Raw genomic sequence first — 42,844 nt, forward strand, 5'->3', positions numbered from 1 at the left:
ACACCTCGCGGGACACCAGCGAGTCCATGGTGACCACCAGGCCACCGGTCTCGTCGGCGGCCTGGAAGGTCAGCGCGTCCGGACCGCCCGGCGCGACCCGCACCCGCAGCGCCGACGCGCCCACGGCGTGCAGGACCAGGCCGTTCCACGCGAACGGCAGCACGTTGCGGTCGTCGTCCGGGTTGGCGAAGGCGTTCGTGTGCAGGGCCGCGTCCAGCAGCGCCGGGTGGAGGCCGAACTTGCCGGCGTCTTCCTGGTGGTCGTCGGGCAGCGCGACCTCGGCGAAGACCTCGGTGTTGTTCCCGCTGCCGCGCCGCCAGACCGCCCGCATGCCCTGGAACGCGCCGCTGTAGGCGTACCCGCGCTCGGTCAGGTCGGTGTAGAAGTTCTCGACGTCGACCGGCTGCGCGCCGGCAGGCGGCCAGGCCGCGAAGTCGAAGCCCCGGCCCGGTTCCCGGGACGTCGACGCCCCGAGCAGACCGGTGGCGTGCCGCGTCCATTCGTCACCGTCTTCCCGCATGGAGAAGACGTCCACCGCGCGCGACCCGGTTTCGTTCGGCCCGCTCACCGCGACCTGCACGCGGACCCCGCCGCGCTCGGCCAGCACCAGCGGTGCCTCGATGACGAGCTCCTCCAGGACGCCGAAGCCGAGCTCGTCGCCGGCGCGCAGCGCGAGGTCGACGTAGACCGTGCCCGGGATGAGCACGACCCCGCCGATCGCGTGCCCGGCCAGCCACGGGTGCGACTTCAGCGAGAGCCGCGAAGTGAAGACGAGACCGTCGGACTGCGGCAGCGGCACGACCGCGCCCAGCAGCGGGTGGTCGGCACCGGCCAGGCCCAGCGACACGGCGTCGGTCGCCGACCCGCCCATCTGCAGCCAGTAGTGCTGGTGGTCGAAGGCGTACGTCGGCAGCTCGACCCGGCGGAACGGCGGCAGCACGCCGGACCAGTCCACGGTCACGCCGCGGACGAAGAGCTCGGCCGCCGAGGCCAGCAGCCGCCGGAGCCCGCCGTCCTCGCGCCGCAGCGTCCCCGTCACGACGGCTTCGGTGTCGTCGACGAGCTCGTTGATCGGCTGGACCAGCACGGGGTGCGCGCTGACCTCCACGAACACCCGGTGGCCCTGCTCGATCAGCTCGGCCACCGCGGGGCCGAACCGGACCTGACGGCGCAGGTTCCGGTACCAGTAGCCACCGTCCAGCACACCGGCTTCTTCGACCCAGCCGCCGGTCACCGTCGAGTAGAACGGCACTTCCGGGGCCTGCGCGCGGATCCCGCCGAGCATCTCGGCGAGTGCGTCGCGCGCGGCTTCGACGTGCCGGGTGTGGGAGGCGTAGTCCACCGCCACCCGACGGATCCGGACACCCTGGTCATCGAGCGCGTCCAAGGCTTCGTCCAGGGCCTCGGCGTCTCCGGCGATGACCACGGAGGTGGGCCCGTTGACCGCCGCGACCTCGACGCGGCCCGCCCACGGCTCCAGCCGCGCGGCCGCGTCCTCTTCGCTCAACGCCACCGAGGCCATGCCGCCCCGGCCGGCCAGCGAGGCGGCGATCGCCTGGCTGCGCAGGGCGACCACCTTCGCCGCGTCCTCGAGGGACAGTGCCCCCGACACGCACGCGGCCGCGATCTCACCCTGCGAGTGGCCCACCACGGCCTCGGGCTCGACACCCAGCGAAGCCCACACCGCGGCGAGCCCGACCATCACGGCAAAACTCGCGGGCTGCACCACGTCGACGCGGTCCAGCAGGTCGGCGTCCCCGCGCAGGACGTCGGTCAGCGACCAGTCGACCCACCGCCCGAGCGCGGTCTCGCACTCGGCGATCCGCGCGGCGAACACCGGCGAGGCGTCCAAGAGCTCCCGGCCCATGCCGGCCCACTGCGTGCCCTGGCCGGGGAAGACCCACACGACCTTGCCCGGGGCGCCCGAGCCGCGGCCCGCGAGCAGGCCGGGCGCGCTTTCGCCGCGGGCCAGCGCCTGCAGCCCGGTCACGGCTTCTTCGGGGGAACCGGCCACGACGACCGCACGCTCGCCGAGCATCGCGCGGCCGGACACCAGCGTCCCGGCCATATCCGCCAGCGAGAAGTCGCCGACCTCCGCCAGCCGGCCGGCCTGGGCGGCCAGCGAAGCGGCGCTCGCCGCCGACACGACCAGCGGCACCACACCCGGTCGTGAGTGGAAAGGAGGGTTAGAACCCGCTTTTTCACTCACGACGGGCTGCGGCAGATCCGCATCCGGTGCCTCTTCGAGGATCATGTGCGCGTTGGTGCCGCTGGCCCCGAACGACGAGATGCCGCCGCGGCGCGGGTGGCCGTTGCGCGGCCACTCCCGGGTTTCGGTCACCAGCTCGACGGCCCCGGCCGACCAGTCGACCTGCGGGGTGGGTGCGTCCACGTGCAGCGTGGCCGGGAGCTTCCCGTGCCGCATCGACTGCACCATCTTGATCACGCCGGCCACGCCGGACGCGCCCTGCGTGTGCCCGACGACCGACTTCACCGAGCCGAGCAGCAGCGGCTGCTGCGGGTCGCGGCCCTGGCCGTAGGTGGCCAGCAGCGCCTGCACCTCGATCGGGTCGCCGAGAACGGTACCGGTGCCGTGGCCCTCCACGGTGTCCACATCGGACGGTGACAGCCCGGCGCTGGCGAGGGCCTTGCGGATGACCCGCTGCTGCGCGGGGCCGTTGGGCGCGGTCAGGCCGTTCGACGCGCCGTCCTGGTTGACCGCGCTGCCGCGGATGACGGCCAGCACCTGGTGCCCGCGTTCGCGCGCCACCGACAGCCGCTCCAGCAGCAGCACGCCGACACCTTCGGCCCAGCCGGAGCCGTCGGCGGCCGCCGCGTAGGACTTGCAGCGCCCGTCGAAGGCCAGTGCCCGCTGCCGCGCGAAGCCGACGAACCCGCCCGGCGTCGCCATCACGGTCGAGCCGCCCGCGAGCGCCATCGAGCACTCACCGCGGCGAAGCGCCTGCGCGGCAAGGTGAATCGCGACGAGCGAGGACGAGCACATGGTGTCGACGGTCACCGCCGGGCCTTCGAGCCCGAGTGTGTAGGCGACCCGGCCGGAGGCGACGCCGCCCGCGGTTCCGAGGGCGCGCTCCAGGCTCATGAAACCCTCGAACCCGCTGAGGTCCGGGGCGTAGTCCTGGTGCACGATCCCGGCGTAGACGCCGATGTCGCTGCCCCGCACCGAATGCGGGTCGATCCCGGCGCGTTCCAGGGTCTCCCAGGAGACCTCGAGCAGCTGCCGCTGCTGCGGGTCCATGGCCAGGGCCTCACGCGGCGAGATGCCGAAGAACCCGGCGTCGAACTGGGCCGCGTCGTGCAGGAAGGCCCCTTCCCGCACGTACGTCGTCCCGGGGTTGTCCGGGTCCGGGTGGTAGAGGCCTTCGACGTCCCAGCCGCGGTCCTCGGGGAAGCCCGTGTAGACGTCGGCGCCTTCCGACACCACCCGCCAGAAGTCCTCCGGGCCGCGGATCCCGCCGGCGTAGCGGCAGGCCATGGAGACGATCGCGACGGGCTCCGCGGCGGCCGCGGTCAGGGCGGCGTTCTCCTGCTGAAGCCGGACGTTCTCCTTCAGCGAGGCGCGCAGTGCGTCAACGATCTGCTCGTTCGGCGCGGACATGTTCTTCCTCCACGATTGGTTCGCCATCGGCGGTCAGCTCGTCTGCCCGAGGGCCCGTTGCACGAGACCGGAGATGTCCAGTGCGTCGATCAGTTCTGCGTCGCCGGCGGCCGGGGCCGCTTCGGCGGCGCCGTTGCCGGTGCCGGTGCTTGCGTCCGCGTCCGCGAGGCCGAGCAGCGCGTCCAGCACGCCCGCCTCCTTGAACCGCGCGAACGGCACGGACGCGAGGACCCGGCGGAGGTCGTCTTCCCGCCCGTCCAGGCCGTCGTCGGCGTCCCGGAGGAGTTCGACGCGCAGGTAGCCGACCAGCGCCTCCGGGGTGGGGTAGTCGAAGATCAGCGTCGCCGGCAGCCGCAGCCCGGTGGCCGCGTGCAGGCTGTTGCGGAGGTTGACCGCGGCCAGGGAGTCGAAGCCGACCTCCTGGAACGCCTGGCGCGGGCCGATGCCTTCGGCCCCGCTGTGGCCGAGGACCGTCGAGGCGTGACCGCGGACCAGCTTCAGCAGGATGCGGTTCTGCTCGGCGTCCGGGACCGCGCGCAGGGAGTCCGCGAGCGACGAAGCCGTGTCGCCGTCCGCGCCGTCGTCCTGCGTGGCCTGGAGGATCGCCTTCGCCTCGGGCAGGTCCGCGAACAGCGGGCTGGGCCGGACCGAGGTGAACGCGGGGATGAAGGCCGCCCAGTCCATGTCGGCCACCGCCACGGCCTTCTCGTTGCCGGCGACCGCCTGCACCATCGCGGTGACCGCCAGCGGCGGCGCCATCGGGAGGACACCGCGGCGGCGGAGCTGGGCGAGGGCGGCCTCGTCCATGCCGATGCCGATCTCGTCCAGCGCACCCCAGGCGATCGACGTCGCCTTCAGGCCGCGGGCCCGGCGCCATTCGACCAGGGCGTCGAGGACGGCGTTCGCCGCACCGGCCGGGCCCTGCCCGCCGCCGCCCCAGATGCCGGCGATCGAGGAGAACACGACAAAGGCGTCGAGCGGGGTGTCCTCGAACAGCTGGTCCAGCCACACCGCGGTGGCCACCTTGGCGGTGAACACCTCGTCGAGGTCGGCGGGCCCGGTGTCGTCGACGGAGCTGGTCTGCGCGATGTCCGCGGCGTGCACCACAGCGGTGACCTCCGAGTCCGCCACCAGCCGCGCGAGCGCGTCCCGGTCGGTGCCGGCGCAGAACTGGACCGTGGTGCCGAAGCCGGCCAGCTCGGCCCGCAGTTCTTCGACGTCGTCGGCGCCGGTGACGATGAGCCGTTCGGCGCCGGACTGCGCGAGCCAGACCGAGGCGTGCCGGCCGAGCCCTTCGGCCCCGCCGGTCACCAGGACCGTGCCGCGCGGCTCCCACCGGCTCGCCGCGGACTCCGGCACGGGCTTGCGGACCAGCCGCCTGCGGTAGACGCCCGACCGCCGGACCGCGAGCTGGTCTTCCCCGTCGGCGCCGTTGAGCACCCCGAGCAGGGCCTTGGCCGTGCGCGCGTCGATCGCGGCGGGCAGGTCGACCAGGCCGCCCCACCGGTCGAGGCGCTCCAGCGCGACGGCGCGGCCGAGTCCCCACACACCCGCCTGGGCCGGTGCGGTGACGGCGTCCTGGATGCCGATGTTCACCGCGCCGGAAGTGAGGCACCACAGCGGCGCGGAGGTGTTGGTGTCGCCCAGGGCCTGGACCAGCGCGAGCGTCGAAGCGGTGATCTCGGTCGCGTCCGCGGGCCCGCCGTCGAGAGCGAGCAGCGACAGCACGCCGGCGAGGTCGTTCTCCGCCAGGACACCCCGCACCCGCTCGGCGAGCCGGTCCCTCGAACATTCCCCGACTTCCAGCCGGACGATGTCGAGTCCTTGGCCGGTCAGCTCCTTCAGGAGCGCGTCGGTGGTGCCGGCCGGGACGACGGCCAGCCAGCGGCCGGCCGGCACGCCGGTGGCTTCGCGCTCCAGCGGCTGCCAGGTGACCTGGTAGCGCAGCTTCTCCGCGGTCGAGCGTTCGCGGCGGCGGTCCCGCCACCCGGCCAGCACGGGTACGACGGTGCTGAGCGCCCCGCGCTGTTCGGGCACCAAGTCGAGCAGCTCGGCCAGGCTGTCCACATCGGACTGTTCGACCGCGGTCCAGAACTCGCCGTCCGCGCCTTCCGCAGCTTCGGGGATCTCGGCCTCGTGCAGCCAGAAGTGCCGGCGGTCGAAGGCGTACGTCGGCAAGTCGACCCAGGCGGACGCGGGCACGGCGGCCGTCCAGTCCACGGCCACGCCCCGGACGTACAGCTCGGCCGCCGAGGCCAGCAGGCGGCGGAGACCGCCGTCGTCCCGGCGCAGCGACCCGGTCACCACGGCGTCGTCGCTGATCTCGCTCAGGGGCTGGACCAGCACCGGGTGGGCGCTGATCTCCACGAACACCGTGTGCCCCAGCCCGGCCAGGTCCGCCACCGAGGGGCCGAACCGCACCTGCTGCCGCAGGTTCCGGTACCAGTAGCCCCCGTCGACGACGGCGTCCTCGATCCACGCGCCGAGAACGGTGGAATAGAAGGGGATCGCCGGAGCCTGCGCGGTGATCCCGTCCAGGGCCTTGTCCAGGGTTTCGGCGATGGCCTCGACGTGCCGGGTGTGCGAGGCGTAGTCCACCGCGACCCGCCGCACCCGGACGCCGTCGCCGGCCAACGCGTCCAACGCCTCGTCGAGGGCCTGCGCGTCGCCCGCGATGACGACCGAGGAGGGGCTGTTGGCCGCGGCCACCTCGACCCGGTCCGCCCAGGGCGCCAGCCGTGCGAGGGCGTCTTCTTCGCTCAGCGCGACCGAGGCCATCCCGCCGTGTCCGGCCAGTTCCGCGGCGATCGCCTGGCTGCGCAACGCGACCACCTTCGCCGCGTCGTCCAGCGACAGCGCTCCGGAGACGCACGCGGCGGCGATCTCGCCCTGGGAGTGGCCCAGCACCGCGTCCGGGACCACACCCAGGGAGGTCCACACCGCGGCGAGGCCGACCATCATCGCGAAGCTCGCGGGCTGCACCACGTCGACCCGGTCGAGCAGGTCGGCGTCGCCGCGCAGCACGTCGAGCAGCGACCAGCCGGTCCACTGCTCCAGCGCGGCGGCGCACTCCTCGATCCGCTCGGCGAACACCGGCGAGGAGTCCAGGAGTTCCCGGCCCATGCCGAGCCACTGCGAGCCCTGGCCGGGGAACACCCACACGACCTTGCCCGGTTTGCCCGCGCTGCCGGTCACGACGCCGGGTGCGTTCTCCCCGCGGGCCAGCGCCTGCAACCGGGCCTGGGCCTCATCGGCCGAGCCCGCGACGACGACCGCCCGCTCGTTCAGCGTCGCGCGGCTCGACACCAGGGCCCCGGCCACCCCCGTCAACGACTCGTTCTCGAGGAACGCGGCCAGCCGGCCGGCCTGCCCAGCCAGCGAACCGGTGCTGCGCGCGGACACCACCAGCGGCACCACAGCCGGTCGTGAGTGGGAAAGCGGGTTAGAACCCGCTTTTTCACTCACGACAAGCTGCGGCAGACCCGCATCGGGTCCTTCCTCGATGATCAGGTGTGCGTTCGTGCCGCTGGCCCCGAAGGAGGACACGCCGGCCCGGCGCGGGCGGTCGGTGCGCGGCCACTCCCGGGCCTCGGTCAGCACCTCGATCGCGCCCGCTGACCAGTCGACCTGGCTGGTGCGCTCGTCGACGTGCAGGGTGGCCGGCATGACGCCGTGGCGCATGGCCATCACCATCTTGATCACGCCCACCACCCCCGCGGCGGCCTGCGTGTGCCCGATGTTCGACTTCAGCGAGCCGAGCCACAGCGGCTGTTCGCGGTCCTGGCCGTAGGTGGCCAGCAGCGCCTGGACCTCGATCGGGTCGCCAAGCGCCGTCCCGGTGCCGTGGCCTTCCACGACGTCCACATCGGACGGTGCCAGCCCGGCGCTCGCCAGCGCACCGCGGATCACCCGCTGCTGCGAAGGACCGTTCGGGGCGGTCAAGCCGTTCGACGCGCCGTCCTGGTTCACCGCGCTGCCGCGCAGGACGGCCAGGACCCGGTGGCCACGCTCGCGGGCCACCGAAAGCCGTTCGAGGACGACCACGCCGACGCCCTCGGCCCAGCCGGTGCCGTCCGCGCCGTCCGAGTACGCCTTGCAGCGGCCGTCGGCCGACAGGCCGCGCTGGCGGGAGAACTCCAGGAAGGCGTCCGGGCTGGCCATCACGGTCGCGCCGCCGGCCAGGGCCATCGAGCATTCGCCCTGCCGCAGCGCCTGCGCCGCCAGGTGCATCGCCACCAGCGACGACGAACACGCCGTGTCCACCGTGACGGCGGGCCCCTCGAAGCCGAAGACGTAGGCCACCCGGCCGGACGCCACGCTCGAAGCCGTCCCGGTCATCGTGTAGCCCTGCACGTCTTCGGGGACTTCGCGCAGCCGCGTCACGTAGTCGTGGTGGACGATCCCGGTGAAGACGCCGACGTCGCTGCCGCGCGCGGACAGGGGGTCGACGCCCGCGCGTTCCAGTGCTTCCCACGACGTCTCCAGCAGCAGCCGCTGCTGCGGGTCCATGGCCAGGGCTTCGCGCGGCGAGATCCCGAAGAGCCCGGCGTCGAACTGGGCCGCGTCGTGCAGGAAGCCGCCGGTGCGCGTGTAGCTCGTCCCCGGGTGGGCCGGGTCCGGGTGGTAGAGGCCGTCCAGGTCCCAGCCGCGGTCGACGGGGAAGCCGGAGATCGCGTCCCGCCCTTCCGCGACGAGGTTCCACAGCTCTTCGGGGCTGTCCGCGCCGCCCGGCAGCCGGGTGCTCATGCCGACGATCGCGATCGGCTCGTCGGAGACCTCCCGCAGCACCGTCACCGGCGCGGCCGGGCGCTCGCCGCGGAGCTCGGCCCGCAGGTGATCGGCGAGGACGGCCGGGTTCGGGTAGTCGAAGATCAGCGTGCTGGGCAGTTCCACGCCGGTGAAGTCGCGCAGGCGGTTGCGCAGCTTGATCGCGCTGAGGGAGTCGAACCCGTGGTCCTTGAAGGACCGGTCGAGGTCGAACGCGTCCGCCTCCCGGTGCCCCAGCACCACCGCGGCGCTCTCCCGGACCAGCTCCAGCACGTCCTGCACCGGCTCGGCCGGCCGGGCCGGTGCAGGACGCGGGGCCACACCGACTTCGGCCAGCTCGTCGACGTCGACCCAGAACCGCTGGTGCTGGAACGCGTAGGTGGGCAGGACGGTCCCGACCGCCGTACCCGGCCGGTCGAGCACCGCGGTCCAGTCCACGGCCACGCCGCGCACGTGCAGTTCGGCGAGCGCAGTCAGGACGTCGGGGGTCTCTGCGCCGTTCTTGCGCAGCGTGGCGACGCAGCTCTGCTCCGGCCCGCCGAGGGTGCCGAGCGCCATGGCGGTGAGCGCGCCACCCGGGCCGAGCTCGAGGAACGTCGTCGCACCCTGGCCGCTCAGCGTGGTGACGGCGTCGCTGAACCGCACGGCGTTGCGGACCTGGTCGACCCAGTAGTCGGGGGTGTCGAGCGCCGCGAGTTCCCCGGTCAGCGTCGAGACGACGGGCAGCGACCCGGCCCGGTACGTCAGGCGCTCCGCGACCGCGCGGAACTCGTCGAGCATCGGCTCCATGAGCGGCGAGTGGAAGGCGTGGCTGACCGTCAGCCGCTTCGTCTTGCGGCCGCGGCCCGCCAGTTCGGCCGCGACGGCGAGCACGGCGTCTTCGGCGCCGGAGAGCACCACCGAGTCCGGGCCGTTGACCGCGGCGACGCAGACGGCGGCGCCGAGCAGGGGCACGACCTCGTCTTCGGTCGCCTGGACGGCGACCATCGCGCCGCCCGCGGGCAGGGCCTGCATCAGCCGGCCGCGCGCGGCGACCAGTTCGCCCGCCGCCGCCAGGTCCAGCACCCCGGACACGTGCGCGGCGGTGAGCTCGCCGATCGAGTGGCCGGCGAGGAGGTCCGGCCGCACGCCCCACGACTCGAAGAGCCGGAACAGCGCGGTCTCCACGGCGAACAACGCGCCTTGGGTGTACATGGTCTGGTCGAGCAGCGCACTTTCGGTGAAGACGACTTCGCGCAGCGGACGTTCACGCAGGTGCGCGTCCACGGCGTCACACGCGGCCTCGAAGGCGTCGCGGAAGACGGGGAACGTCTCGGCGAGTTCGCGGCCCATGCCGGCCCACTGGCTGCCCTGGCCGGTGAAGAGGACGGCCAGCTTGCCGTCCACCGGCGTCCCGGTCACAACGCCGGGACCGAAGGCGGCGAGGTCGCTGCGGAGCTGTTCCCGGTCGGAGGCCAGGACGACGGCCCGGTGGTCGAGCTGGGCCCGCGTGGTGGCGAGCGCGTGGGCGGTGTCGACGACCCGGACGTCGGGCCGCTCGCCGAGGAACCCGGCGAGCCGTCCGGCCTGGTCGCGCAACCCGGCCGCCGTCCGCGCGGAGAACAGCACCGGCACCAGGAAATCGGCGGGCTCCGGCTCCGGCGTCACGACCGGCTGGGGCACCTCTTCCAGGACGACGTGCGCGTTGGTGCCGCCGATGCCGAACGAGGACACGCCCGCCCGGCGCGGGTGGCCGTTGCTCGTCCAGTCCCTGGCCTCGGTCAGCAGTTCCACCGCACCGGCCGACCAGTCCACGTGGGACGACGGCCGGTCGACGTGCAGCGTCCGGGGCAGGACGCCGTGGCGCATGGCCATGACCATCTTGATCACGCCCGCGACCCCCGCCGCGGCCTGCGTGTGCCCGAGGTTCGACTTCACCGAGCCGAGCCACAGCGGCTGCTCGCGGTCCTGGCCGTAGGTCGCCAGCAGCGCCTCCGCCTCGATCGGGTCGCCGAGGGTCGTCCCGGTCCCGTGGGCCTCCACCGCGTCGACGTCCGATGTGGACAGTCCGGCGGCGGCCAGCGCCTTGCGGATCACCCGCTGCTGGGACGGGCCGTTCGGCGCCGTCAGGCCGTTCGACGCGCCGTCGGAGTTGACCGCCGACCCGCGGACCACGGCCAGGACCTGGTGGCCCCGGCGCCGGGCCTCGGACAGCCGCTCCACCAGGAGCAGCCCGACGCCTTCGGACCAGCCGGTGCCGTCCGCGCCGTCGGCGAACGCCTTGCACCGGCCGTCGGGGGCGAGCCCGCGCTGCCGCGAGAACTCGACGAAGGTCTCGACGGTGCCCATCACCATCACGCCACCCGCCAGAGCCATGGAGCACTCGCCGCGCTGCAGCGCCTGCACCGCCATGTGCAGGGCCACCAGCGAAGACGAGCACGCCGTGTCGACCGTGACGGCCGGGCCTTCGACGCCGAAGTGGTAGGCGACGCGGCCGGAAAGCACGCTGGCCGAACCGCCGGTGAGCCGGAAGCCTTCGACACCCGCGGCCCGATGCATCCGCATGCTGTAGTCGTGGCTGTTGACGCCGGCGAAGACGCCGATGTCCTGCCCGGCGAGGGTGGTCGGGTCGATCGCGGCCCGTTCGAACAGCTCCCAGGACGTCTCCAGCAGCAACCGCTGCTGCGGGTCCATGGCGAGCGCCTCGTTCGGCGAGATGCCGAAGAAGGCGGCGTCGAACCCGGCGGCGTCGTCGAGGAAGGCGCCGTGCCGCACGTACGTGGTGCCCTCGTGGTCGGGGTCTTCGTGGTAGAGCCGGTCGGTGTCCCAGCCGCGGTCGGCGGGGAACTCGGTGACGGCGTCGGCGCCGTCGGCGACCAGCCGCCACAGGTCCTCCGGGCTGTGCACGCCGCCGGGGAAGCGGCACGCCATCGCCACGATCGCGATCGGCTCTTCGGCCGCGGCCGTGCCGATCTCGGCCGGACGCGGTGCGTTTTCGCCGAAGAGCTTGGTACGCAGGTGTTCCGCGAGCGCCGGGGGCTTCGGGTAGTCGAAGATCATCGCCGGGGACAGGGTGAGCCCGGTCACGGCCGCGAGGCGGTTCCGCAGCTCCACCGCGGTCAGCGAGTCGAAGCCGGCGTCCTTGAAGGTCCGTCCTGTGTGGACGGCGCCGGCGCCGGAGTGGCCGAGTACCTCGGCGGCGTGCCGCCGGACCAGGTCGAGCAGGGCCTCGGCCTGCTCGGCCTCGCCCAGACCGGCGAGCCGCTCGGTCAGGGACGCGGTCGTGGCCGCCGAACGGCGCGGCAGCGGGGCCAGGCCGCGCAGCAGCGGCGGCACCGGGCCGCCGGCCTTCGCCGTCGCTCGCAGCGCGGGGACGTCGAAGTTGGCCGCCACGAGCGCGCCGCCGGTGCCGATGGCGGCGTCCAGCAGCGCCATGCCCTCGGCGGCGTCGAGGCCGGACATGCCGATCCGCTCATTGCGGCGCAGGTCGGCGGCGCCCAGGTGCTCGGTCATGCCGCTGACCGCCGACCAGTAACCCCAGGCGATGGACACGGCGGGCAGGCCGAGGCTGTTCCGCCGGCGGGCCAGCGCATCCAGTTCGGCGTTGGCCGCGGCGTAACCGGCCTGGCCGGGGTTGCCCAGCACGCCCGCCGCGGAGGAGAACAGCACGAAGGCGGCGAGGTCGGCGTCGCGGGTGAGCTCGTCCAGGAGCCGGGCGGCGGCCACCTTCGGCCGCCGCACGGTGTCGATCCGGGCCGGGGTCAGCTCGGTGACGACGCCGTCGTCGAGGACGCCGGCGGTGTGCACAACGGCGGTGAGCGGGTGCTCGGCCGGGATCGCCCCGAGGACGGCTTCGAGCTGCGCCCGATCCGCCACGTCGCAGGCCGCGATGGTGACGGACGCGCCGAGCGCGGTCAGCTCGTCGTGGAGCTCAGGCGCTTCACCGCGGCGGCTGACCAGCACCAGGTGCCGGACGCCGTGCGCGGTGACGAGGTGCCGGGCGGTCAGCGCGCCGAGCGTTCCGGTGCCACCGGTGATCAGGACAGTGCCTTCGGGGTTGAGCGGCCGCTCGTGCTGCTGCGGGGACACCCGGGCCAGCCGGGGCACCGACGCGACGCCGTTGCGCACCCGCACCTGCGGCTCGCCGCTCGCCACCACGGCGGGCAGCACGGAGTGGTCGTCGAGATCGGCCAGAACGATCCGGCCCGGGTGTTCCGACTGCGCCGAGCGCACCAGGCCCCAGATCGCGGCCGCGCCGGGTTCGGTGCAGTCCCCGGTGATGACGGCCAGCCGGGTTTCCGCGGGGTCCGCCAGCCAGGCCTGGAGCGCGGAGAGGGTCGCCTCGACCGACGTGGCTTCGTACGGCAGGACGTCGGTTTCGACCACGCCGGGCAGCGGGATTTCCGTCCAGCCGACGCGGAAGAGCGCGTCGGCGGTCCCCCGCTCGGGGGCGAACGGCGTGCCGCGCACGGAGTCGACGGTCAGGACGGGCTGCCCGGCCGGGTCGGTCAGCCGCAGGCCGGTCGCCGTCGGCGTCACGGTCACGGTCGTGGCCCCGGCGGCGTGCAGGGACACGCCGGTCCAGACGGACGGGAGCAGGTCGTCGCCGACGACCGTGCGGACGGCGGCGTCCAGCAGCGCGGGGTGGATCCCGTACCGGTCCGCGTCTCGCAGGCCGTCGACGGTGACGTCGGTGGCGACTCCCGCCGCTGCCGGTTCCGTCACCTCGGCAGCGGCGGGAGGGGCAAGGGTGCCGTGGGCGTGCCGCGTCCACGGTTCGTCCGCCTCGCGGGAAAAGATCTCGATCGGACGCGACCGCTGCTCGCCGGGTTCGCCGACGATCAGCTGGACGTCCCGGCCACCGCGTGGCGGTAGCAGGACAGGCACGTCGATGGTCAGTTCGGCGAGGACGGGCGTGGCGGCCAGGTCGCCGAGCCGGATAGCCGCCTCGACCAGCGCCGCGTTCGGCACCAGGCCGTCCGCCGCCCACCGGTGTGTCCGGCGTGACCACCGGGCCACGGCCGTGAGGCGGTCCGAGCCGGGCGTGCTGACGATCGTGCCCAGGACCGGGTCGCCGGCCGACGCCGGTTCGGCCGGCTCGAGCCAGTAGTGCCGGTGGTCGAAGGCGTAGGTCGGCAGGTCGACCCACCCGGACGCGGGCACCACCGCCGTCCAGTCCACGTCGATGCCGCGGACGAACAGTTCGCCCATCGAGGTCAGGAGCCGGCGCAGGCCACCGTCTTCACGCCGCAATGTCCCGACCGCGTGCCCGGTGAGCTCGCTCAAGGGCTGGACCGTCACCGGGTGCGCGCTCACCTCGACGAACACCTGGTGGCCCTGCTCGATCAGGGCCGTCGCGGCCGCCCCGAACCGGACCTGGTTGCGCAGGTTCCGGTACCAGTAGCCGCCGTCCAGGACCCCGGCTTCGCGCACCCACTCGCTCGTGACGGTGGAGTAGAAGGGCACGGTCGGCGCCTGCGCGCTGATCCCGGCCAAGGTCTCGGCCAGAGTGTCGCGGATGTCCTCGACGTGCCGGGTGTGCGAGGCGTAGTCCACCGCCACCCGCCGGACCCGGATGCCTTCGCCGGACAGGATTTCGAGGGTCGCGTCGAGGGCCTGGGCATCCCCGGCGATCACCACCGACGACGGGCCGTTGACGGCGGCGACCTCGACCCCGGCCACCAGCTTCGAGACCACGTCGCCCTCGCCCAAGGCGACCGACGCCATCCCGCCCCGCCCGGAGAGTTCCGCCGCGATGGCCTGGCTGCGCAGGGCCACGACCTTCGCCGCGTCCTCGAGGGACAACGCCCCGGACACGCACGCGGCCGCGATCTCACCCTGTGAGTGCCCGACGACGGCGTCCGGCCGGACTCCCACGGACTCCCAGACGGCAGCCAGCCCGACCATCACCGCAAAACAGGCGGGCTGCAGCACATCGACCCGATCCAGGTCGCCCTCGCCCCGCAGGACGTCGATGAGCGACCAGTCGATCCACGGCTCCAGCGCGGCCGCGCACCCGGCGATCCGCTCGGCGAACACCGGGGACGCGTCCAAGAGCTCACGGCCCATCCCGGCCCACTGCGTCCCCTGGCCGGGGAACACCCACACGAGCTTGCCCGGCGTCCCCGGACCGGCCGCGTTCAGCGCCCGCAGCCCGGTCACGGCTTCCTCGCGCGAACCGGCCACGACGACCGCGCGCTCGTCCAGCACCGCCCGCCGCGAGGCCAGCGCTCCGGCCACCTCGGTCAGCGAGACGTCCCCTTCGAGGAACGCCGCCAGCCGCTCGGCCTGCCCGGCCAGCGCAGCCGCGCTCCGCGCCGACACCACGAGCGGCACCACCGGCGGTCGTGAGTGAAAAAGCGGGTTAGAACCCTCTTTTCCACTCACGACACGCTGCGGCAGACCCGCATCCGGCGCTTCCTCCAGGATCAGGTGCGCGTTGGTCCCGCTGACGCCGAACGACGACACCCCGGCCCGGCGCGGCCGTCCGTTCCGCGGCCACGCACGAGCTTCGGTCAGCAACGAAACCGCACCCGCCGACCAGTCCACTTCAAGAGTCGGCTGGTCGACGTGCAACGTCGGCGGCAAGACCTCGTGGCGCAGCGCCTGCACCATCTTGATGACGCCCGCAACCCCCGCGGCGGCCTGCGCGTGGCCGATGTTCGACTTGAGCGAGCCGAGCCACAACGGCGTTTCCCGCTCCTGCCCGTAGGTGGCCAGCAACGCTTGCGCCTCGATCGGGTCACCGAGCGTCGTCCCGGTCCCGTGGGCCTCGACGACGTCCACATCGGACGGTGCCAGCCCAGCGGCGGCCAGTGCGCGGCGGATGACCCGCTGCTGCGACCGGCCGTTCGGTGCGGTGAGCCCGTTGGAAGCGCCGTCCTGGTTGACCGCGCTGCCGCGCAGCACGGCGAGCACCCGGTGGCCGCGCTCGCGCGCCACCGACAGCCGCTCCAGCACGACCACGCCGACACCCTCGGACCAGCCGGTCCCGTCGGCCGCCGCGGCGAACGCCTTGCACCGCCCGTCGGGCGCCAAGGCCCGCTGGCGGGAGAATTCCACGAACGACCCCGGCGTCGCCATCACGGTGACGCCGCCCGCGAGGGCCATCGAGCACTCGCCCTGCCGCAGCGCCTGCGCGGCCAGGTGCATCGCGACCAGCGACGACGAACACGCCGTGTCCACGGTGACGGCCGGGCCTTCCAGGCCCAGCACGTAGGAGACCCGGCCCGAGGCCACGCTCGACGCGACCCCGGTGGTGACAAAGCCTTCGAGTTCCGGCGCCACCGCACCGGAGCCGTACCCCTGGCCCATCAGGCCGGAGAACACGCCGGTGTCGCTGCCCTTCAACGCGATCGGGTCGACCCCGGCGTTTTCGAGAGCCTCCCACGACGTCTCCAACAAGAGCCGCTGCTGCGGGTCCATGGCGACGGCCTCGCGCGGCGAGATGCCGAAGAACCCGGCGTCGAACTGCCCGGCGTCGTGGAGGAATCCGCCCTGGCCGACGTACGACGTGCCGGTGCGTTCCCGGGCCGGGTCGATCAGGCTGTCGAGGTCCCAGCCGCGGTCGCCGGGGAACCCGGAGACGGCGTCGACGCGCTCGGCCACCAGCCGCCACAGGTCGTCCGGGGAAGCCACGCCACCCGGGAGCCGGCACGCCATGCCCACGATCGCGATCGGTTCGCCGGGGTCGGCCGCCACGACCGGCTCGGCGACGGCCTGGGTGATCCCGAGCAGCTCGTCGTGGACGCGCGCGGCGAGCGCCGCCGGCGTCGGGTGGTCGAAGACGGTGCTCGTCGGCAGCCACAGCCCGGTGTGCTCGGTCAGCCGGTTGCGCAGTTCGACGATGGCCAGCGAGGTGAAGCCGAGATCGCGGAACGCCCGCTCGGCCGGGACCGGTTGCCCCAGCACGTCGGCGGCCTGGGTGCGGACGAGGTCCGTCAGCAGTTCGCTCTGGGCGCGTCCGGCCAAACCGGACAGCCGGGCCCGCAGCGCCGCCGCCACGGCCTCGTCGGCGTGCCGGGACTGTTCCTCGTGTTCGGTCGCGGTGTACCGCAGCTGGGCGGGCTCGCCGGCCAGCAGGCCCCGCCGGATCTTGCCCGACGCGGTCCGCGGGATGTGGGCGACTTCGAGGATCCGCTCCGGCACCTTGTAGGCGGACAGCCGTTCGCGGCACTTTTTGATCAGCGCGGCGGGCTCGAACCCGGACGGGCCGGGGATGACGTACGCGACCGGCACCTCGCCGAGCGTGTCGTGCGGTGCGCCGCCGACCGCCGCGTCGGCGACGCCGTCGACCGTGCGCAGGACCGCTTCGACCTCGCCGGGGTGGATGTTCGCACCGCCCCGGATGATCAGTTCCTTGATCCGGCCGCAGATGGTGAAGTAGCCGGCCTCGTCGCGGCGGGCCAGGTCGCCGGTCCGGAACCAGCCGTCCCGCATCGCCGCGGCGGTCGCTTCCGGGCTGTTGTGGTAGCCCAGCATGACGTTCGGGCCGCTGACCCAGACCTCGCCCTCCTCGCCGGCGGGGACTTCGAGGCCGGTGCCGGGGTCGACGACGCGCACGCCGACACCCGGCACGGGCAGGCCGCAGGACCCATCGACCCGGGTTCCGTCCGGCGGGTTCACGGTGATGGCCCCGCACGTCTCGGTGCTGCCGTAGGCGTCGATCAGCGGGACGCCGAAGGTCTCTTCGAACTCGCTCCGCAGCCCGGCACCGAGGACCGCTCCCCCGGCCAGGCCGATCCGCAGGCTCGGTGCCGAGAACCCGCTCTGCCGGGCGGCCCGCACCAGGTGGTGGTAGGTGGTGGGCACCCCGGCCAGGAACGTCGAGTCCTCCGCGCGCAGCAGCCGCATGACGTCCTCGGCGGAACTGCCGTCCATGATCCGGACACTGGCGCCGACCACCGTGGCGGACAGGACGCAGGCGATGTGCGAAAGGCTGTGGAACAGCGGAAGGGGCCAGAGCACCCGGTCTTCGTCGCTCAGCCCCGGGATCGGCACGTAGCAGGACGCGACGGACCAGAGGCAGCTGCGCTGCGTCGACAGGACGCCCTTGGGCCGTCCGGTCGTGCCCGAGGTGTAGAACATCCACGCCGGTTCGTCGAGTTCGAGGTCGTCCGCGGCGGGCTCGGCCGGTTCGGTGGCGGCGAGTTCGTCGTACGAGTGGGCGCCGGCCGGGACGTCGCCCGTCACCAGCAACTCGACGTGCGGCGCGAGCCGGAGCCGGGCCGCCTGCGTGGTGTCGGTGATGACCACCGAGGCGCCGCTGTCGGCCAGCGGGTGCTCCAGCTCGGCCGTCGCCGAGCCGGGGTTGAGCGGCACGCCGACGGCGCCCGCGCGCAGGACCGCGTAGTAACTTTCCACAGTGGACACCCGGTTGCCGAGGCAGATCGCCACCCGGTCGCCGTGCCGGACGCCGAGGCCGGCCAGGTGCCCGGCCAGCCGGCGCGTCCGCGCCTCCAGGTCGCCGTAGGTGATCACCCGGTGGTCGTCGGCGAAGGCCGGCTTGCCGGCGAAACGGGTCGCGTTCTCGAGGAGTGCGACGTGAAGTGGCTTGATGAGATCGGTGCGCACTGTGCCGCAGATCCTTTCGGGTGTTCGGGGGGAAGGCCGCTCACCAGGAGACGGGGAGCTCCTTCACCGAGAAGACGGAACCCTTCAGCCGCAACGGCACCTCGTCGGCCGGGACGGCCAGGCGGAGGTCGGGGAACGCCCGCAGGAGCGCCGTGAACCCGGCGCGGAGCTCGATGCGGGCCAGGTTCTGGCCCAGGCACTGGTGGATGCCGAAGCCGAAGGCGACGTGGCCGGAGGTGTCGCGCTCGATGTCCAGCTTCGCGGGACAGGCGAACTTGGCCGGGTCGCGGTTGGCCGCGGGCAGCGACACCGTCACCGTGTCGCCCTTCTTGATCAGCTCGCCCTCCAGCTTCACGTCCTCCAGCGCGGTGCGGTAGGTGTGGTACTGGTTGACGGTCAGGTAGCGCAGGAGCTCCTCGATCGCGGCGTCGAGCTTGGCCGGCTCCGCGCGCAGCGCCGCCAGCTGGTCGGTGTGGTGCAGCAGCGCGAAGACGCCGGTGGCGAGCGCGCCCTCGGTGGTCTCGTACCCCGCGAACAGCAGCAGGGTGACGATGTTGCGCAGTTCCTCGGCGGTCAGGTCCTCGTTGACGAGCGAGCTGATCAGGTCGTCCGCCGGCTGCTTGCGCCGCCGCTCGATGACCTCGTCGAAGAACGCCCCGGCCACCTCGTAGGCGGCCGCGGCCTCGGCCGGGTCCGCTTCCGCGTCGTGCAGGAGGGTCACCGCGGGCACGTACCGCTCGCGTTCCTCGTAGGGCAGGCCGACGAGCTCGCCCAGCATCCGCAGGACGAGCGGCTTGGCGAAATCCATGATGACGTCCGCGGGTGCGCCCTTCGCCCGCATGACCTCGATCTGCTCGGCGGCCACGGCCTCGACGCGCGGGATCAGCCGGCTGGTGCGGCGGACGGTGAACTCGCCCGTCAGCAGCTTGCGGTAGCGGGTGTGCTCGGGCGGGTCCATGTGGATGAACATGCCGGGGATCAACGGGTGGGTCGGGATGACCTGACCCTGGTGCGTCACCGGGAAGTGGCCGACTTCGCAGCTGTGGCTGAACCGCGGGTCGCTGAGGACCTCGCGCACCAGGTCGTAGCTGGAAACGATCCAGCCGACGTGCCCATCCGGGTAAACCATCTTCGCGAGCGGACGTTCTTCGCGCAGAGAGTCGAACACCGCGGGCGGATCGAACTTGTCGATCCGCGCCCACGGCACCTCGAAGGATATTGCGTCGGTCATGGAAACCTTTCCCGTGGGAGATCCGGCGACTTCTTTCGGGGGCTCCGGGTGGCGGAGCCCCCGGCCCGGGGCGAAGCCCCGGTGGTCACCGTTTTATTCGGCGATCTTCGTGCGGTGCGACCACCGGAAGACCGCGATCTCGCAGCCGTCGACGGCCTCGAATTCGCCGCCGTGCACGAAGTGCTCGTAACCGGCTCCGTGGCGGATCTTGAGCGTGTTCTCCAGCGCGGAAGCGTCAACACTGCGGTGCGCCAACGCCAGTTCGGCCGGTCCACCGCTCAACGCGATTTTCACCTGCGTAACACTCATCGCGGCCTCCACCTCTCGACGAACTCAGTCGACCTGTTTCGGGGATCTCCCAGCAAAGACCAGTCTTTTCATTCTCGATTCAGGCTAGGCGAGCTGCCGCAAGGCGACATCCCCCACTCTGGTAGAGCCCTTTGCGCGGCCGCTCAGGGCAGCAAAAAAGGGGCTTCCTCCTGTGGCACAGGAGAAAACCCCTTCGAGCCGGAGCCGCGTCAGGCGCCGGGTGGCAGGTCGACGGGCTGCCCGGTGTGCGCCGATTCGTAGGCCGCTTGGACGATCCGGAACGTCCGCAGAGCGGCCCGGCCGTCCGGCCCCGGCCCGGCACCCGGACCCAGGAAATCCTTGAGCATCAAGGCAAGCAGGTCTTCGCCACCCGGTTCGGCCCGCTCGCCGCCGAGCAGCCGGGGACCGGCGTCGTACTGCACGCTCGCCTTGTCCCCGATGAATGTGACGACCGGCCGGCCCGTCGCGGAACCGCTGCGGCGGCAGTCGAACGACGCGACCTTCCCGCTCCGGTACCGCACGGTGAGCACCGCCGCGCTTTCCCCGATCCGTCCACTGAGGACCATGTTGGTCTGGGCGTACACCTGCCGCGCGGGCTCACCACCGAGGACGGCATCCGCGAGGTCGAGCAGGTACGGCGCGGCGGCACCCAGCACGCCGTCCGCACTCGTGGTCAACGAGCCGAGGACGGTCGTCAGCTCACCGATACCGCCGCCGGCAATTCCGTTGCGCACCACGGCGAAGGCCTCGCCGTGGCAGGCCGGAGACGCGAAGGTGAGCCGGTCGCCGCCGGCGTCGATCATGGCTTCCAGGTCCGCTTCCTTGGCCGCGGGCGGGTATTCGCACAGCACGCGCGCACCGGCCTCGGCCGCCCGCCGGACCGGCTCGAACGCGTCCCAGCCCGCCGCGGCGACAACTTCGACGTCCGGCAGGCCGCGCAGCGCCCCGGCGTAAACCTCGGGCGCGGACGACAGGATGGCGACCTTCACGCTGCTCCCCTCACCGGCAGTTCGACGGCCCGCCCGGTCCACGCGGACTCGGCGGCGGCGTGGATGATCCGCACGGCGGCCAGCGCGTCCTTCGGGCCGATCCGCGGCTCGGGACCGCCGGCGAACGCCGCGGCGAATTCCCGCATTTCGGTGGCGAACACCGACGGCCCGCCGTAGGCAAAGTTTTCGGCGATGCCGTCGACGACCCGGACCTCCTGGGGCCACTCGGAGTCGTAGCTCACCGTGCCGCCGGTGCCCGAGACGTGGAAGGCCACCCGCACGGGTGGCCGCGGCGTGGCCGTCCACCGGCTCACGACCTGGCTGATGGCGCCACTGGCGTGGGTGAGCACGGCGGTCCCGGTCGCGACGGCCCCTTCGGGCGCCGGGGTGGCGATCTCGCCCTGGTAGCAGGCGTACACGCGAACGACGTCCCCGAAGACCCAGTGGGCGAGGTCGGCGCCGTGCAGCAGCTGGTCGGTCAGGATGCCGCCCGACCGCGCGGAGGCGGTCCCGGTCCAGGGCCGCGGGTGGTAGGCGGAGAAGGAGAACCGGCCGACCGCGCCTTCCCCCAGCCGTCCGCTCGCGACGAGCTCGTGCAGCCGCGCATAGGGCGCGGCGAACCGCACGTCGTGGGCAGCGTAGAGCCGCACCCCCGCCTTTTCGGCGGCGGCGACGATCTCTTCGGCCTCTTCGGCACTGGCGGCCAGGGGCTTCTCGCACACGACGCCCACACCGGCGTTGATGGCGGTCATGGCGATCTCGTGGTGGCTCGCCGTCGGCGTGCAGATGTCGACGGCGTCCGCGCCGTCGAGCGCCTCGGCCAGGGAGCCGGCGGCCGTCGCCCCGAACTCCCGGGCCAGTTCGGCGCCCCGGTCGTCGTCGGAGTAGACCCGCACGGCGGCCCCGGTGCCGAGCCACGCTTCCAGGTGCAGCCGGGCGATGAGCCCCGCACCGATCAAAGCCACCTCGAGCATGGATTCCCACCGATCACGGACGACGCCTGCACGGACCAAGCCCGATCAGACTCGCCCACACCGCCCGGTGGGAGCCATTACCAACGTGGGTAGTTCGAAACGCGCTACTTCGTCGGCGAGGGGGAAGCCGGCGCCGGCGCGGGTGCCTGCGACGCCGCCGGGACCTTCGGGGCGTTGTAGGTGTCCATGTCGGTGATCTTCCACTTGTCGCCCTGCAGCTGGGCGTTCAGGTGGAGCTGCGCCGTGCCCGCCGTCGTCTTCTTCGTGTCCGTGCGGGTCGAGGTCTGGTCGACGAAGACCATCACCTTCGCCAGGTCGCCGTTCAGCATGATCACCGCCGAGCGCGTCACCTTGCAGGTCACGATCATCTTCTGGGCCGGCGCGAGCCGCTTCACCTCGCCCATCAGCGAGTTGTACTTGTTCTTGACGTCGTCGTTGGCGAGCAGGTCGTTCGCCGCGTCCTCGGTCTTCTTGATGTTGTTGAAGTCGTAGGAGAACAGCGCCTCGGCCGCCTTCGAGACGGCGTCCTTGACCTGGGCCGTCTTCGCGACGTCCAGCAGCGCGGTGTTGCTCGTCGCCGAGGAGACCTTGACCTCCTCGGACTTGAACCAGAAGGCCAGCCCGCCCAGGATCAGCGCGACGAGCACCAGCGCGCCCGCGACCAGGTACGGCTTCGGCACCTTCGAGCCCGCGGGCTTCGCCGGCTCGTCTTCCGAAGCGGCGACCGGGACCTCGGATTCCTCCGTCGGCTTCGCGATCCCCGTGTCCCGCTTCTTCCGCCGCGGGGCCGGCCGCTCCGGGGCCTCCTCCTCGTCCGACGCCGGCTCACCGGTGAGCGCGTCGACCTGGGGCTCTTCCTCGGTGCCGACCGCCGCGAAGACCTGCGTGTCCTCGGCGGCCGCGGTGTCGAGCTGCCCGCTGGTCGACTCGGCCGGCTCGGGCTTGGCGACCGGCCGGGGCACCGGCACCGGGCGCGGCACCGGCCGCGGCCGCGGCTTCCGCGTCTCGGCGGGCGGGACGGCGGGCTGCTGGCCGGTCCGCTCGGCGGCGGACTCGTCCGTCGCGGGCTTGCGCGTACCGGCCACGCGGGGCCGCCGCGACGGCGACGGAGTGCTGCGAGGCGGCTGGCGGCGGGAGGGGGGCACTACGGGCTCCTTACGGGTGACGCTACTGGCCGGCCGCGACGAGCGGGACGCTGTCGATGCCGGACAGCTTCCAATCATCGCCCACCCGGGTCATCGACACTTCGAGGCGCAGCGGCTTCGCACTGCTCTTGTCCCCCTGGGTGACGGTCGTGGCGATGGCGGCGAGGAAGCTCGCCTTGCCTTCGTGGTCGTCCAGCTCCTCGACGGCGATGTCCTGGACGTCCGTGGTTACCTTCGTCTTGGCGTCGGTGAGCGCCTTGCGGAACGTCGGCGCCGACTGGTCGATCTGCTGCGACATCTTCTCGTCCGACACGGCTTTCTGCCGGGCGAAGAAGCCGTCCAGATCCGTGTAGTCGACCTCGGTGTAGGCCTTCAGCGCGTTGGTGCCCGCCTTGACGACGGCCTCGCGCGACGCCGCCAGGCTGGCGTTGTCATCGTTCTCGGCCACCCACCACTGGACGCCGAAGATGGCCGCCGCGATGAGGCCGGCCAGTGCCAGCGCCCCGGCGCCGAGCACCAGGATCCGCGAGGAGTCCTTCGACGGCGTCGCGGAGGACTCCTCCTCGACCGGCGTGGCGGCCGGCTGGTCCGTGCTCATGACACTCCAGAGTAGGTAACGGTCATCAAATCCCGGTCAGGACAGGCCGAGCAGCGAGCCCAGGCTGTTCAGGCTGACGCCGGGGCTGCCGACGATGCCCGGCACCCCCCGGGTGTTCCGCTCCTCGGCCAGCTCTTCGGCCGGCCGGTTCGCGTTGGCCGCGACGTCGCTGTCCGACGGCGCGACCGGCACCCCGCCGTACGGTGCGTTCTGCGCACCGCGGACGTTGATCGGGCTGCCCTTCGGTTCGGCACAGTACGCGTCGTCCTTCGCCGGCCGCGGCGTCAGGTCGTTGCCCGTCCGGAACTGCGAGTACGGGATGTAGCCCCTCGTGCAGGCCGGCGGGTTGAACAGGTTGAGCACCAGGCCCAGGTGGGCGGTGCCGTCGCCGGGCGCGACGCTGCTGACCGCGCCGGCCAGCGCCGGGTAGGTGACCAGGCCCTGCTCGATCCCGTCGAGGCGGGTCACGGTCAGGTTGGCCGTGGTGAGCAGGTTCGCCGTCAGCGCACCCAGCCCCGGGCCGGACTCGGCGAGCACCTCGCTGATCTGCGACGCCACCTGCGGCGTGATGCCGATGAGCTTCCGCAGGTCGCCGTCGGAGTTCTTGAGCGTGCCGGTGAGCTCGTTGAGGCTCTTGCTGAACGAGGCGAAGTTCGCCGCTTCGGCGTTCTGCGTGTCCAGCACCTGGCCGCCGGCGTCCAGGAGCTGGATCGTCTGCGGCAGGTACTCCTGCGCGGTCGTGGTGAAGCTGCGCGCGGTGTCCAGCAGCTTCTGCAGGTCGCCGCCGGTGCCGCGGAAAGCGTCGTAGGACTCGTCGACGACCGTGCGCAGCGAGTCGACCGGAACCGACGCGGCGAGCGAGTCGAGGTCGCCGATCAGCCGGTCGGTGCTGACCGGGGTGGTCGTCTTGCTCGCCGGGATCACCGAGCCGGCCGCGAGGTACGGGCCCTGGTCGGCCTTGGGCCGCAGGTCGACGTACTGCTCGCCGACGGCTGACCGGTTGGCAACGACGGCGTCGAGGTCCGCGGGCACCCGCGGGGCCGACGGGTCGATGTTCAGGTCGGCCTCGAGCCCGGTCTGGGTCAGCCGCATCTCACCGACCCGGCCGATGTTGTAACCGCGGTAGGTGACCTCCGCGTTGGTGAAGATGCCGCCCGACTCGTTGAGCTGCAGCTTCACCGTGTAGCCGTCGTTGCCGAACACGCTGCCGAGCCCGGCGAACCGGATCAGCGCGTACACGATGGCGACGACCGAGATCACCACGAAGGCGATCAGCTGGATCTTCGTCCGGCGGATCAGCATCAGCCCGCACCTCCCGACAGGAGCCCGAAGAGGTTGCCCAGGCCCGGCTTCGACTGCGAGGACTGCTGCCCGGCACCGGGGATCGGCAGCGGCGGCGGCTGGTTGGCGGGCGTGCCCTGGACCCCGCCGGTCAGCCCGGCCAGCGGCAGCTGCCCGGCCAGGGCGTTCTGCCGGCTGTTGCCCAGGTTGTCGACGATCGTCTTCAGGTTCAGGTCCACCTTCGCGTACAGGTTGAAGTAGTCGCCCTTGACGCCGTTGATCGCCTGGTCGCTGAACGGGAACGTCAACAGGAGCTGGAGCGCCTTCGGCAGGTCGTTGCCCGCCTCGCCCAGCTTCTGCAGCGTCGGGGTCAGCGCCTTCAGGTCGGCGACGAGGTCCTTCTGCGACTTGTTCACCGTGTCGGTGGCGACGCCGGAGAGGTTGTCCAGCGCCTGCAGCATGGTGACCAGCTGGCCGCGCTGCTGCTCCAGCACGCCGAGCCCGGGCCCGAGGTTGTCGACCGCGCCGACCAGCTTGTCCTTCTGGCCGTTCAGGGTCGAGGAGAGCCGGTTCAGCCCGTCGATGGCCCGGGTGATGTTCTGCGACTGCCGGTCGAGGTTCGTCACCAGCTGGTTCGCGTTGTCCAGCAGCGCCTTGATGTCCGGCTCGCGGCCGGAGGTGGCGTTGTTGAGCTCCTTGGTGATGGTGTTGAGCTGGTCGACCCCACCGCCGTTGAGCAGCAGCGACAGCGCGCCGAGCAGCTCTTCGACCTCGACGCTGCGGTTCGTGCGGGCCAGCGGGATGGTCGCGTTGTCGGCGAGCTTGCCGCGGGCCTGGTCGTCGCCGGGCGAGGCCAGCTCGACGTACTTCTCGCCGAGCAGGCTGGACTGCTTGACGTTGGCGATCGCGTTGGCCGGCAGCTTGATGCCGCCGTTGACCTTCAGCGTCACCAGCGCGTGCCAGCCGTCCTTGGTGAGCCCGACGTTTTCGACCCGGCCGACCGGTACCTCGTCGACCTTCACCCCGGCCTGCGGGGTCAGGTCGAGCACGTCCCGGAACTCGACGTTCACCGTGTACGGGTGGTCGCCGAGGTCGGCGCCGCCGGGCAGCGGCAGGTCGTAGATGCCTTTGAAGGCACAACCGGAGAGCGTCAGCGCGGATGCCGTGGCGAGCACTCCGACGGTCAGGAGCTTCTTCACTGGCCACCTCCGTAGAGCTGCCCGGCGATGGGCAGCGGCAGCGGCGGCAGCTGACCGGACTGCAGGGCCTGCACGGTCTGCGCCACGGACGGCAGCGGGATCACCTTGTCGACCACGCCGGCGATGCTCTCGCAGGCGTTGCCGAGCACGTCCGGGATGCTGTTGGTGCCGACCTGCTTGAGCAGCCGGCAGATCATCACCAGCGGCGGCTGGGTCAGCTCGTTGAGGTTCGGCCGGGCGTCGAGCGTGCCGGCCGCGCCGTTGTAGGTGTTGACCAGGTTGCTGAGGCCGACCGGGGCGACGTCGAGGATCTCCGCCAGCGAGCCGCGCTCGTCGACGAGCACCTTCGTGATGCCGGCCAGCTTGTCCACATTGGACTTGAGCCGGTCGTGGTTGGCGTCGATGAACGCCTGCACCGCCGTGAGCGTCGTGCCCAGCTGCCGCACGGTCGCGGCCAGGTTGTCCTTTTCGGACGCCAGGTAGCCGCTGACGTCGGCCAGCCGGCTCTCGAAGCTGCGGACCTGCTGGTCGGAGTCGGCCAGCGTCTGGGAGAACTTGCCGAGGTTCTCCACGGTGGAGAACAGGTCGTCCTTGTTGCCGGAGAGGGTGCCGGCCGCCTGGCCGAGCTTGGTGATCGTGTCGTGCAGCGCCTGGCCGTTGCCGTCGACGTTGGCCGCCGCGGTGTTCAGCAGGTTCGACAGCGAGCCGTTCTTGTTGGCGCCGTTCGGGCCGAGGGTCTCGCTGACCCGGGCCAGGCTGGCCGCCAGCTGGTCGACCTCCAGGGGCACCTCGGTGCGGTCGAGGCCGATGACCGCGCCGTCGGAGATCCGCGGGCCGCCGGTGTAGGCGGGGGCCAGCTGGACGTAGCGGTCCGACACCAGCGAGGGCGCCACGATGAGCGCCTTCGCGTCGGCCGGGACCGCGACCGAGCGGTCGTACTCGAACTCGACCTTCACCTGGTTGCCCATGGGCTGGATCTTGGTGACCGTGCCCATGTCGACGCCGAGCATCCGCACGCTGTTGCCCTCGTAGAGGCCGACGGCGCCGGCGAAGTACGCGGTCAGGTGGTTGCGGCCGGCGTCCTTGAGGGTCCACCAGATCCCGCCGGCGACGACGAGCGCGAGCACGATCGCGATGGTGAAGCCCCGGGTCAGGGCCGATCCGAAGCGGGTGTCACTCATTTTGTGTAGCACCCCTCTTCGTTGATCGGGCCGAACGACGGCAGCACCAGGCCGCAGATGTAGTTGTCGAACCAGCGGCCGTTGCCGATGGTGTTGGTGAAGACGCGGATGAAGGGCGCGAACTTCTCGAGGCCCTCGGCCAGCGAGTCCTGGTTGCGCTGCAGCATCGACGTCAGCTGGTCGAGCTGGGTCAGCACCGGGTCGAGCTGCTTGTCGTTGTCGTCGATCAGGCCCTGCAGCTGCGTCGCCAGCGCACGGGAACCGTTCAGCAGCGCGGTGATCGCGTCCTCGCGCTTGGCCAGCTCGGCGAGCAGGTCGTTGCCGTCGTCGAGCAGCTTCTGCACCTCGGCGTCGCGGTCGACCAGCGTCTGCGACACCTCGCGGGTGTTGGCCAGCAGGTTCGACAGCTGCTGGTCGCGCGAGGCGATCGTGTCCGAGAGCTTCGACAGCCCCGACAGCGCACCCCGCACGTCCTCCGGCGTGTTGGCGAAGGTCTGCGAGATCGTGTCGAAGCTCTGCGCCAGCTGCTTGGTGTCGATGTTGTCGACGGTCTGGGACAGTCCGCGGAAGGCGTCGAGCACGTCGTACGGCGCCATCGTCCGGTCCCGCGGGATGCCGGTGCCCGGGTTCAGCGCGTTCTCGCCCTGCGGGTCCAGCGACAGGTACTTCTGCCCGAGCAGCGTCTTGATCTTGATCGCGGCGCTGGTCCGGTCGCCCAGCCAGGCGTCCTTGACCTTGAACGACACCTTCACCGACGCACCGTCGAGCTCGATGTCGCTGACCTTGCCGACCTTGACGCCGGCGATCCGGACGTCGTTGTCCTTCTGCAGCCCGGAGGCCTCGCTGAACTCGGCGCTGTAGGTGGTGCCGCCGCCGATCACCGGCAGGTCGTCGGAGTTGAGCGCGGCGGTGAAACCGAGCGCCAGCACGACGATCCCGACCAGGGCGATCGGCACGGGGTTGCGCTTCTGGAAGGACTTCATCCCGTGCACCTCGCCCGGTTGACCGGGATCAGGGGCAGGGCGACGTCGTTGATCAGTGGCGGCAAGCTCACGCTCCCGGAGAACTCGCAGGCGTAGAAGTTGAACCAGGAGCCGTAGTCCGCGGTGCGGGTCAGCGTGCTCACCTTGGTCGGCAGGAACTGGATGAAGTGCTCCAGCTCCGGCTCGTTCTTGTTGAGCGCGCTCGTCAGGTTCCCGAGTGCGCTGATGTCGTTCTTCAGTGGCTCGCGGACTTCGCCCAGCAGCCCGGACGTCGTCTCGGCCAGGTTGCCGAGGCTCTCGATCGCGTCGCCGATCGGCTTGCGGTCGGCGGCCAGCCCGGACACCAGCTGCTGCAGCTTCACGATCAGGTCGTTGAGCTGCGGGGTGTGCGCGTTGACCGTGTCGAGCACCGAGTTGAGGTTGTCGATGACCTCGCCGATCACCTGGTCCTTGTCGGCGATCGTGGTGGCCAGCGACGCCGTGTGCGACAGCAGGCTCTCCACGGTGCCGCCCTCGCCCTGCAGGACCTGGATGACCTCGTAGGACAGCTTGTTGACGTCCTCGGGGTTGAGCGCGGTGAACAACGGCTTGAAGCCGTTGAACAGCTCGGTCAGGTCCAGCGCGGGCGTGGTGCGGTCCAGCGGGATGGTGCCGCCGGGCTGCAGCGTCTTGCCGGAGCTGTCGTCTCCCTCGCCGAGGGAGACGTAGCGCTGGCCGACCAGGTTGCGGAACTTGATCTGCGCGGTCACCCCGGCCGGCAGCGTCCGGCCGGAGTCGACCTCGAACTCGACCTCGGCCTGCCGCTTGTCGACGATGTGCACGTCCTTGACCTGCCCGACCCGGACGCCCGCGATGCGGACGTCGTCGTTGGGCAGCAGCAGCGTCGCGTCGGTGAAGCGCGCCTTGTAGGCGTTGGTGCTGGTGGTGTTGATGTTGGCGATGCTGATCCCGAGGATCGTCGTGAACAGCACCGTGACGACCACGAAGATGCCGAGCTTGATCAGCGGCGCGAGCAGGCCCCTCACTTGACCGTCACCTCCGCACCCCGGTACAGCGGGCCGACGAGCAGCGAGCTCCAGCCCGGGACGTCGGCGGCGTTCAGACCCAGCTGCGGGCCGAGCAGATCGGCCAGGAAGCCCTGCTCCGCCGTCGAGTACGCCAGATCACCGCCGCTGCCGTTGCCGCCGGTCGCGTCGCTCTTGAACTTGGCCGGGTTCAGGCCCTCACCGACGGTCTTCGGCGCGGCCTGGTGCTTCGTGCCGTCCTGGAAAGCGCCGTCCGGCGGCTCCGACGGGAACGGCTTCGGCAGGTTGTCGGCGTCGTAGCAGCGCGGCCCGCGCTTGTCGTCGAACCGCGGCTCTTCCTTGCCCGCCTGGTACGGCGCGCGCGGCACGATGATCTCGATCGTCGCGTGCAGGCCGGGCTGGTTGGTGCCCTTGCCCAGCGCCTGGTCGATCAGCGGCACGTTCTTGGCCATCTGGGAGATCACGCAGGGGTACTCCGGCGCGTACTTCGCCAGCAGCTCGGCCGTCGGCCGGGCGGTGTCGACGAGGGAGATGATGTTGTCCTTGTTGTTCTGCAGGAACGTCTGCAGGTCCACCGAGGCCTGGGTCAGGCTGCCGTAGAGGTTGGCCAGGTTCTGCCGCTCGTCGACCACGGTCCGGGTCGTCGTGCTCAGGTTGTCCAGGCTCTGCACCAGGTCCGGGGCCGCGTCCTTCAGGTGGTCGGAGAACTCCGCGAGCGCCTTGAGGTTGTGCTGCAGCTCCGGCTCGTGCGGGTTCAGCTCGCCGATGTAGCTGCCCAGCTGCGTCAGGGTCTCGCCGAGCTGGTCGCCGCGGCCCTGCAGCGCGGTCGAGATCGCGGTGAGCGTCGCCGACAGCTTCTGCGGCTGGACCGCCTGCAACACCGGCATCAGGTGGGAGAACGCCTGCTCCAGCTCGACCGCGCTCGACGTGCGGTCCTGCGGGATGACGTCCCCGCTGGACAGCGTCTTCGCCGAGGGGTCCTTCGGGATCTCCAGCGACACGAACCGTTCGCCGAAGAGCGTCTTCGGCAGGAACCGCGCCGAGACGTTCTCCGGGATGAGCTTCGCCGACTCCGGCTTGAGCGCCAGGGTCAGCTCGGCGCCGTGGTCGGTGGCGACGATGTCCTCGACCGAGCCGACGATCAGCCCGCGCACCTTGACGTCGGACTGCTCGATCAGCTGGTTGCCGATCTTGTCGGCCTGCAGCTTGACCGTGACGACCGGCGTGAACGCCTTGTCGTAGAGCGCGATGGACAGCGCCACCCCGCCGACCATCACGGCGATGAGCAGCAGGCCGAGCAGCCTGCGCCGGAGCACCCTCATCCCGCGATCCTTACCGTGACGTCGGTTCCCCAGATGGCGAACCCGATGAAGAAGTTCATGATCGACACCGTGACGATGGACAGCCGCACGGCCTTGCCGACCGCGACGCCGACGCCGGCCGGGCCACCGGTCGCCCGGTACCCGAAGTAGCAGTGCGACAGGATGATCAGGACGCTGAACAGCAGCACCTTGATGAACGAATAGAGCACGTCCTGCGGTGGCAGGAACAGGTCGAAGTAGTGGTCGTAGGTGCCGGCCGACTGGTTGTAGATGTAGATGACGACCAGTCTCGACGCGAGGTACGAGCTCAGCAGGCCGATGATGTAGAGCGGGATGACCGCGACGAACCCGGCGATGATCCGGGTCGTGACCAGGTACGGCAGGCTGGGCACGCCCATGACTTCCAGTGCGTCGATCTCCTCGGAGATCCGCATCGCGCCCAGCTGGGCGGTGAACCCGGCGCCGACCGTGGCGCTCAGGGCGAGGCCCGCGACCAGCGGCGCGATCTCGCGGGTGTTGAAGAAGGCGGTCAGGAAGCCGGTGAAGGCCGACGTCCCGATCGAGTTCAGCGCCGAGTAACCCTGGAGGCCGACGAGGACACCGGTGAACAGCGTCAGGCCGACCATCACACCGACCGTGCCGCCGATGACCGCGAGCGAGCCGGAGCCGAAGCTCACCTCGGCCAGCAGCCGGAGCACCTCTTTGGTGTAGCGGCGAAGGGTCCGCGGCGTCCACAGCAGCGCCCGGCCGTAGAACGACATCTGGTCACCGAGGGTGTCCAGCGTCTGGAGGGGTCGGTTGACGACGCGCTTGGCGCCCTGGAGGAACGTCATGGCGCTAGTCCAGCTTTCCGGGCACGATCTGCAGGTAGATCAGGGTGATCACGAAGTTCACGACGAACAGCAGCAAGAACGTGATGACCACGGACTGGTTCACCGCGTCCCCGACGCCCTTCGGGCCGCCGGAGGGGTTGAGGCCCCGGTAGGACGCGACGACGGCGGCGATGAACCCGAAGATCAGCGCCTTGAGCTCGCCGACCCAGAGGTCGGGCAGCTGCGCGAGGGCGGAGAAGCTCGCCAGGTACGCACCCGGCGTCCCGCCCTGCAGCACGACGTTGAAGAAGTAGCCACCCAGCACGCCGATGACGCTGACCATGCCGTTGAGCAGGAGCGCGACCAGCATCATGGCGAGGGTGCGCGGCACGATCAGCCGCTGGACCGCGGAGACGCCCAGCACCTCCATCGCGGCGATCTCTTCACGGATGGTCCGGGCACCGATATCAGCACAGACGGCGCTTCCTCCGGCGCCCGCCACCAGCAGCGCGGTGACCAGCGGACTGGCCTGCTGCACGGTGGCGAGCACGGAGCCCGCGCCGGTGTAGGACTGCGCGCCCAGCTGGCGGGCGAGCGATCCGAACTGCAGCGAGATGACCGCGCCGAACGGGATGGCCACCAGGGCCGTCGGCAGGATGGTCACGCTCGCGATGAACCACGACTGCTGGATGAACTCCCGCAGCTGGAACGGGCGCTGGAACAGGCCGCGGACGATGTCCAGGCCGAGAGCGAACAGGTTCCCGGTCTCGCGGAGCATGCCGATGCCGGGGATCTTCGCCTGTGTTGCGGGAGAACTCACCGGCCACCTGGCCCGTTGTTCGGTGGCAGGCGGTGCGTGCCGGTTCTCGGCGGCTGGCCGCCGGGGATCCGCGCCACCTGCTCGGCGGGCAGCTGGCCGTGGTGCTGGTTCGGGACGCCGTCACCCTGCGGGCGGGCCCCGACCTGCTGCGGCTGACCCCGGTGCGAGCGCACGCCGTAGTGGCGCTGCTCCTCCGGGCTCAGCGACTCGATGATGCTCTCCTGCGCGGCCGGCGGCAGCCGGTGCATGATCTCCATGACCCGGTCCTTCCGGCGCACGGCACCCATCCGGGTCGGCACGCCCGGCGTCGTCTGCATCTGCGGCGGCACCCCGGTGATGTCCTCGACCCCGCCCGCGTGGTGGCCGGCGTCGAACATCGCCTGCTCGGCGGCCATCTGCGCGGAGTCCTTCTCCTCGGACATGCCGATCGGGCCCTGCATCTTGCCGTTGAGGAACTGCTTGACGACCGGCTCCTCGCTGGTCAGCAGCACCTCGCGCGGGCCGAACATGACCAGTTCCTTGCGGAACAGCATGCCCAGGTTGTCCGGCACCGTGCGGGCCAGGTTGATGTTGTGGGTGACGATCAGGAACGTCGCGTCGATCTGCGCGTTGACGTCGAGGAACAGCTGCGAGATGTAGGTGGTGCGGACCGGGTCGAGGCCGGAGTCCGGCTCGTCGACCAGGATGATCTCCGGGTCCAGCACGAGGGCGCGGGCGAGGCCGGCGCGCTTGCGCATCCCGCCGGAGATCTCGCCCGGCAGCTTCTTGTCGGCGCCGTTCAGACCGGTCATGTCCAGCTTTTCGAGCACGATCCGGCGGATTTCCGTCTCGGATTTTTTCGTGTGCTCGCGCAGCGGGAAAGCGACGTTGTCGTAGAGGTTCATCGAGCCGAACAGCGCGCCGTCCTGGAAGAGGACGCCGAAGAGCTTCCGGATCTCGTACAGCTTGTGTTCGGCGCAGGTGACGATGTCGACCCCGTTGATCACGCAGCGGCCGCGGTCGGGCTTGAGCAGCCCGATCATCGACTTGAGGAACACCGACTTGCCGGTTCCGGACGGACCGAGCATCGCCGACACTTCGCCCGGGGGGAGCGTCAACGTGACGTCCCGCCAGATGGTCTGCTTACCGAAGGACTTCGTCAGACCTTCGATGACCACCTCGGCACCCATCGCACCTCCAGGAGCTGTTCCGCGTCATTGCGCCCGCTGCCACACCCTGCCACCCACGCCGGCGGCGGATGTGGGCCGGTGGCGCCCACGAACCCGCGTCAACCAGGTGCAACGAGCTGAGTGCGAACAGGTTACTCACCAGTTTTCTTTTCTGGCCAGCCCCGAACTCATCGTCACCCCGCCGTGATCGCCAATGAGCAGCACGGTAGCCCAAACGGGGCAACGGCGCAGGTGTCCGCGAGCCCGGGTCCACGATTTAGGGACCCCCGGGGAGATTCGGACACACTCCTAGGGGTGGTGGCGGCCCGCAGCTCAGGAAGTCGTAGACGCGGAAAGGGGCGGGCATCCGAGTGGATGCCCGCCCCTTTCGCGAGGTGGTGCGTAGGCGCCGGCGCGCCCGGGATCACTTGATGGTGATCTTGGCGCCCGCGGCCTCGAGCTTCTCCTTGGCGGCCTCGGCGGCCTCCTTGTCGACCTTCTCCAGGAGGGCCTTGGGAGCGGCCTCGACCAGCTCCTTGGCCTCCTTCAGGCCCAGGCCCGAGACGACCTCGCGGACGACCTTGATGACCTGGATCTTCTTGTCGCCGGCGCCCTCGAGGACGACGTCGAACTCGTCCTGCTCCTCGGGGGCCTCGGCGGCGGCACCGGCCGGGCCGGCGGCGGCGACGGCGACCGGCGCGGCGGCGGTGACGTCGAAGGTCTCCTCGAACTCCTTCACGAACTCGGACAGCTCGAGGAGGGTCAGCTCCTTGAAGGCGTCGATCAGCTCGGCGGTGCTCAGCTTCGCCATGATGGCTTCCTCTCAGAAAAACGAACTAGGCGTTCGGGGTGGGGGGTGGTTCAGCTCTCGGCGGGTGCTTCGGCTGCTTCGGTACCGGTGGCGTTGCGCTGCTTCTCCTCCAGCGCGGCAGCCAGGCGGGCGACCTGGGACGCCGGCGCCTGGAACAGCGCGGCGGCCTGGGACAGCTTCGCCTTGAACGCGCCCGCCGCCTTGGCGAGCAGGACCTCACGGCTGTCGAGATCGGCGATCCGGTTGATCTCGTCCACGGACAGCGCTTTGCCGTCCATGTAGCCGCCCTTGATCACAAGCGCGTTGTTGTCCTTCGCGAAGTCGCGAAGCGCCTTGGCGGCGTCGACGGCTTCACCCTCGACGAAGGCGATGGCGGTCGCGCCGACGAACAGGTCCTCGAGACCCTGGATGCCGGCGTCCTCGGCCGCCCGCTTGACCAGGGTGTTCTTCGCGACCCGGTACTTGGCACTGGTGCCGAGAGCGCGGCGCAGCTGAGACAGCTGTGACACGGAGAGGCCGGTGTACTGGGTAACGACGGTGGCCGAGCTGCTGCGGAAGCTCTCCGCGATCTCGGCGACGGCCGCCACCTTGTCGGGCTTCGCCATGGTCGCCTCCTCTCTTGGCTAGTGTTTCCACTGGCTTCGAGGAGCCCCGAAACGACAAAACGCCCTCGCGCAGACAGGCGCGGGGCGTCATCGGGCACCTGGGTGCCCGGCCTCGTTCCTCCTGCGCGGGCCGCCCGGCGAGTGCGGGGCCTTCGTTCCCCGCGGGGAGCGGGGAAAACCAGCGGTCTTCGGTAGAACCGTTGTGAACTATACCCGGTCGTCTGTCGAGGTTTTCCCGGGGCCCGTCCTGACCTGCGTTTTGGCCGCCTGGGGGTTCCCCGGGAGGCCTCGAAGGGCATCATGGTGACGTGGCGGAGCAGCGCGATGACGGAAAGCCGGGCTCGGACATCGAACCGGCGGGCTCGAAGGCGCCCGCCGGGGGGAACGGGCAGCCCGGGAGCGCACCGCCGGCCCAGGGCGCTCCGGCGCTTCCGCAGCCGTCCGGCACTCCGGCGCCGGCTCAGGGCACTTCCGCGCTCCCCCAGCCCTTCGGGCAGCCGGCGCTTCCCCAGCCGTCGGGGCAGCCGCCGGTGGACCCCGCGCAGCTGGAGCAGTTCCGCCAGTTCCAGCAGTTCCAGGACTACCTGCGCTTCACCCAGGCCCAGCAGGGCAACCAGCCGGCCCCTTCACCGGACGGGGGCGTCGTCCAAGCCCCGCCGTCCCAGCCGGGTGGTCAGCCTCCGCTCATCCCGCCGGGCTACCAGCTCGTCCCGGTCGAGCGCCGCCGGGCGCCGAAGTGGGTGAGCTGGCTCGGCAAGAAGGTCCTCGCCTGGGTACTGGCGTTCATCCTGCTCGCGGTCGCGGGGACATGGCTGTACAACCACTTCTTCCCCAACGACGCCGGCAAGACCTCCGCCCAGCTCGCCCAGGAGGGCGGCGGGAAGTACCACACGAACCACGTGTTCTCGACGAACCCGTACGAGGCGGTGCGGATGGTCTACCACAACGTCGCCCAGGGCCGGGTCGACGACGCCTGCGGCCGGTTCCAGAACGAGGGGCAGCGCGACATCCAGACCCGCTTCGCGCAGGACATCGCCCAGACGTTCCGCCAGAGCACCGCCCAGACCGACTGCAAGAAGGCCGTCGAGTTCCTCGCCACCCAGGTGACGAACAAGAACGACTACGCCGAATCCCTGCCGTCGAGCGTCTCGGCACCCCTGCCCGGGGACACCGTGACCATCGATTCGTGCACCTTCCCCGTCACGGGCGGTCCGGCACTGGGTGTTTTCACGGTCTCGAAGGTCGAGAAGGGGCAGTGGCTCATCACCGACCACGCGATCGGGCCGTCAAAGTGCAGCAGCGCCCCGACCGCGACGCCGACCAGCCGCTAGCGCGGGTGCGGCGCCGCCAGGAACGACACCAGGGCATCCGCGAACGCCGGTGACATCACCGCCGTCATGTGGTCCCCCGGGATCCGGACCAGCCGCGCTCCCGCGATCGCCGCCGCCAGGCGTTCCGGCTCGGCCGCCAGCTGGTCCTGCTCGCCCGCCAGCACCAGCGTCGGCACTCCTATCGCCGACAGGTCCAAATGACCGTGCCGCGAAGCCAGTGCCACCGCCGCCAGCGCCTGCCGGTCGCCGCCGACCGCGTCCGCCAGCAACCGGAACGGCACTCCTGATGGCGGCACCACCGAGGGGTCCTCCGCCAGCAACGCCGAAGCGATGTCCGCCGGCTTCACCACGCGCAGGTCGACGCCGCCGAAGTCGACGATGCCCGAACCCACGCCGCCCGTGGCCAGGCAGCGGATGCGCTTGTCCGCCGCCGTCACCGTCAGGGCGATGATCGCGCCCATCGAGTAGCCGACCATCGAAACCTCGTCGAGGGCCAGCTCGTCCAGCAGCGCCGAGACGTCCCGCGCCATGCTGTCTTCCGTGTAACGGGACTCGTCGTGCGGCTTCTCGGAGCGGCCGTGGCCGCGCGCGTCCAGGGAAATGACCGTGAAGCCCGCCGACCGCAGCGCCGCGACGACGCCGGTGGAGATCCAGTTCGCGTTCGTGTCCGCGGCGAAACCGTGCTGCAGCAGCACCGGGCGGTGGGCGCCGTCGCCGTCCCACACCGTGTAGTGCAACCGGAGCCCGTCGAACGACGCGAAAGTCGGCATGACGTCAATAAGACACGAAGAAAGGGCGCCCCCGCAGCAAGCGGGGACGCCCTTTCTGGTGATGTCCGACTCAGACAGCCGCTTCCTCGGAAAGGAGGTTGCGGGTCCGCAGCGGGTCGACCGGGATGCCCGGGCCCATCGTGGTGGTGAAGGTGACCTTCTTCAGGTAACGGCCCTTCGCCGACGACGGCTTGGCGCGGAGGATCTCGTCCAGCGCGGCGGCGTAGTTCTCGACCAGCTTCTCGGTGTCGAAGGAAGCCTTGCCGATCACCAGGTGCAGGTTGGCCTGCTTGTCGACGCGGAAGTTGATCTTACCGCCCTTGATGTCCTTCACGGCCTTCTCGACCGCGGGGGTCACCGTGCCGGTCTTCGGGTTCGGCATCAGGCCACGCGGGCCGAGGATGCGGGCGATGCGGCCCACCTTGGCCATCTGGTCCGGCGTCGCGATCGCGGCGTCGAAGTCGAGCCAGCCACCCTGGATGCGCTCGATCAGTTCGTCGGTGCCGACCGCGTCCGCGCCGGCGGCTTCGGCCTCGGCGGCCTTGTCGCCGACGGCGAAGACGATGACGCGGGCGGTCTTACCGGTGCCGTGCGGCAGGTTCACGGTGCCGCGGACCATCTGGTCGGCCTTGCGGGGGTCCACACCGAGACGCATCGCAACCTCGACGGTCGCGTCCATCTTGGTCTTGGAGGTCTCCTTCGCCAGCTTCGCGGCCTCGAGCGGCGCGTACAGGCGCGCCTTGTCGATGAGCTCCGCAGCCTGGCGGTAAGCCTTGCTGTGCTTGGTCATGCTTCTGTCCTTAACTTCGAAAACGGATCAGTGTGGTGACGAGCCAGCACGCGGCTCTCCCACGGGTAAAGCGTCAGGCGTCGACGACCGTGATGCCCATCGAACGAGCAGTGCCGGCGATGATCTTCGCGGCCTGGTCGATGTCGTGCGCGTTGAGGTCGGTCTCCTTGGTCTTGGCGATCTCGCGGACCTGGTCCCAGGTGACCTTGGCGACCTTGGTCTTGTGCGGCTCGCCGGAGCCCTTCTCCACGCCCGCGGCCTTCAGCAGCAGCTTCGCGGCCGGCGGCGTCTTCAGCTTGAAGTCGAACGACCGGTCCTCGTACACGGAGATCTCGACCGGGACGACGTCCCCGCGCTGCGACTCGGTCGCGGCGTTGTAGGCCTTGCAGAACTCCATGATGTTGACGCCGTGCTGACCCAGCGCGGGGCCGACCGGCGGCGCGGGGTTGGCCGCACCCGCCTTGATCTGCAGCTTGATGATCGCCGCAAGCTTCTTCTTCTTGGGTGGCATTTCTTTTCCTGTCCTGTACTACGTCCCCCGCGTACCTGCCGTGGACGCGGGAACTGCGGCCGAGGAGGCCGGCCGTCAGATCTTGGAGACCTGGTTGAACGACAGCTCGACCGGGGTCTCCCGGCCGAAGATCGACACCAGGACCTTCAGCTTCTGCCCGTCGATGTTGACCTCGGAGATCGTCGCCGGCAGCGTCGCGAACGGGCCGTCCATGACGGTGACCGACTCGCCGACCTCGAAGTCGACCTCCACCGTCGGACCGCCGAGCTGCGACGAAGCGGAAGAGCTCTCGCCCTTGGCCGACTTCGCCGGGGCTTCGCTCTCGACCTTCGGGGCGAGGAACTTCAGCACCTCGTCCACGGTGAGCGGCGACGGCCGGGAGGTGGCGCCGACGAACCCGGTGACACCCGGCGTGTTGCGCACCGCGCTCCACGAGGCGTCGTTCAGGTCCATCCGGACCAGGATGTAGCCGGGCAGCACCTTGCGCTGCACCTGCTTGCGCTGGCCGTTCTTGATCTCGGTGACCTCTTCGGTCGGGACCTCGATCTGGAAGATGTAGTCCTCGACGTCCAGGGTCTGGGTCCGGGTCTCGAGGTTGGTCTTCACCTTGTTCTCGTACCCGGCGTAGGAGTGCACGACGTACCACTCGCCGGGCGCGGCGAGCAGCTCGGAGCGCAGCTTGGCGACCGGGTCCTCGTCGTCCGCGACGGGCTCGGCCTCGGCTTCGCCGGCCACGGCGACGTCGTCAGCGCCGTCGCCGCCCTCGTCGACGGAAGCGTCGTCGTCGACAGAAGCGTCGTCGGCAACGGAAGCGTCGTCCTCGGAGTCCGACACGTCGACGGGCTCGAGGTGCGCGGACTCCTCGTCACCGAGTGCCGCGTGCACCTGCTCGTCGGAAAGCTCGGTCAGGTCGTGACCGGCTGATGTGCCGTTTTCGGAGGTCACGTTCCGTCCTCTCAGTTGATCATTGCGGGCCAAGGCCGGGACCTCGGCCCCATCGGCGCGCGCCCGGGGGCGCGTCAGCCGAAGATCTTGCCGATGCCCCACTTGAATGCCAGGTCGAGCACGCTCACCAGGCCCACCATGAACACCACGAACGCCAGCACGACGATGGTGTAGGTGACCATCTGCTTGCGGTTGGGCCAGATGACCTTGCGCAGCTCCGCCCAGACTTCGCGGATGAAGCGCACCAGCCGCGCGAACACGGAGGCCTTCTTCGCCTTCTGGTCCCGCTTCGGAGTCGGAGCGCCCTTCGCGTCGGCGGCGGCCTTCTCCCCCGGCTTCCCGGCCGGGCGGGCCTTGTCGTCCGCACGTGCCGCGGACTTCCCCGCCGGACGAGCGGTCGCACGGCGCTCACGCCGGGCAGCGGCTGTGACCGGACGGGACGGGCTCTCGGGCTTCTGCCCGGTGCCGCCCTGGTCCTGCTCGCCGCCGCTGGCGTCGCTGTCGCTCACGACCACTCCTCCGCTCCACCAGTTCCGTTACGCAGGGGTGACAGGACTTGAACCTGCAACCTGCGGTTTTGGAGACCGCTGCTCTGCCAATTGAGCTACACCCCTGTGGAGCCCGATCTCTCGGAGCCCCCGAGGACGCATTCCATCATCCCCACCATCCAGGCGGGGATGACCGTAGTGCGTTCCAAGTCCCGAAGTCTACGGCAAGCCTCGCGAGAGGCCGCAACCGCGCCCCCCGATCGACCACCGCACCCCGGCCGGCCTGCGGAAAACTCCCCGCCGACCACCTGATCATGCCAGGATGTGCGCCATGACGACCACCCCCCGGACGGCGGGGGCTCCGCTGCGGCTCGGGCTCGCGCTGCCCCAGTACGGCCCCCTCGCCGATCCGGCGGCCGTGGCGCGCTTCGCGACGGCCGCGGAGGACCTCGGCTTCGCGTCGCTCTGGGTGGGCGACCGGATCCTCACGCCGCTGGAGCCGTCGGACCTCTACCCGGGTGGTGGAACGCCGGAGCACCCGTACCCGAAGGAGTTCGAGACCTTCGCCGACCCGTTCACGACCCTGGCCGCCGCGGCCGCGGTGACCCGCACGGCCCGGCTGGGGATGAGCGCGCTGACCGGCCCGGTCTACTCCCCGGTGCTGCTCGCCCGCGCGCTGACCTCGCTCGATCTCGCCAGTTCGGGACGGCTGGACGTCGGCTTCGGGCTCGGCTGGCTGCGCGAGGAGTACTTCGCCGCCGGGGTGCCGTGGGAAGGCCGGGGCAACCGGCTCGAAGAGCTCCTCGACGCGCTCGACGCGCTGTGGACCGGCGATCCCGTGGCGCACGAGGGCCCGCAGTGGCGGATCGCGCCGTCGACGGTGGGTCTGCGCCCGGCCCAAGAGCCGCGCCCGCCGGTGCTGCTCGGCGGGTTTTCGCCGCCGGCGCTGGCGCGGGTGGGGCGGCGCGCGGACGGCTGGCTGGCGGGCTGGATGCCGAAGCAGTACCTGAACGGCCTCTGGTCGGTCGCGCTCGAAGCGGCGGAGAAGGCCGGACGCGACCCGGGCGCCCTGCGCCGGGTCCTGCGCATCAACCCGCGCCGGGGCACCGGCGTCGAGACGGTCGCCGACGTCCCGCCGTGCCTGGACGTCGCGCGGGAAGAGGGCATCACCGAGGTGCTCGTCGACCTGCACTACGTCGCGAAGGACGTCGACCACGCCCTGGACCTCGCCGCCGAACTGATCACGACCGCGATCTGATTCCGCCTCCCGTGTGACGCAGGTCTCGCGCACGGTCTGATAGTTCTATTATAGTTAGAACTATGCTCGTTCAAATCGATCCGAGCTCCACCGTCCCGCTCTTCGAACAGGTGGCCTCGTCGCTCCGCCGGTCCCTCGCCGACGGCCACCCGGCGCCCGGGCAGCAGCTGCCACCCGCCCGTGAACTGGCCACGGCGCTCGAGATCAACGTCCACACCGTGCTGCGGGCGTACGCGCTCCTGCGCGACGAAGGCCTCATCGACCTGCGGCGACGCCGGGGCGCCGTCGTCATCGGCGGCGCGTCCTCGCGGGCGCGGCTGGCCGAACTGGCCGAGGAACTGGTCCGCGAGGCGCGGCGCACGGGCGTCGGCCTCGACGAGCTCACCGGGGTGTTGAAGGAGAAGTACTCATGACCAAGCTGATCCGGGTCCTGATCGCCACCGCCGTGCTGCCGGGCGCCGCGCTCGCCGTCGCCGGCGCGCTCGAGAACGCGTGGACGGGCCGGTTGCCCGACCCCGTCGCCACGGACTGGAACGGCGCGCCGAACGGCTCCACCCCGCTCGGGGCGTTCACCGGCGTGTGCCTCGGGCTCGGCGCGGCCGCCGTGCTGCTCTTGGCCACGACGGCGGTCACCATGGTGCGCCGCGGGCGGCCGCTGCCGCGCGCGACCGTCGGCGTCGGCGCCGGGTTCGCCGCCCTGCCGGCCGCCGTCCTGCTTTCGGTGCTCGTGGCGAACCTCGACGTCCCGGACTGGCACGCGGCCCGCACCGGCCTGGTCGTGGTGTTCTTCATGCTGGGCGCGGCCGCCGTCGGCGTCGTGGCGGCGCTCGTCGGCGGCCTGCCGGCGCCGCCGGTCCCCGAAGAGGGGGCCGCGCACCGGCCGAGCGTCGGTCTGCGGGCCGGGCAGCGCGCGTTCTGGTCCGGCCGGGCGGCGAACCCGGCGATGCTCTGGGCGCTGGCGCTGATCCCGGTGGCGATCGCCCTCCTGCCCGCCGGGTTCCCGTGGGCGACGGCCGTGTGGATCGCGCTGGTCGGCACGGTGGTCACGGCGTTGACGTACCGGCTGTCGGCGACCGTGGACGCCAAGGGTGTGACGATCCGCTTCGGCCTCTTCGGCGTCCCGTGGCGGCACCTGGGGCTGGGCAGCATCCGCGAAGCCACCACGCGCGAGCTGTCGACGTTCGCCGACGGCGGGCTGGGCCTGCGCTTCAACCCGGTCACCGGCACGACGGCGTACAAGGTCCGCGGCGGCCCGGCGCTGGTGCTGGCCTTGGAGAACGGCCGGACGGTGCTGGTGAGCGTGGACGACCCGGAGACGGGCGCGGGGCTCGTCAACGATCTGCTCGCGCAGCGGATCACCCGGATTGACTAGGCCGGTGGCCCCCTGGGTTCGGTAGAAACGAAGAAGTGGCGAAGAAGAGCGGTGGCGGTGGCTGCCTGGTGGTCGTGCTCGTGGTCGGGCTGCTGGCCTTCGGGTACTACAAGTGGCAGCACGGCTCGTCGTCGGCGCCACCGGAAGGCGTGGACACCGGGGGCGGCTCCGGCCGGTACGTCGCGCTCGGCGACTCGTACACGTCGTCGCCGCGGACCGGGCGGCAGGCCGGCACCCCGGCGGGCTGCGACCGCTCGGACGACAACTACCCGCACCTGGTTTCGGCGAAGCTGAAGCCCGCGCAGTTCGCCGACGTCAGCTGCAGCGGCGCGACAACGGCGAACCTGAGCGGGGCGCAGAAGACGGGCAACGGCACGAACCCGCCGCAGCTGGACGCCGTCACGGCGGCGACGACGCTGGTGACGGTGGGCATCGGCGGCAACGACGTCGGCTTCTTCTCGTACGCGTCGTCCTGCGCGACGACGAACCAGAACGCCTCGCCGTGCCGGGACCGCCTGACGGCCGGCGGCCGCGACCAGCTGGCGGAGCGCATCGACGCGACGGCCCCGAAGGTCGGCGCGGTCCTCGACCGCATCCACAAGAAGGCCCCGAAGGCGAAGGTGGTGGTGGTCGGCTACCCGACGGTGCTGCCCGACGGCGCCGGCTGCTGGCCGTCACTGCCGTTCGGCGCGGGCGACATCGAGTACTTCCGCGGCGCGCTGGCCAAGCTGAACAAGATGCTCGAGGACCAGGCGGACGCCCACCGCGCGGGTTACGCGGACACGGCCACGCCGGGCAAGGGCCACGACGTGTGTTCGGCGTCCGACCAGCGCTGGGTGGAAGGCCTGCTGCCCGCCTCGCCGGCCGCCCCGCTCCACCCGAACGCCCGGGGAGAGCAGGGCATGGCCGACGCGGTGCTGGCGGTGCTGAAGCTGCCTTGACCGGTCTGCCGCGGCTGGTCGTGAGTGGTAAGGCGGGTTAGAACCCGCCGTACCACACACGACCCGC

Annotated in this window: 29 protein-coding genes and 1 tRNA gene (1 of these 30 running past the window's edge); 5 read left to right on the plus strand and 25 right to left on the minus strand. The window is 71.3% G+C overall.

What is annotated here, in order from left to right:
- The 19 genes from Q5425_RS28375 to rplJ form a co-directional block, all read right to left on the minus strand.
- Nucleotides 1-3,619 carry the beginning of a type I polyketide synthase gene (locus Q5425_RS28375; RefSeq protein ID WP_308675381.1) on the minus strand. 11,582 nt of this gene lie to the left of the window's left edge, so only the first 3,619 of its 15,201 coding nucleotides appear in the window; the start codon lies at nt 3,617-3,619; its stop codon lies off the left edge, out of view.
- Between the two features lie 33 nt (nt 3,620-3,652).
- Nucleotides 3,653-17,938: a type I polyketide synthase gene (locus Q5425_RS28380; RefSeq protein ID WP_308675382.1), complete on the minus strand. Its 14,286-nt coding sequence runs from the start codon at nt 17,936-17,938 to the stop codon at nt 3,653-3,655.
- 40 nt (nt 17,939-17,978) lie between these two features.
- Nucleotides 17,979-19,169 carry a cytochrome P450 gene (locus Q5425_RS28385; protein WP_308675383.1) on the minus strand — a complete coding sequence of 397 codons (1,191 nt, stop codon included), beginning with the start codon at nt 19,167-19,169 and terminating at the stop codon, nt 17,979-17,981.
- A gap of 93 nt (nt 19,170-19,262) precedes the next feature.
- Nucleotides 19,263-19,478 carry a DUF5988 family protein gene (locus Q5425_RS28390; protein ID WP_308675384.1) on the minus strand — a complete coding sequence of 72 codons (216 nt, stop codon included), beginning with the start codon at nt 19,476-19,478 and terminating at the stop codon, nt 19,263-19,265.
- 209 nt (nt 19,479-19,687) lie between these two features.
- Nucleotides 19,688-20,467: a Gfo/Idh/MocA family oxidoreductase gene (locus Q5425_RS28395; RefSeq protein WP_308675385.1), complete on the minus strand. Its 780-nt coding sequence runs from the start codon at nt 20,465-20,467 to the stop codon at nt 19,688-19,690.
- Nucleotides 20,464-21,441 (minus strand): Gfo/Idh/MocA family oxidoreductase, encoded by a 978-nt coding sequence (locus Q5425_RS28400; RefSeq protein ID WP_308675386.1) that lies wholly within the window; start codon nt 21,439-21,441, stop codon nt 20,464-20,466. The genes Q5425_RS28395 and Q5425_RS28400 overlap by 4 nt, the downstream gene beginning before the upstream one ends.
- Nucleotides 21,442-21,545: 104 nt before the next feature.
- Nucleotides 21,546-22,526: a hypothetical protein gene (locus Q5425_RS28405; RefSeq protein ID WP_396135262.1), complete on the minus strand. Its 981-nt coding sequence runs from the start codon at nt 22,524-22,526 to the stop codon at nt 21,546-21,548.
- 82 nt (nt 22,527-22,608) lie between these two features.
- Nucleotides 22,609-23,184 carry a hypothetical protein gene (locus Q5425_RS28410; RefSeq protein WP_308675388.1) on the minus strand — a complete coding sequence of 192 codons (576 nt, stop codon included), beginning with the start codon at nt 23,182-23,184 and terminating at the stop codon, nt 22,609-22,611.
- A 36-nt stretch (nt 23,185-23,220) separates the two neighbouring features.
- Nucleotides 23,221-24,486 (minus strand): MlaD family protein, encoded by a 1,266-nt coding sequence (locus tag Q5425_RS28415; protein WP_308675389.1) that lies wholly within the window; start codon nt 24,484-24,486, stop codon nt 23,221-23,223.
- Nucleotides 24,486-25,664 (minus strand): MCE family protein, encoded by a 1,179-nt coding sequence (locus Q5425_RS28420; protein WP_308675390.1) that lies wholly within the window; start codon nt 25,662-25,664, stop codon nt 24,486-24,488. Before Q5425_RS28420 ends, Q5425_RS28415 begins: the two co-directional genes overlap by 1 nt.
- Nucleotides 25,661-26,845: an MCE family protein gene (locus Q5425_RS28425; RefSeq protein ID WP_308675391.1), complete on the minus strand. Its 1,185-nt coding sequence runs from the start codon at nt 26,843-26,845 to the stop codon at nt 25,661-25,663. The genes Q5425_RS28420 and Q5425_RS28425 overlap by 4 nt, the downstream gene beginning before the upstream one ends.
- Complete coding sequence (locus tag Q5425_RS28430; RefSeq protein ID WP_308675392.1) at nt 26,842-27,828, minus strand: MCE family protein; 987 nt, start codon at nt 27,826-27,828, stop codon at nt 26,842-26,844. The genes Q5425_RS28425 and Q5425_RS28430 overlap by 4 nt, the downstream gene beginning before the upstream one ends.
- Complete coding sequence (locus tag Q5425_RS28435) at nt 27,825-28,853, minus strand: MCE family protein (protein ID WP_308675393.1); 1,029 nt, start codon at nt 28,851-28,853, stop codon at nt 27,825-27,827. The genes Q5425_RS28430 and Q5425_RS28435 overlap by 4 nt, the downstream gene beginning before the upstream one ends.
- Nucleotides 28,850-30,175: an MCE family protein gene (locus Q5425_RS28440; protein WP_308675394.1), complete on the minus strand. Its 1,326-nt coding sequence runs from the start codon at nt 30,173-30,175 to the stop codon at nt 28,850-28,852. The genes Q5425_RS28435 and Q5425_RS28440 overlap by 4 nt, the downstream gene beginning before the upstream one ends.
- On the minus strand, nt 30,172-31,008 hold the full coding sequence (locus tag Q5425_RS28445) for an ABC transporter permease (RefSeq protein ID WP_086842343.1): 837 nt from the start codon (nt 31,006-31,008) through the stop codon (nt 30,172-30,174). The genes Q5425_RS28440 and Q5425_RS28445 overlap by 4 nt, the downstream gene beginning before the upstream one ends.
- 4 nt (nt 31,009-31,012) lie before the next feature.
- Nucleotides 31,013-31,765 (minus strand): ABC transporter permease, encoded by a 753-nt coding sequence (locus Q5425_RS28450; RefSeq protein WP_013222532.1) that lies wholly within the window; start codon nt 31,763-31,765, stop codon nt 31,013-31,015.
- 38 nt (nt 31,766-31,803) lie between these two features.
- On the minus strand, nt 31,804-32,976 hold the full coding sequence (locus Q5425_RS28455) for an ABC transporter ATP-binding protein (protein ID WP_308675395.1): 1,173 nt from the start codon (nt 32,974-32,976) through the stop codon (nt 31,804-31,806).
- A 403-nt stretch (nt 32,977-33,379) separates the two neighbouring features.
- Entirely contained in the window at nt 33,380-33,766 is a 387-nt protein-coding gene (gene rplL, locus Q5425_RS28460; RefSeq protein WP_308675396.1) for a 50S ribosomal protein L7/L12, read from the minus strand.
- A gap of 50 nt (nt 33,767-33,816) precedes the next feature.
- Nucleotides 33,817-34,371 carry a 50S ribosomal protein L10 gene (rplJ, locus tag Q5425_RS28465; RefSeq protein ID WP_308675397.1) on the minus strand — a complete coding sequence of 185 codons (555 nt, stop codon included), beginning with the start codon at nt 34,369-34,371 and terminating at the stop codon, nt 33,817-33,819.
- A 308-nt stretch (nt 34,372-34,679) separates the two neighbouring features.
- Between rplJ and Q5425_RS28470 the strand changes: the two genes are divergently transcribed.
- Complete coding sequence (locus tag Q5425_RS28470) at nt 34,680-35,702, plus strand: hypothetical protein (protein WP_308675398.1); 1,023 nt, start codon at nt 34,680-34,682, stop codon at nt 35,700-35,702.
- Here the strand turns inward: Q5425_RS28470 and Q5425_RS28475 are convergent.
- The 6 genes from Q5425_RS28475 to Q5425_RS28500 form a co-directional block, all read right to left on the minus strand.
- Nucleotides 35,699-36,472 carry an alpha/beta hydrolase gene (locus tag Q5425_RS28475; protein ID WP_308675399.1) on the minus strand — a complete coding sequence of 258 codons (774 nt, stop codon included), beginning with the start codon at nt 36,470-36,472 and terminating at the stop codon, nt 35,699-35,701. The two genes, Q5425_RS28470 and Q5425_RS28475, sit on opposite strands and share 4 nt — an antisense overlap.
- Before the next feature lie 70 nt (nt 36,473-36,542).
- Nucleotides 36,543-37,262, minus strand: coding sequence for a 50S ribosomal protein L1 (gene rplA, locus Q5425_RS28480; protein ID WP_086842353.1), 720 nt, complete (start codon nt 37,260-37,262; stop codon nt 36,543-36,545).
- 73 nt (nt 37,263-37,335) lie between these two features.
- A complete protein-coding gene (gene rplK, locus Q5425_RS28485) occupies nt 37,336-37,773 on the minus strand; it encodes a 50S ribosomal protein L11 (protein WP_043781763.1) in 438 nt (145 codons plus the stop codon).
- A 75-nt stretch (nt 37,774-37,848) separates the two neighbouring features.
- Nucleotides 37,849-38,718, minus strand: a complete 870-nt coding sequence (nusG, locus tag Q5425_RS28490) for a transcription termination/antitermination protein NusG (RefSeq protein ID WP_308675400.1) — start codon at nt 38,716-38,718, stop codon at nt 37,849-37,851.
- Nucleotides 38,719-38,792: 74 nt separating this feature from the next.
- On the minus strand, nt 38,793-39,233 hold the full coding sequence (gene secE, locus Q5425_RS28495) for a preprotein translocase subunit SecE (protein ID WP_308675401.1): 441 nt from the start codon (nt 39,231-39,233) through the stop codon (nt 38,793-38,795).
- A gap of 26 nt (nt 39,234-39,259) precedes the next feature.
- Nucleotides 39,260-39,332 (minus strand) — tRNA-Trp (locus Q5425_RS28500).
- Between the two features lie 205 nt (nt 39,333-39,537).
- On the opposite strand from Q5425_RS28500, the gene Q5425_RS28505 reads away from it, so the two are divergent.
- The 4 genes from Q5425_RS28505 (at nt 39,538) to Q5425_RS28520 (ending at nt 42,777) form a co-directional block, all read left to right on the plus strand.
- Nucleotides 39,538-40,464, plus strand: a complete 927-nt coding sequence (locus Q5425_RS28505; protein WP_308675402.1) for a TIGR03619 family F420-dependent LLM class oxidoreductase — start codon at nt 39,538-39,540, stop codon at nt 40,462-40,464.
- A gap of 62 nt (nt 40,465-40,526) precedes the next feature.
- Nucleotides 40,527-40,877 (plus strand): GntR family transcriptional regulator, encoded by a 351-nt coding sequence (locus Q5425_RS28510; RefSeq protein ID WP_308675403.1) that lies wholly within the window; start codon nt 40,527-40,529, stop codon nt 40,875-40,877.
- Nucleotides 40,874-41,836, plus strand: coding sequence for a hypothetical protein (locus Q5425_RS28515; RefSeq protein WP_308675404.1), 963 nt, complete (start codon nt 40,874-40,876; stop codon nt 41,834-41,836). Before Q5425_RS28510 ends, Q5425_RS28515 begins: the two co-directional genes overlap by 4 nt.
- Nucleotides 41,837-41,871: 35 nt before the next feature.
- Entirely contained in the window at nt 41,872-42,777 is a 906-nt protein-coding gene (locus Q5425_RS28520) for an SGNH/GDSL hydrolase family protein (RefSeq protein ID WP_308675405.1), read from the plus strand.
- The last annotated feature ends 67 nt before the right edge of the window (nt 42,778-42,844 follow it).

The sequence above is a fragment of the Amycolatopsis sp. A133 genome (genome assembly GCF_031082405.1).
GTDB lineage: Bacteria > Actinomycetota > Actinomycetes > Mycobacteriales > Pseudonocardiaceae > Amycolatopsis.

Bases quoted from the DNA above. Each gene is read 5' to 3' on its own strand.
- rplJ (WP_308675397.1), bottom strand. From the start codon at position 34,371: ATGGCGAAGCCCGACAAGGTGGCGGCCGTCGCCGAGATCGCGGAGAGC.
- Q5425_RS28385 (WP_308675383.1), bottom strand. From the start codon at position 19,169: ATGACCGACGCAATATCCTTCGAGGTGCCGTGGGCGCGGATCGACAAG.
- Q5425_RS28475 (WP_308675399.1), bottom strand. From the start codon at position 36,472: ATGCCGACTTTCGCGTCGTTCGACGGGCTCCGGTTGCACTACACGGTG.
- Q5425_RS28505 (WP_308675402.1), top strand. From the start codon at position 39,538: ATGACGACCACCCCCCGGACGGCGGGGGCTCCGCTGCGGCTCGGGCTC.
- rplL (WP_308675396.1), bottom strand. From the start codon at position 33,766: ATGGCGAAGCTGAGCACCGCCGAGCTGATCGACGCCTTCAAGGAGCTG.
- rplK (WP_043781763.1), bottom strand. From the start codon at position 37,773: ATGCCACCCAAGAAGAAGAAGCTTGCGGCGATCATCAAGCTGCAGATC.
- Q5425_RS28515 (WP_308675404.1), top strand. From the start codon at position 40,874: ATGACCAAGCTGATCCGGGTCCTGATCGCCACCGCCGTGCTGCCGGGC.
- Q5425_RS28415 (WP_308675389.1), bottom strand. From the start codon at position 24,486: ATGCTGATCCGCCGGACGAAGATCCAGCTGATCGCCTTCGTGGTGATC.
- Q5425_RS28510 (WP_308675403.1), top strand. From the start codon at position 40,527: ATGCTCGTTCAAATCGATCCGAGCTCCACCGTCCCGCTCTTCGAACAG.
- Q5425_RS28450 (WP_013222532.1), bottom strand. From the start codon at position 31,765: ATGCTCCGCGAGACCGGGAACCTGTTCGCTCTCGGCCTGGACATCGTC.
- Q5425_RS28455 (WP_308675395.1), bottom strand. From the start codon at position 32,976: ATGGGTGCCGAGGTGGTCATCGAAGGTCTGACGAAGTCCTTCGGTAAG.
- Q5425_RS28400 (WP_308675386.1), bottom strand. From the start codon at position 21,441: ATGCTCGAGGTGGCTTTGATCGGTGCGGGGCTCATCGCCCGGCTGCAC.
- Q5425_RS28390 (WP_308675384.1), bottom strand. From the start codon at position 19,478: ATGAGTGTTACGCAGGTGAAAATCGCGTTGAGCGGTGGACCGGCCGAA.
- Q5425_RS28430 (WP_308675392.1), bottom strand. From the start codon at position 27,828: ATGAAGTCCTTCCAGAAGCGCAACCCCGTGCCGATCGCCCTGGTCGGG.
- Q5425_RS28410 (WP_308675388.1), bottom strand. From the start codon at position 23,184: ATGAGCACGGACCAGCCGGCCGCCACGCCGGTCGAGGAGGAGTCCTCC.
- Q5425_RS28425 (WP_308675391.1), bottom strand. From the start codon at position 26,845: ATGAGTGACACCCGCTTCGGATCGGCCCTGACCCGGGGCTTCACCATC.
- rplA (WP_086842353.1), bottom strand. From the start codon at position 37,262: ATGACCAAGCACAGCAAGGCTTACCGCCAGGCTGCGGAGCTCATCGAC.
- Q5425_RS28440 (WP_308675394.1), bottom strand. From the start codon at position 30,175: ATGAGGGTGCTCCGGCGCAGGCTGCTCGGCCTGCTGCTCATCGCCGTG.
- Q5425_RS28445 (WP_086842343.1), bottom strand. From the start codon at position 31,008: ATGACGTTCCTCCAGGGCGCCAAGCGCGTCGTCAACCGACCCCTCCAG.